Genomic DNA, 57,671 nt, shown 5'->3' on the forward strand with positions numbered 1-57,671 from the left:
CGAAATCCCCGCCAGCAAATTTGGCGTTGCATCATTCGACGCTGACCGACAAAAGAAAAGCCTCCCCCAAGCGATTCTCCACTAAAACTTCAAGCTGCTCTCACCGACTTGTGTGGTACAGTGAGCTGCGTAAGCGAGGGATGAGTCAGTATCAATGATCCCTCGCTCACCGGGCTGTTGATTTAGTCCTCATCGAAACCCGAAGCGTGAGCGAGGGATACATACACAAGCCTTAATGACGCTGGATCCCTCGCTCACGCAGCGGGTTACGAAAAACCAATGCCACAGGCAAAAACGCAATTTCAAAACTCGCGCATCGGGTTTCGATGAAGACTAAATCAACGACCCGCTAACAACGGCATTGGCGAGAATGACACCGGCAACGGCGAGATCATTCAACTTCGTCGATGACTCGCGGGTTCTCGGTAGAGTCTTCCTCGATAGAGTCTTCCTCGCTGGTCGAAGGAGCTTGCGTCGAGTCTTCCGCCGCGTTTGGTTCGGCAGCATCGGTTTCGATCGCCATGCCCGGCTCTGGATCGCTGCTGTCCGCAGGAGGATCCGCGAAAAGGTCTTCCGTATCACCGGTGACCTCCGCTGAAGGTCCGGTCGGCTCATCCATTGGTGGTTTGGCGACTTCGTATCGATCCTCGGTTGGATCTGTCATCGCGCCGTCGTAGTCGGGTGCTGGGTCATACTGGGTGCCATCGTCGAGCACCACGTCAGGCTGTTCATCGTAGAGGCTGTCTTCGTAAGCGTCATCGTTGCAGCCAACGAGAGCCAAGCCGAACGTCAATGCGATGGTCGTGAGCGTCATTTTCATCGGATACTTCTCCAAAGTGGTCTGTGTGAGAATCGCAGGGATTCAGGGAAATTCGAACGTTGCAAGAGGGAAGGTCCCGCGCGCCCTCGGCTTTGAGGGCATCTGTTTGTAGTGGTACCGGGGATGCAATCGGCGTACCGAGAAACGGAAGTTGTGTAGTTGCCAGACACTGCACCGGAGGAGTTCAGTGGTTGGTGTTTTGGCATGGTCATTGCGGCGCTGTTAGCGGCGGATGCGAACGGGTTGTTCGTTCGCCCTACCGATACTCCACCAAAGGAAAAGAAACATGCCCATTACTCTTCAACGCGCCGTGCAAGCATTTGCTTGTGCCGCGTTCCTGGCAACCGGACTCGTTCCGGCCACCGGCTCCGCTCAAGAATCCATGCAGACCGGTGACGGATTGCTGACGATCAAAGCATCGATGCCCGAAACCGCTCGCGTCGGCGAAACGTTCAGCTACGACGTCGAGGTGATGAACTCTTCAGACAACGTTGTGCTACACGACGTGCAGCTCAAACAAGCTAAAGCAAAAGGGTTCTCGATCGAGTCGGTCAGCGTGAAAGGCCAGTCGTCGAAAGGCCAGTCCGACGACTCCTCGCAAAACGATCAGGATTCACAGGCGAACCAAACGTCGAACGAACAGTCCTCGAGCGGCGGAAAGTCGATGACGATCAAACAGTTGATGCCCGGTGAAAGCAGGACGATCACCGTCAAGGCCACCGCCGATCAAGAGGGTGAGCTTCGCAGTTGTTTGGAGATCGCCAGCTACACGCCGGCGATGTGTTTGACGTCAAAGGTTGTCAAGCCTGAGCTCGAATTGACCAAGATGGCCCCCAAGGAGGCGAACCGGTGTAACATGATCGAGCTTCAGTACAGGCTCAAGAATGGCGGAAGCGGCGATATCGGCAAGTTGGTCGTTACCGACTCGCTCGGCGAAGGACTTTCGACCATCGAGGGTAGTAACGAGCTGAAGTTTGATCTCGATGGACTTGCTGCGGGAGAAACCCGCGAGTTCGTCGGTCGTGTTTATGCCAAAAAGACGGGAAGCTTCAGTAGCCGAGCAACTGCCAAGGCATCTAACAGCGAACTGCAAAGCCGTAGTCAGAAGACGACGACAAGAATCATCGCCGCTGATCTGGTCGCTAACGTCAATGGTCCGAAGCGAGTCTATGGTAATGATTTGGCGACTTTCACCGCGACGATTAAGAACGAAGGAAACGTCGGAGCCGATGGAGTCAACGTGACTGTTTCCTGGCCGGCCAACGCAAATTTGGCTGACATGAGTGAGTATTCGATTACGAAGAGTTCGTCAGACGATTCGCAATCTTCAGAACAATCGAACTCCGGCAAATCACAGAACGGTCAACCAACGATGGCAAAGAACTCAGGTTCAAGTCAGTCCAGTCGACAAGATCAAAACTCGGGTGACGAATCGATGTCTATGCAGAGTGAATCGTTCGTGATCGACCGCCTCGAAGTCGGTGACACGGCGGAATTCACTTACGCGATCCGCACCGACAACCTCGATAAGTTACCGACGAAGGTGAACGCTCGTCACGTGTGTACCGTGGATGCGGCCGAAGACGAGGCGAAATCGACTGCCAAGACGACCGCGATGGCGATGGCGACGGTAAAGGTCGTTCGATTGCCGGCGTTGCAACTAGCTGTGGTTGACGATGAAGATCCGGTCAAGAGCGATTCGAAGGTCCAGTACACGATTCAGGTTTGGAACGAAGGCGACGCGGTCGACGAGGATGTTCAACTCATTGCTAAGCTGCCCAACAACTTGAAGTTTGATTCGGCCGACGGCCCGACCGAGGTGAAGTCTGAAGGCAACACGATCGAATTTGCGAAGATCGACAAGATGCAACCTGGCGATCGTGCCGAATTCACCGTCACCGCCACACCGAGCGGAACCGGTAATGCGAGATTCGAAGCGGCGTTGACAAGTAAGATGTTGCAACAAGAAGTGATCGGCGAAGAGCCAACACGATTGTTCGATTCTTCTTCGAGTCAGTAAAAACTTCCTCGAGTCAATACAAACGACCAAAGATCGTTTAAGCAAACCTCGCCGGGATCACCGGCGAGGTTTTTTTATGACCCTTCAGAACTGAAGGCGACTTTCAGTCGCCAAGCCTGCTCGCGTTGAACTTCAGGCCAATTCAAAAACTCTTCGTCACACGGCGGTCGCATCTCGGATCGAGAAAACCGGGGCTAACGCCCATCGGCTAATGGGCGAAGCGACGATTCGGATTTTTTTCTAGGGTTCAGACCGCACCGGACGTCCTTATTTCACCGGTCGGACGCGAATGTTTTTCCAACGGACTTGGTAAGGACCTTGGTCTTTGGGAATACCGTGAACTTGCAATCCGATGAATCCCTCGCGAGCTGATTCAGGATCAACGATGTCAGCGACTTGGGTGTCGTTGATCCAGGTTTGAATGCGATCTCCGATTGCGCGGACACGAAACTGGTTAAACTTACCATTTTGGTAAGCATCCTTGATCGGCTGTTCCTTGGTGATCCAACCGCGTCCGGTTGCTTCGCCGTAGATGTAACCCGCTTCACCTGGAGTCGATTCGATCTCGACTTGTGGCCCGTAGACACGTCCGCCATCCTCGCGAGTTTTGGATCGGATCTGAACTCCGCTATTGAGGCCCTCATCGACATTGACTTCGAATGCCAACTCGAAATCGCCGTAGTCTTTGTCGCTGCAAAGAAACGAATTGGGGCTGCCCACGGCGGTCTTTCCGACGATCGCTCCCTCCTCGACTCGGTACGACGCCGTACCGTTTTTTTGCGTCCATCCCTGAAGTGATTCCCCATCGAACAAAGTGACCCATCCTGACGCATCTAGATTGGGTGGTTCGTTCATGGCGGCGGTAATTTCCGTCGCATTGCCCTCGGCTTCCGCTGCCGCCGTCGGTGCTCCTGACGCGGCTTCGTTGGATGTCAACACCTTGCCGTCGACGGGCGGCAAAGTCACACCGGTTGTGGCTGCCCATTGAGTCCCACGACGAAGAGACGTCTGAAAAGCAAGTCCGTTCATCGCGGTCGTATCATGTCCCAACGTCGTATGGAAAACGCGTCCGTTTCCGAAGTGAACGGTCATTAAGATGGGTTCGTGTTCCCCAGTGCCGCCGGTAGCCGGATCGCTGTACGCGGTAGCGAGGACATGCAAGTTTTCAGCCGGCCCCCGGAGTTCACCGTAAAGTTCGTCGGCGACTTGCATGAATGAAGGCGGCAGTCCTTCGGTGATCGGATGATTGCGTTCGCGGACGACGATTTGAAAAGGAACTCGCTTGCCGTGTTGACCACCGCGGCCGGGACTGTCGTCACGGGTGAAGCGTTTGAGATCTTCTTTCCAGCGAACATAAGGGCCGTTCTTTTCGTTTCGTCCGCCCCATCCTCCAAGACCGATCATGCGGTTGTAAGCATCCCAGTCCGAGAACGAATTGTCGGCCGCGTGAACAACGACAAGTCCTCCTCCACCGGCAATGTACTCGACGAATGTTTTCTCAGTCGTGTCACTCCAAGACTGGCCGTTGTAGTTCGAAACGACGACGTCGTAATCCTGAAAATTGGGACTGAAACTGGACTGGTCCTCGTCCTTGCCAGGCGCGGTCGCGATCGTGACCTCACACAATCCTCCCGATTCCAATGTTTCCTTGATCAAAGGCGAGGTTTGCTGCCAATTGTGATTGTTTTGTCCGTCAATCAGTAATGCTTTGATCGGTTTGGCCGTCTCGGCGAACGCGGGCGACACAAGGCCTGCGCCGATCAACAAGATGGCGAGCGAACTGGACCAATAACCGGGCACATGAAATCGGGAGCGATCGTTTCGTTGCATGGAAAAACCAGGGGTGTGGGGCGAATCTTGAGAGGTCTCGAAGACTCACCAGCTTAACAATCTGCAACTGCAAAGTGCACCTCTCCCAAAGAAAAACGCAAATTGCGGTCGAGGCCCACTAAACGAAAAAAGCGGCTTGCGACCTGAATCGGGGTTCCGATTGAGGCGCAAGCCGCTTTGGATTCTACGGGCTGCGGTGGCGGATCTACCGCAACGGCAGTGAGAATTCGTTTCCGCCGGGGCCGCTGCGACGAGTGATCCGCTCATTGCGGGGTTCGAGGTAGTGAGTCGCTTCTTCGGCGACCAACACGGTGTCTCCGCTGCGTACTTCCGTTCGGAATCGGTGGTGTCCGGACGTCTCGGCCTTAGCGACGATCTTCATCCGAACCTCTTCACCCGCTTCGATTCGGGGGATCGGTTCGATCAAGACTTGTCCGGTGATCACTTTTCCAGTATGTCCGGTGATTTGGCTGGGCTCGATCCCATGACTGAACTGAGCGACGGCGCGAACATCGGTGGCGGGTTTGCTACCACGGTTTCGGATCACGATCTGATAAACGACGTCTTGTCCGATCGGCGCGGGAGCTTGCGGGTCCTCAATGGTGAGTACCAAGTCGGCGATCGCTTCGACGTTCGTATCCAACGCCACCGTCGTTTGCCCCGCAGCGCTGCCCTTGCAATCAAACTTGAAGGATTGCGTTCCGGTCGCGTTCATCCGGCATTGGAATTGGTACTGCCGCACTGCACCGGGCGACAGCGAGGCGATCTTCCAACGCAACTGGTTGTCGGTCAGCGAAGCACCTTCCATGCCACCTTGATACGTCACTCCCATCGGCAATTGCAAGTTCGCGATCACGTTCTCGCTCGCCGTCGTGCCGTGGTTGGTCAATTGAAGTTGGTAAGTCGCCTCGGCATCTTGATACTTCAGTTCCGGTCCCGACAGCACCGCTTCCAAGTCGGCGGCGAGAACGCGTACCGTCTTGTTCGCTTCGGCTTTCAGTTCCAGATCGCCAACGGCCATGCCGTGGATCTTCAACTCGCCGAGGTCTTGAGCGGTCAGTTCGACCTCGAACTGGGCTTCTTTTCCGGCCGGAATGTCACCGATCCGTTGACTTTGTGGCGAGCTTGATTTGGGCGAAAGCGTGAACACGACATCTGGGGCGATACCGTCGCCGGGGTTGAGAACGCGAATTTGGTAGGTCTTTGATTGGCCATAGATGACTTCATCGGGGCCATCGATCGTCAATGCGAGCTCCGGTTGTTGAACGGTGACTTGCATCTTACGTGTTTGCGGTTGCATCGTCCAATCGACATCAAGGTCGTGGGTTCCCGGTCGCGATGCCTTCAAACGGACGAACATCTTCTCGGTCTGTCCGGGCTCCAAGCGATCGATCTTCCAGTGCAAATTGCGAATCGTCTCGTCGGTGTTGCCTTGAACTTCGCCGCGGGTGACTTGTTGCCCAACGACATCGGCCCAATCGGGAATGTGAGCACGAACGAGCAGCCCTTCGGCGGCGACCGAACCACGATTCTCCACGATGACTTCATAGGGATGGGTTTGACGGATCATGATGCTGCGAGGTCCCGCCGTCATCACTCGAATACCGGGCAACTCGGTCGCCGTTGCCGTCGTGTTCGGAGCGACCGAGGGATTTACCGCCGACGTCGCTGGGGCCGTCATGGATTCACGCATCGTGTTGGGATGGGTGGTCGAGGCAGCGTCTTCATAAGACGGCGAAGATTGATAGGTTGGCGGTGCTGGCAGCCCTTGCCCGCTTCCGAAGGCGGCAGCGGAATAGGTTGCCGTCGTGCGACGCGGTGCAGATTGCGATTGATCGTGGGTGCTGGTTTGCCCGGCGTCCGATCTTGCGGCGAAACCGTCGTGCGAGACATTCTGAGATTCATGCCATGCTTTCATGGCTTCAGCAGCCTCGTCGACCACTTCGGCTGGCAGACGGTCGCTGATCGGTTGCAACGCAACTTGGTCGGCGGGACTGAGTGATCCGCCCGAACGTGCTGATCCGCTTTCAGTTCCGAACGTCGTCATGTGGTTGGTCGCGGGAGTTGCCTTCGTCGCAACGGATTCCACGGGCGTCGTCGTTGGAGACGACGTCGGCAAACTCATCATCGGCTCGGGTTGTGCTTGAGGCGATGCAACGGCCGGAGCGGCAGCCATCGGCTGCGATGCGACTTCGGACTGACGAGCTTCACCAAGCGACATCGTCGACATCGCGGGCTGGTTCGATTCTTTAGCTTTTGGCTGAGGTTGGCTGGACGCTTGAAGCGATTGCGAAGGTGCGAGATTGTTTGGAGTGGCTAGAGTTTTCGCGACCGCGATCGGCTTCTTAACCACCGTGGGCGCTTCCGCAATGACTTCGATTTCTTCTGGCTCGGCAGTGGCCATTTCAGGCTTGACGGCTTCGGCTACGCGACGCGACGAAGGACTCGGGGTGGCCGCGATCGGCTCTTTCGCCGGAACCGACTTCTGAACGATTTCCTTTGAAGTGTCCTTGGTCGATTCGGCTTTCGTGTCTTTCGCCGACGACGGAGCCGGTTGGGCCTTGACGACCTTGCGGCTCACCTTAGGAACCAGTTCGATCGGACCGCTATCACGCGGAACAAGAACGGGCGTTTTCGACTCGAGTTTGGTCGGAGTGAACGAATCCGATGCCACGGTCGTAGAGCGGCGACTGCTGCGAGATAGCGACAGCGGTTCGGGGCGATCGCTACTGACATCGGCCAGCGATTCGACCGACGCGGGGGATTCCAACTTACGTGGAACCGAAGGGCTACTCGGTCGCGGTACCGATTTCACCACAGGGGGAGGCGTCGGCACGGCAGACGATCGGGATTGAGCGACGGGTGCCGGCTCAGTTCGTGAGGAAGGCGTTTGGCTTCGCGAAGACGGATCTTGGATCGGTGCCGGGTTGCGGCTGGCCGTGCGCGCCGGACTAGGGCCGTGCGTCGGGATGCCCTGCCAATTGACGTCGCGGTCGCTTGGAACCGGAGTGGCTTTCCGATAGGGTTCGTCGGCTTTTCCACTCGAGCTGCTACTGCTGCTGCTGGAAGATCCTCCGCCGAACAACCCACTCAATAAACCGCCACTGCGAACGTTCGAGCTGCGACGTCCGTTGAGCTCCTTGCCGGCAACCTGGCGGATCGCGGGCGACGACTCACCGGATTGCCCGAATGCTGTTGGAGCGACCGGGATTCCGATAGATTGGGTCGCCACAGCAGCAGCCACGAGGGTAGCCAGAACGCGTCGGCGTTGTCGAGGCGGACTCAAGAAACGAAAAATGCGATTGCGGGTCATTGGGTTCTCGCCTTCTGGGCACGAAAATGGTTGTTCGTTCGTAGTATCGGTCGCACTTGTCCTTTCGTTTGAATGAATTTTGACGGTTGCTCGGGTTTTGAGCGTTCGGCCACCAGCGGGCTGTTGATTCAATCGTAACCCGCTGCGTAAGCGAGGGATCATGGATACTGACTCATCCCTCGCTTACGCTTCGGGTTACTAAAAGCCAATGCCACCGGCGGGCTGTTGATTCAATCGTAACCCGCTGCGTCAGCGAGGGATTATTGATATTGACTCATCCCTCGCTCACGCTTCGGGTTACTAAAAGCCAATGCCACCTGCGGGCTGTTGATTCAATCGTAACCCGCTGCGTCAGCGAGGGATCATGGATACTGACTCATCCCTCGCTTACGCCTCGGGTTACGATTCAATCAACAGGCCGCTCGCGAAACCGCCACGCCTTGTGATGCGGCCTCAAAATGCGTAATGGTGAGTGTCGCTCACTCATTTTCGCTGAAGTCCATTCCCTCTTTTACTCGCTTGGATGAAACAACCATGTCACGACGCGAAAAAATTCAAGCCATGCTGGCCGATGATCCCCAAGACACGTTTTTGCGATATTCGCTCGCGATGGAATACCGCAGCGAAGGAAACCACGAAGAAAGTTTGCGGGGACTAGGCGAATTGACGCGGGATGAGACCCCCTATGTGCCCGCGTTTTTCATGGCGGCCCAACAGTTGGTCGACCTCAATCGCATCAACGAGGCCCGCTCGATGCTGCGCGAGGGGATCGATCAGGCCCGCGAACAAGGCAATTCGCATGCGGCAGCGGAAATGAGTGAGTTGCTCGCCTCGATCGGCAACCTTGGCGAAACCACCGAAGAAGACGACGACCTTTGAATTTCGCCAGTACCCACCCACCACGCTACAAGAGCGATGGCTCGCACACCCACTCGACCACCGCAGTCGTGCTGCGAACGGTCGAGTTTAGTGAAACGAGTTTGGTCGTGACGCTGCTGACCCGCGATCTGGGGCGGGTTTCGGCACTCGCCAAAGGAGCGCGTCGACTTAAGGGGCCATTTGAAGGGTCGCTGGACTTACTGAGCGTTTGTCAGATCGTCCTCATCGCTAAATCAGGCGATCGACTCGATCTGTTGACCGAATCGAAGCTGCGGCGACGGTTCCGGGGCGGTGATCGTTCGTTGGAACGCACTTACGCCGGCTATTACATCGCCGAGACCCTGAGATATTGGCTCGACGACGACGAACCTCATCAAGAATTGTTTGATTTGACGCTCGCGGCTCTGGGTTTGATCGACGGCGAAGGGCCGGTCGCGCAAACGTTGCTCGCCTACGACTGTCAGTGCCTGCGTTTACTCGGCCATGCGCCCTCGACTCGACGATGCACCGCTTGTGATCAGTTGATCCTTCCCGGACGTGCCAAGATTCCGTTTTCACTCGACGGCGGCGGGGTCGTTTGCAACCGATGCCGCTCGACCCAGTCCTATTTACGTTTGGTTCGTCCGGCGACGCTCGAAGCGTTGGAAACGCTCGTCCGCCCGCCCCAGCGTATCGACGAGAATAGCGTCACGTTTCCGTTGCGTTCGATGTTGCCACCGGTCGACCAAACTTCGTATTCCGAACTTCGTGGGTTAATCAGCCGATACATTCAACACCTGATCGGTCGCGAATTGCGGATGCAACCGTACCTTCCCACGAACATTGAGACCTTCGAGACCACCCCTTGATGCGATCGGGGGGACTTTATCAACCGGAAACAACGGATTGTTTCATGACTACCCAATCGCCATCTTTCGCGTTGCATCGATCGCATCGACGATGGATCTTTATCTTTGTAATGTCGGCCGGATTGACCGCAATTCACGGGGCCGAGCGAACGTATGCTCAAGACCCGATCGACAGCGCATGGGAATCGACCCAAAAAACGCTAGACCGAGTTTCACGGTTCGTCACCGGACGTGAGCAAGCCAACGCGAGCAAAGCGAAAGACCTCTATCAAGAAGGCGACCGGATCTTCCGAGCCGCATCGGCAAATTCAAGCCAGGTCGCCCGCGACGGCGATACCGAAGGCCGTGAAAAAGCCGAATTCGCCAAAGCTGCGAAACTTTTTCGAAGGGCGTCGGAGGCGGAACCAGGTTCGGCGCTGTCCCAAGATGCGTTGTTCATGCAAGCCGAAAGCTTGTTCTTCGCCGATCAATTGACCGAAGCCACCGACATCTACCAAAAATTGCAGAAAGACTATCCTCGCAATCGTCACAGCGACCGGGTTGCGTCGCGATTGTTTTCGATCACACAGTACTGGATCGACACCGAAAAGGCGGGTGGCGGTGGCATCATGCCGATCAACTTGTTTGATCCCACGCGTCCACGTTTGGATGTCGATGGCCACGCGATTCGCGTACTCGACTCGATTCGATACGACGACCCGACAGGGCGTCTCGCTGACGACGCGACCATGGCGGCGGCGGCCGAGTACATTCGTCAAGGGAAGTTCGAAATGGCGGATGAGTTTTTGACGGATCTTCGCGAGACGTTCCCCGATAGCGAGCATTTCTTCCTTGCTCACATGCTGGGGATTCGCTGCAAGCTCGAAGTTTATGCCGGTCCGCAGTACAGCGGATTGATGTTGGAAGAGGCGGAAAAGTTGGTTCAGCAAACTCGTGAACGATTTCCTAACAAGCTTCAAGATCAGCAAACCGCAGACATGCTCGCCCGCGCTTCCGCAGAAGTCGCCTTTCGACACGCCGAACACCTTTCCGTGCGGGCTCAGTACCGCGAAAAGAAACGCGAGTTTCGTGCCGCAACGGAATACTATCAGCGAATCTTGAACGAGTATCCCAACACGCCCCAAGCCGAGAAGGCTCGAGAGCGTTTGCAAGAAACCACTTCGCTGCCTGCCGTCCCCGAACGCCGTCTGACATGGCTGAAGGCCGTTTTCCCAGACAGCAAGAGTTCGTCGCCCCTGGAGTTCAGTTTCGAATCGCCGACCGGTGAAAAACGGGAGACGGTCCTGCGGTGAGAACAGCTTTGGCCATCGTGATGTTGTCACTCGCTATCACGCAGGTAGGTTGCGCGCCGTACCAGTTCGGCAACGCGGCTTTGTTTCCGCCCGGCGTGCAAACCGTTCACGTTCCGATCGTGCGTGACTCCACATTTCGACATGATTTGGGAGTTCGTTTGACGGAGGCGATCATTCGCGAGATCGAGCTGCGAACCCCATACAAGGTGACCGCCGACCCATCGGCCGATAGCACCTTGCGTTGCGAAATCATCGGCGAAACCAAACGAATGTTGACCGAAACCAACGCCGACTTCCCCCGGGCGCTCGACGCGGCCGTTCAAGTTCGCGCCGCGTGGACAGACCGCCAAGGAAGACTACTGCTCAGCAACGCGGTCGTGCCGACGGGCGATCTATCGATTCTATTTAGCCAAGACGAACGGTTTGTTCCGGAGGCGGGCCAGTCGGTCGATACCGCGATGCAAAAAGCGATCGAAGACCTCGCCGGCCGGATCGTCAGCCAAATGGAAGTCCGCTGGTAAAGCCATCTACGTGGCGTCAACTTGCAGTCGACGTCTCATGACGCCGTGACAGAATTCCCGCGACGATCAAACCGAGCAGCACGATCGTGAATCCGAAGGTGGATGCGGCGATCGGGATTCGTTCGAGCAGTAACAGTGGAAGCCCCACCGTCAACATGCCACCGCCGATGAACGGCGCGGAAAGCGGGGCCGCCAATGCATACTCTTCCGCCGCCCTTGTCTTTAACTCCGGATCAATCATTCGCAACAGAACAAATCCCGTCGCGGTCGTTCCGGTGGACATGCCAAAGTTGATCAGCCCCAGCTCGAACCAATGTGTGCACGGGAGAATCCGGCGTGACAACACGACCAAACAAAACGTCGACCAAACTATGCCGCCGATCAGTAACATTGAAAACGCCCACCATAACGACGCGACCGCTTGAAGGTTCAACGTCGCCACCGCAGCGACCACCAATAAATCCATGCTCGCTCCGCACAAGGATTCGATCGAACGCGAATCGATCCAATCTGCGGCTCCGATCCGCGTCAAACCGACACGCACAAGCCACCCACCAAATAGGGTGTAGATGAACAACGGGAATGATCCGACGACACTGACGAATCCGAGCTTTGATCGGAAGACATCGTCTCCGGCTGTTCCCGCCGAATCGTTGCGGACCCAGCCGTCGAGTTCCCCGGCGACGGAACCCACGATCGTTTGCAAGCCGACGCCGATTCCGAAAGCGAGTGCGAGCCAAACCGCCTGCAGCAATAGCGGCTCGATCGCTTCGGAGATCGTGCTGGATCGCGCGCCCTCTGGTTCGGCTTGGACCTCCTCCATGGCATCGCTGGACACATGCCGGAGTATTACCTTGTCCTGCACCGGAGTTGCCGTCCAACGTCGCAGTACGCCGATGTTGACGAGTACGACTCCGGCAAGCAGTCCGTAGACCAGACCTGAGGTGGCCATCAGGATTCCGAGGTCCAAGCCTTCGGCGAGACCGACTGCGGGGTTTTCAAATACGGTTCCCATCGCGGCGGCGGTTCCATGACCGCCGGCGAACCCGGTCTCGATCAACATCGCCGTCGAATTGGGCATGGGAACGTCCGACCTCGGCTGAATCAAACACCAAGTGATCCAAAGGCCGATCGTGGTTTGTCCGACGACGATGATCCAGACCATCAAACCTTGGCGAGCGACCGCCGTCCATCCTCCCCCTCGCTCACGTTTGTCGGATTTCACCAGCAACATGCCCGCGAACACGACCGCGATCAACCATCCCGGCCAAGACGATAAGATCGCCATCGGTCCTAATTCGAATTCGTTGACAACGGTCGGCAGAGATGATTTATCGAAACGAACGGCGGCCCACTGGGCGGCCTGCCACAAGATCAAGCCTACGATTCCGGCGATCAGCGATACCGGAATCCTCGCCAGGGCGAACCAACGCGTCGTCCCGCGAATCGCCAACCCGAGCATCAATAGAACCGCTGCAGTCAGGATGGCATTTATCATCAATCAAAACCAGCTCGTCAAAAGTGCGTTCGTTCGTCGTAAGAACGTGTTTTAAAAAGGGGTCTGACCCTCTCCGGCGAGGCCAAAAACCCAATGAAATCGACTCGCCTCCAAAGGGTCAGACCCCTTTTTAAAACACGTTCTAAGTCGGCGTGGTCGCAGCGATCGCGAAGACCCGGCACGCTGCGGGGTAGGAGGATCATGATCGATTAATGATTCCCTCGCCGGGTGTTCGTCGCAAAGCCTCCTCCACCCAGCCTACTTTTGCCTACTTTGGCGGCTGATGGTCACTCCGCTGCGGCTGCGGGTTGCGTTTCCGGTTCGCTTGATCCGCCGCCGACCATCGTGCCGATCACCACGGCAACTAGTATCAGGAATACGGTTGCGCCAAGAATCGCCGCCATGGCCTTGGGACTCAGTGTCCCCTTCGCCTTGGATTTTTTATTTCCGGTCGCGGCCGTCGATTCGGATTCCTCAGTTTGACTACCCAGTTCTCCGGCCAATGGGTCACCAGGGATCGGTCCTTGGTAAACGTTCAGTGATTGGTGAGCGGTGGGAAACGTGGTCACAGCGACCGGTCCGGCCGACGGGAATTGAATCTGCCCGAAATCAAAACCTTCGTCTTCGGGCGTCAACGGGGCTCGACGCCCCCCGGCCGATGACGCGGTCGCGGCGGCACTCCCGGCTGCGTTGATCGGAATCGCGTTGGAGCAGGCGGGACATTTGATTCTCGCCGCCGTCGGCATTTGTTTCAGATTCAGCGATTTTTGACAGCTTGGGCATTGAATGACGGGCATAAGCGGTTTTCTAACGCGACGACGAGAATTGAAACGGAAAAGAGGGGAAACCCGAACCGGGGGCGGACTCGCCCCATCATAACCGTTACACGCACCCTGAACAGAATTCTTTCTTGTTCAGGCGAACCGGTGCGGCTTGATGTGATTCGATAACCGGCTCGGCGATGGGTAAACTGATACGGATTGCTTGCTCCGTTTTTCTTGTCACCCCGGCTACGCCGATGAACATGTTCGCTCAATGTCGCTATCGGACGCAACCCTCGGGATATTTCACCGTCGACGGTTTCTCCCGCCGGACGCTCGCCCTGAGTTGCCTGTTGCTGAGTTGCCTCGTGCTGGCCGGAGCGATGTCACTGTGGGCCACGCCCGCCGCTGCGCAAGTGCCCGGTGGCGGTTTTGGTTTGCCGGAACCTGGCGGACAGTATCCGGCGCAAACCTATTACGATGCCTTGCGAGTATATCGGGACGGCGATCTGGAGAACGCTATCCGAGGATTTGAGATGGCGCTGCGTTCGACGCGAACGGACATCAATGGCAAATGGATCGACTCGATTCCCGCTCGCGTGATGTTGGCTGAATGTTACTGGCATCTCGGGCATCTGCCGGTTTGCCGCAGCCACCTGGACGAGGCTGCTCGCATTGCCGTTCGCAACCAAGGTTGGCTCGGACAGCTCGATTTCAATTCGCTCGCGCAGGGAGGCGTGGTTGCCGCATCACCGACGAACCTTTGGCCCGAAGTGGCTGCCGTCCGCCGGTTGCCCTTGCCGCGAAAGATGCCCTTCCAATCGGGTCGACAATTGACCGAACAAGGCCTCGCGGCGGGCGGCGTTATCGAAACGCCGACGATCAAGAACATTGACGCGATCGAAGTCATGCGGACCCTCGCCGTGATGTCTCACCGCCGCCGCGTGTTGATGGGGCCGTTGTCCGTCGACGACACACTTTCGCGCGAGGTTGCCGAATCGACCAAGTTGCCGACGGGATTGAGCATGGACTCCGCGAAGTCACTGATCTACGCGATGAGAGGTTGTCAATACTACGCGATCGGGGAAGACAAAACCGTCATCGATCGTGCGGGGAAATATGCGGTCGTGGGCGGTGCCGTGCATCCGATGACGCCGATGTTGTTGTTGTGCGGACTTAAAGCCGGTGCGGGTGGCGATGAACAAGGCAAGTTAACGCAAGACAATCGACAAACCCTTGTTTCGACCGCGCAGCAGATCACCAACGCCGCCGCCGCGTTGGATCAGTATGAATTCATCGGCGAAGCGTTGCAGGTCGCCGCCGGGGTCGCGCAAGGGGACCAGTTGTCGCGAGTGGAACAGACCGCGTTGCTTGCCGCTCGAACCTTGGTTCGCCAATCGCGACTCGCTTCGCTGCACTGTTACCTCGTCGCTGCGGATGCTGCGGTCTCGGCCGGACGGGTCGACGCGGCCAACGAACACTTGCAAGCGGCGATCACGATCGCATCGCGTCGTGACGTTCAGTTCGCTCGTTTGCAAGCTTACGGTGCCTACGTCGCAGCCCGCATCGCGGCGAAGAGTGGTCAACCGATCGGTATCGGCGGCACCGGAACCATGGCCGATGCGCTGCGATCGATGTCGGACTTTATATTGAATCAGCGCGATCGCAATCGACCGGTGAGCTCAATGCCGTTTTTTTATCAGGTCGACATAGTCATGGGCAGCCTCGGCGGTAACGTCGGCAACCAGTCCGTCAAACGATTGCTCGAAGGCTACTCGGGTGATGTGGCGATCTCGTTATGGCGGCAAGACCCGCTTAACGCGATGGCGGCGGTGTACTTTGACGATTCGGCCATGCATTCGGCGCTTTTGAATATCGCCGCCATGGAGAACAACGGAACCGAAGTATTGCAGCAAACCGATCGATTGCTCGCCAAACGATTCACTCGTCAACTGCCCTTGCAGGGACGATTGTTGCAGTATCGAACGCTGGTCAGTTCGCCCGTCGACGCGTTGTGGTCCGACGCGAGAGCGATGCTGGCCGAGCCTCCCGAGGTGTTGAAGCGTTTGAGAGACGAAACACAGCAATCGCTCGTCGCCGCCGCTGCTCCGGTTGCCGTCCCGGTCGACAAGGCGGACGGGAAATTCTCGGTTCGTTCCGAATCCCAAGCGATCGTGATGGAAGCCGCCGTCAGCGATTTGGCATTAAGCCGTTCGGTCGTCCCGGAGATCAATCCGCCACCGGTGGCGACCACGGACGTGGCTTTGGTTCCTGATGGCGTCGCGTTGGTCACTTTTGTGGTCGACAACGGCAAGCTGCACGCGACCGCGACACGCGACGGCGCGACTAGGACATGGGTCGTGCCTGGAATATCTCGATTGCCAGCGATGATCAACCGTGTGCTGCAAGATATCGGTGCAAACAAAGGCCGCGGCAAGCGAGTTCCCGACAGCGACGAAGCGTGGCGTGCCGACATGGAATCCATTCGTTCTTTCTTATTTCCGGAAAGCTCCGGATGGACCGAGGATAACTTAACAAGCATCATCGTTGTTCCCGACGGCCCGTTGTGGTATTTGCCGTTCGAATTGCTTCCGGCGGTCGGTACGAAAACCGTCAAGCCGATCGCAGCCGATGCCGAACCGGCACGCCTTTGGGCCGATGCGGTGGAACTGACCTACGCACCGACCCCCGGGATGGCGTTGCGGAATGTCGCCGCCGCGACGACAGCGAATCGGATTGCGATGGTCGCCGGCAATTTTTTCGCTATTCGTGATCAGACGCTCAACGAGTCGATGATCAATGAAGTGATGTTGCCGGCCCAAGACGCGGTGCGATTGTCGACAACCGATTCGCCGCCGACAAGTTTGATGGGGCTGGAGATCGGCCATTTGATCGTCGCCGCCGCAGTGACTCCCAATGTCGCCGAACCGCTGTCGACGCAGATCGTTCCGATCGAAAGTGGAACGGGTAATCCGACCGGCACATCGTCGGCAAACCGCTTGCGAGATTGGATACGATTCCCCGCCGGTGGACCACAGTCCGTGGTCTTGGCAGGATTTCGATCGACGGCAGCGAGCAACAAGCTCGGCGACGGATCGGAGCTGTTCTTTCCGCTGGTGTCATTGCGTGCATCGGGAGTCCGCGAAGTCATGCTCAGCCGATGGGCGACGGGCGGGCAATCCGCCGCGACGGCCTTGGCCGAAGTCGTCAACGAAGTTCCTCATACCCGGTTGGTGGAGGCGCTCCGCCGAGGAACAATGATGCTGCGATCGAGCGATCTGGCGGTTTCGCGGGAACCGTTGCTCGGCAAGCCCGACGAAGAGGTGGCCGACCTGACCGGGGAACAACCGCTGTTTTGGGCGAACTACTTCGCCAGCGGCAGTCTCAATCTGCCGGTTCCGCAACCGAAGAAATAGGAATCACCGCCGTTTAGATTCTTGTGTCTTCTTGTTGGTAGAGGATCGCGTTGCAGTTGGGGCAGTAGGTTAACTTGGACAACATCACTTGGCTGACGACTTGCGTGGTCAGGGTTTGCGAACATCCGCCGCATGAATCGTTCTCGATCGGTGCCAAGGCTTCTTCGCCTCTTGCGTCGACGAGCCTCCGGTAATCTGCTTTGACGACGGCTGGGATTTCCGCCTCGGCTTCTTCGAGTTGAATCTCGACGCGTTCCAAGTCGAACGCGACTTGCTGTTGTCGTTTGCGGATTTCGGCTTCACGTTGAACCTTGTCGGCTTCCACGTCGGCGAGTTGAGCTTTGGTCTTGTCCAGTTCATCGTTGAGCGCGTCGAGTCGTTCGAGGATCTCGAAGATCTCATCGCTTTGAACACTATTGGCCTGTTCATCGGCGGCGATCTGTTCTTTGAGCAGCGTGAACTCGCGGTTACTGGCGGCGGCATTGAGTTTGCGATTGAGATCGCGGAGATGGGCCTCGCGAGATTGCAGTTGCAATTGTTTCTCATCGGCGATCATCTTGGTTTTCTTCAAGACCGCGGCGGCTCGTTCCACTTCCGTTTGGGCGTTCGTCACAGTGGCTTCGACGGCTTTGAGCTGCAGCGGCCCCCGGCGAGCTTGGCTTTGGAGATCGGCTCGCTGTTGGTGAATTCGGTGGAGTCGGCGGAGAAGACGGCTGTCGAAATCGACGGGAACGCTGGCGGCCATGGACGGTCAATCGGGAAATAGATGATCAGGTAGGAAAATGGTCTCGTTCGTAAATTCGAACTAGTGCTTTGTCTAGATTCAACTTTAGGGTTCGCAACATTAGCCGTTTGAGCGCTAGCCCCGGTTTTTGCGACGGAACCGTGGCTAGCGGCGTGTTGATTTAATCGTAACCCGAAGCGTCAGCGAGGGATTGAACGCCATTAAAACTTTTGTATATATCCCTCGCTCACGCTTCGGGTTACGATGCAAACTAAACCAACAGACCGCTAGCGCCAAAACGGCTAAACCTAAAATTAAAGTTGGACAAAGCACTAGTCGGCCTTCTCGGGCACTTTTTCAAGGATATCGAGCAAGACTTGATCGGTGTCGATGCCTTCCGCTTGGGCTTCGAAGTTGAGTAGGACGCGGTGCCGCATCGCGGGCAAGAAGACTCGGCGAAGATCTTCGAAAGAAACATTAAATCGACCGTCGAGCAACGCCCGAACTTTCGAGGTCAACGCCAACGTTTGAGCGCCCCGAGGGCTACTGCCCCAGCGGACGTATTGGTTGGTGATCGGAACGCTGTGTTGGCCGTCGGGGTGTGTCGCCATGGTCAGTCGGACAAGGTAGTCTTGAACATGTGGAGCCAAGATGACGTCTCGAACGAGCCGTTGCCATCGCATGATTTCATCGCCGTCCATGACTTTGTCGACGGCGATCGTTTCACCGCGAGTGGTCCGGTCGACGATCGTGCCGAGTTCCTCGCGCGACGAATATCCGACGACGAGTTTGAACAAGAATCGGTCCATTTGAGCCTCGGGCAGAGGATACGTGCCTTCCTGTTCGATCGGGTTTTGCGTCGCGAGAACAAAGAAAGGCTTGGACAATTCAAACCGCTGTCCGCCGGCGGTGACGGTGCCTTCCTGCATCGTTTCGAGCATCGCGGACTGCGTCTTGGGGGTCGCCCGGTTGATTTCGTCGGCTAGAAGGATTTGCGTAAAGACGGGACCGCGTTGGAACTCGAACTTCCGCCGACCACTTTCCTCTTCAACGATCATGTTCGTGCCCAAGATGTCCGCCGGCATCAAATCCGGAGTGAACTGGATTCGATTGAACTGCAGATCGAGGACCTCCGAGAGCGTGCGGACCAACATCGTCTTACCCAAACCCGGCACGCCTTCGAGCAAACAGTGGCCGCGGCACAGCATCGCGGTCAACACGCCGTCAACGATTTCGGAATGACCCACGATCACGCGTCCGATCATTTCCTTGACGTTGCCGTAACGGGTGCGAAACGCCTCGGCGTCGGCTTGCATGGTTTCGACGGTGGACATCAATGGCGGCCAATCGAGAATAGGAGAAAAGATTCAGTTTCAGCCGACGCATCGTAGCATGCCGAACCGTCGCTGTGCAGAACAGGCCCCGGCGGCCTTCCTAGCTTCGACAGCCCGGCGATTGTCGGTTAGACTGGGATCTCGCTTGACCCGGCCGTTTTTCTCGTTTGTCGCACCATCATGTCCATTCAATGGTTTCCCGGCCACATGCACAAAGCGCGGCTGGAGATCGAGGCAACCTTGCCGCGGGTCGACATCGTGATCGAGGTGCTCGACGCGAGAATCCCGTATTCCAGCGAAAACCCGATGTTGGCGGAACTCCGCGGCGAGAAGCTGTGCTTGAAAGTGCTCGCCAAGTCCGATATGGCCGACGAAACGATGACTCAGCGCTGGATCGAACATTTCGAGTCCAAACAAGCCGTCCGCGCCTGTGCCGTCACGACGGAGGACGTGCCGACGATTCGCCGGATCAAGTTGTTAATCGAACGAATGGTGGGGCGTCGCGACGGCAAAATGATCAACGCGATGATCGTCGGCATCCCAAACGTCGGCAAATCGACACTGATCAATCATTTAGCCAATCGCAAGATCGCCAAAACGGGCAACACGCCTGCGGTCACCCAACAACAACAACGCGTTAACATTTCCGACACGGTTACCCTGTTGGATACGCCCGGCGTGTTGTGGCCGAACGTTCACAACCCCAACAGTGGTTATCGACTCGCCTTGCTCGGTTCGATCAAAGACACCGCGATGGATTACGCCGACGTGGGTTTCTTCGCTGCCAAGTTCTTGATCGCCAATCACGCCGAACGACTGGCCGACCGCTTTGGTTTGGACGAGGTGCCTCCGACCGAGTTGGAGCTGATCGAAGCGATCGGCCGCAAGCGAGGATGTCTCGGTAAGAACAATCACGTCGACTTGGACCGGGCGTCGAGAATCTTGGTCAATGAGGTCCGCACCGGTGGATTGGGGCCGTTGACGATCGAAAGTCCTAGCACGATGGCTTGGGAGTCGGCGCAAACGGCAGCGGCGGTTGCCGAAGCGGAAGAAAAGGCCCGCGAGAAAGATGCCAAACGCAAGCGAAGATTCAAGGCCAAGCAAAAAGCCCAACGCAAGTCACGAGAGATGGGGTAAACCACGTTGATGATGATGAAACGATCTGCATGGTTATGGTTAGTGTTGATTGCGTGGTTGGCTGGGGTTTGCGAATCTGCCGAGCCGACGTCACCGATTCGCCCGAATGTCGTTTGGATCATCGCCGATGATCTGGGACCGGAACTCGGTTGTTACGGCTACCCCGACGTGGCAACGCCGAATCTCGATCGCCTGTCTGCGGGCGGCAGACGATTCACGCATGCCTTCGCGACCGCACCGGTTTGTTCGCCGTCTCGAACCGCTTTCATCACCGGGCATTATCAAACCACCGTCGGAGGGCATCATCACGACACACGTGACAAACGCGAGCTGCCCGACTCGATTAAAACAATCACGCATTTGATGCGGCAGGCTGGTTACTTCGTGACCAACGGCAAAGGCTCGCCCGTCGCGGAGAAACGACTGACAAAATCGCATTTCAATTTTGTCTACGACCCGAGTACCTTTTTCGATGGCTCGGATTGGTCGCAACGTTCCGACCCGACACAACCCTTTTTCGCCACGGTTCAGATCAAAGAGCCACATCGCGGTTTTGTTCGCAATGAACGACCACGTTTAAAAGCCCCTATTCCTCCGTACTATCCTGAACATCCCGTCACGCGGGCCGATTGGGGGAACTACTTGGCAAGCATCGAGGTGCTCGATACGAAAGTCGGCGAAGTGCTCGATCGGCTCGACGCGGAAGGTGTCGCCCACAACACGATCGTCTTTTTCTTTGGCGATCACGGTCGACCGCACGTTCGGGGCAAACAGTGGCTTTACGACGGGGGTTTGCATGTGCCTTTACTGGTTCGTTGGCCCGGCCACGTTACCGCCGGCGCGGTGGACGATCGCTTGGTCTCACTGCTTGATTTGATGCCCACGACACTCGCGGCGGTCGGATCGGAAATTCCGCAATCGCCGGGGCAGGATTTGTTAAACCTTCAATGGCCTGGACACGACCATTTGTTCGCCGCGCGTGACCGTTGTGGGGATGCGATCGATCGCATCCGCAGCGTACGAACTCGGGACTTTAAGTACATCCGCAACTTCCGTCCGGACCTGCCGTATCTTCAACACAGCGGCTACAAGAAATTGGGGTACCCGGTCGAAACGCTCATGAAGGTCATGCACCAACAAGGTCGTTGGGACACGCTGTTGATGTCATCGACTCGACCGGAGGAGGAACTGTATGACCTCCGCACGGACCCGAACGAGATGGTAAATCTCGCCACCGAACCATCGTATCATGCAACGCTGATCGCGCTACGAGCACAGCTCGACGATTGGATTAAGCGAACCGGCGACAAGGGTGAGTTCGATGAGAGCGAGACCGTAGACCTTGCCGCCGTGAAGGCCGAAAAATGGGCGGCCTATGAAAACGCGATGCGTCGGCGCGGCTTAGACCCTGGGCTCAGCGACCGAGAGTACTTGCAGTGGTGGAAGCGGGAACTCGGCGTTGAAAACGCGTCGTCCCGATGACTTCGGTTTGGAACATGCCTTCGCTGTCGCGAAGCATCTCGCTGGCGCCGAGCAACAACAACCCGCCCGGCCGGATGACGGAGGCGAGTGCACGCATCACACGTTGACAAGTTTCGGTGTCGAAATAAATCAATACGTTTCGGCATAACAGAATATCGACTTGTCCCGCGACGGTCGCGACGCTGTTCGGCGAAGTCAAATTCATCACATCGAATCGCACCATGCTACGGATCGAATTGATGAGCCGCGAATCGTTCGATCCGGCGGTGCCGTTGATCGGTTCAAAGAATCGCTCACGTTGGGCGGTCGTCAGGCCCCGGCGCAGTTCATGGTCCATGAACTCGCCTTTGCGAGCTTGAGCGATCGTGCCGGTCGAAATATCCGTCGCGGCAATCCGGATACGGGAGTACGACGACGCTGATAGTCGTTCCTGCAACATCATCGCGATGCTGTAAGGCTCTTGGCCACTGCTGCACGCGGCGCAGTGGATCTGAATCGGAGCGGTGCGAGTTGGATCGGCCAACATCGGTGGTAGGATCTTTGTGATCATCACTTCGAACGGATGAGTGTCGCGAAAGAACAATGTCTCGTGCGTCGTCATCATGTCAACGATCTGGTCACGCAAACGAGTCCCGCCGGGACGTTCGGCTCGATCCAAAAGCGCGGTCAAGTCGGCAATCCCTTCGGTTGTCATCAGTGCTCGCAATCGTCCTTGAATCAAATAACTCTTGGACGATTCGATCTTGACGCCGCACCAATCTTTCAGCAAACGACACAATCGCTCGCAGGCCTCCGGTTGGAACACAAGTCCAGCAGGTGCCGCTGGCGCTGCGGTCTGGGTCGGGATCGCGAAGGTAGGAGTCGAAAGGGTAGTGGCGGTAGTCATGAATGCGGCCTGGTAGGGCTCGATTGAAACAAATTGAAAGGACTTGAATCTTGTCGGTTAGCTTTCTTCGCTCACCGACTCGTTAACTTAATTAGCCGTACCGCGTTAGCGGCGGTTAACGGCACGCCAACCGGGGCTAACGCCCGTCGGCTCACTGAATGAACAGCCCGCTAATTGGTTGCCATCATTGGTGCCGTCGTACTCGGGATTGGTGGTACCGGACAGTATCCGCCGGCGCGGTATGCAAGTTGACTGAGCAGGTTGGGTAGATCGTCGAGATCGAAAGCAAAATCAGCGAGGCCGTTCTCAATGATTTGGCGAGGCATCCCGTAAACGGTGCAGCTCTCGGCCGACTGAGCCCAGACGGTGCATCCGTTCTGGCGTAGATAGCTCACGCCATCACGTCCATCGTCTCCCATCCCCGTCATGATGACCGCCAAGCTGTTCCTGGCGATACTCGAGGGAACGGAGGACATCATGTAGTCGACGCTAGGTTTACAACTTTTGATCGGCGGGTCGTCGGTGACCACGGCAATCACATTGCCTCGCGCATCGGCTTTGACACCCAGTTGTTTTCCACCGGGTGCAATGTAAACGCCACCCCCGGCCAAGGGCATTCCATGGGTTGCCTCCACTACATTGAGGGCGCTGGTATTGTCAAGGCTCTTGGCCATCGTCGCGGTAAACAATGGCGGCATGTGCTGGACGATCACGATCGGAATCGTGAAAGTTGCCGGCAGTTTTGGAATCACCGATGCGAGTGCCTTAGGCCCTCCGGTAGAAATTCCGATGAAGATCGCGTGGCAGAGGTGAGGGAATTTCGGCGTCTTCAGGTTCTCAAGATTGCATTCAACAGGGCGCGGCACTGAAGTCGTCTTGGTAGTTCTTACTGGGGCGCGTGCGACTATTGGCGCAGAGAGGGTTTCACTCTTCGCTGGGCTTGAACTTACCATCGATAACTGCGGCTGTGCCTTGACCATCTTCAGTAGCCGGGCCAGTTCCGACTTCAATTGGGCAAGGTTGGCGCCGGCGTTGTCGTTATCTGGCTTGAGGATAAAATCCAACGCACCCATTGATAGGGCTTGCGTTGTGACTTCCGCCCCACGGCTTGTGTGGGCACTGACCACGATCACGTTGGTTTGGATGCCCCGAAGATCAAGTTCTTCAAGAACTTCCAAGCCGTTGAGGCCCGGCATCTCGATGTCAAGAGTGACGAGATCCGGTTTCGCGGCCACGATCTTGTCGACCGCCGAACTGCCGTCTCGTGCGATGTCGACGACCTCGACGCCTGGTATAGCGCTCAGTGCGTCTCGCATGACTTTGCGAAAGATGATGGAATCGTCGACGACGATGGTTCGGAGCGTCATTGCCTTGTGCCCTGTGCAATTGTAAGAGTGGTGATCAAGAATCGGTCGGTTGGCAACGGAGTGTTGCCCTGGTTCGGCAAGCCGTAGGCGTCAGTGAATCCGGGAGAATGACCGGCCGCCTACGGCTTGACGTGAAACGAACTAAATCAAATGCTTTTCTCTATTCAGGTCGATCAAAAAGTGACCATTTTAGATTTTGCTGATTCGTCGGTGCGGAACTGTGCCACCAAGGCGGACATTTCCATCGCCAAACGATGCAGTTCCTCGCCGCTGTCGCGACTTTGATCGATTCCGCAAGCGGTTTCTTGAAGCACCGAATCGACCATCGAAATGTTTTCCGTGATTTCTCGACTTGCGGTTGCCGATTCACTGACGCTCATCGCAACGTTTTTGGCCAAGCTGGACGTTTCGTTGACGTGCTCAGAGATTTGGCCGGTCGTGATCGATTGTTCTTCCACGGCGGTGGCGATCATGCGACTGAGTTCGTTCACACGAGCGATCACTTGGCTGATCTCGCCGATCGACGCGACCGCTTCGTTGGTGCTCTCTTGCATCGCTTGGATCCGGGTTCGAATGTCGTCGGTCGCTCCGGCGGTTTGCTTGGCCAGTTGCTTCACCTCGGTCGCGACGACGGCGAATCCCTTTCCGGCTTCACCGGCACGTGCGGCTTCGATCGTCGCGTTCAAGGCGAGCAGATTCGTCTGTTCGGCGATATCTTGGATCACCTCGATCACACGACCGATCTCATTGGCGGCCGTGCCCATGTTGCTGATCTTCGTGTTGCTGATTTCAGCCGAAATCGACGCATCGGCGGCAACCTGAGCGGACTGCTCGGCGTTCTTGGCGATCTCGGCGATCGTCTGTTTCATTTCTTCCACGGCCTGGGAAACACTCGACATGCTCGAAGTCATGTTCGCCGTGTTGCGAGACATGTTTTCCATGTTGATGCTCAGTTCCTCGGCGGCGCTGCTCACTGTCGAGGACTGGTTCTTGGTTTGCTCGGTGCCGTTGGCGAGATTATTGGCCGTCGTGGACAACTGGTTGCTGGCCGATGACAACGTCGTAACATTGCCGGTGATCGACTTAACGATATCGTGAATCCGACCCGCAAATCGGTTGAAGTAGACCGAAAGTTCACCGAGTTCCCCGGCTTGTTGTTCGTCCAGGCGGCGGGTTAAATCCCCTTCGCCTTCGGAGATGTCTCGTAGCATGTCGACGGTGGCTGTGATGGGTCTGACGATCGTGCCGGCGATCCAATAGGACACCGCGCCGATGGCGATCGATGCCAGGACGAACAGTCCAAGTCCGGTCCAGAAAATCGACGACTGTACCGAGTTACCCAAGGCAACCAGGTCGGCGACTCCCGCGAAAGCTTCGTCACGCGAAACCTCGGTCACGATGGCCCAGTTCAATCCCAGAAGATTGATCGGAGAGTATGCGGAGACCACTTCGATGCCCGCGTAGTTGGTCCCTTCGATCACGCCGTTTTGACCGGCGTGGGCTTTCTTGGCGGCCTCGGTATTGGCGTCAAACTTGCCTTGCTCTTTGGCGGCCTGATGCGCCTCTTGGTTTCCCGTGTTGCACAACACCTGTCCCTCAGCGGAGACGAGCAAGGTTTCGCATGTTTTTCCGATGCCGATATCGCGAGCCACCAAGTCAGCGATGCGATCGATCGGCATTTGAAAGACCAACACGCCGACACGCTCGGTTCCTTTGTAGATCGGCGATGCGATGAATGACGCGGGCGCTTCATACGAGGGGTAGTACGGTTCGAAATCGACCAGCACGGCTTCCGAGGGTGACGCGACCGAAGCCGCTTTGACGAACGCCTTGGCAAAGTTCGATTTCGAATAGGGTCCGGTTCGAAGGTCGGTTGCGTAGTCAAGCTCCTTGAAGACGCTATAAACGACGTCGCCGGTTTTGTCATCGATTAGGAAGATGTCGTAATAGCCGAACTCCTCCAGAAAGCTCCGCAGGAATGGATGGTATTTTTGGTGGGTCCGATCGTAGGTGGTTTGATGATCGGCGAAATCAAGTTGATGCTTGTTGCCCAGCTCATTTTGATTTTCAAAAATGTAGGCGTGCTGGAGCGCGACGGCCGCGTCGTCAATGGCTGCCAAGCGGCTAGCCGCCGCCGATGCTTTGCCGTTATTGTCGTTCTCATACTTGCTACCAAATTGATTGACGTAGTAATCATTCAGCTCGCGACGCATGTTCGCAATCATTTCTGCGTCGAGGGAACGCTCTGCGACGATACTGCTAGCGCCCTCTTTGAAGCATTGCACGGCATCGATGATCGCCGGTGATGCGCTTAATGTGGTAACTTGGCTTTCGATTTGCTTGAAGAAATCACCGACCTCGGCGGACTTCAAGTCCCTCGCCGCGACGAGTTGGTGCTTCGTCGATTCACTAAGATCGTCGGAGGCTTGGTCACTAATTCGGTTGCTACCGTTACTACCGTTGTATAGGTTCACCAACGAACTCAAGAACATCGGAATTAAACCGCATGCCAAGAACGCGGCAACGAGTCGGGTGCGGATACGCATGTTAAGATGCCTAAAGGCAATAGGAATGGTGGGGCAGATTGGGAGTTGGATTCATTCAGGCAAATGGGCGAGCATTGACGCTCAATCAAAGACTGAATTCGTCGATTGCGGCGAGGAAGCCTTGTGGATCAACCACGACGACGACGTCATTTTCACGCAGGAAAACCGATTCGATGAAGCGCCGGTCGACTTCACGTACGTTGGAAGGACGTGTCGCGAGTTCGTCGCGCCGGATCGTCAGGATGTCGGAAACCTCATCGACCAAAACGCCGAGGCGTTCACCGTCGATTTTCAGGATCAGGTTCCGGCCCGTGGTCATGGTTTCGGGTTTGGGCAGATCAAAAATTCGGTGCGCGTCCAAGACCGTAACCACTTCACCACGTAGGTTGACCACTCCGTGGATATGCGGTGATGCTTCGGGCACCGGCGTGTATTCCATCAATCGATTGATTTCTTGGACATAGTCGATGTTGATTCCCAACTGCACCTTGCCGACTCGGAAGGTGACTAGCTGGATTTGGTCAACACTGATATGCACATTGGTATCGCCGATCGAGTTGAATTGTCCGGTTTGTGGTTCGTTCGATTTGGTTGGTGCTGCAGTGCTCATGCGTGGGCCTCCAGTGCGAGTTTTTCAGATGATGATGGGGATTTTTTCTGGCAGCGAGCGTGGCCGACCAACTGATGAATGCTTGCCAACAGGTCGGGCTTGTTCATCTTGACCTGGTAGTCGGAAACCCCGGCTGCCCGGCCAATTCGGTTCGATTCATCGTCGGCCAAGCTGGTCAAGGCAATGATGGGCAACCGTTTGAAACGGCTGTCCGCTCGGACGCGGCGGGTCAGTTCGAATCCGTCCAGATTGGGCATCTCGACATCGGTCAACAACAAGTCGTAGTCGTGGGGATGCTGATCCAGTTCGGTCCAACCGAGTTCGCCGTCGATACAGGCGGTAACTTGGTGACCGACCTCTTTAAGCGTTTTGATCAAGAAGGTTCGAAAGAATGCGCTGTCTTCACACACCAGTAACCGTGCCGGACCAGAGGAAGGAACCTCTTCGGGGCGTTCGAACCAGTCCGGTCGGACGATCTCGGTCATGCCATAGAGGTCCAACAATCGCGTCGACAAGTTGTCAATGACGGCGATGCCGGCCACGCCTCGTTCGGTACTATTTTGAACGCCCGCGGAAAGGTCGCAGTCGCGGATATCATGCAGATGGGGAGCGATCAAGCCGACCTCGTGCCCGTAAACACGGAACACAACGACATAGACGTGATCGGTCGTCTCCATTTCCGTGACGGTGGCGACATCGTCGATCGACAGCAGCGGTAACGTGGTTCCGCGATACTGCAGAAGTTTTTCGTTGCCAATTTTCTCGATCTTGTTGACGTCGACGCGTTCGATGCGGCTGACGATATCCATCGAAACGGCGAATCGATCGTGAGCGGACGTCGACAACAGGACCAAGCGTTGACGGTCCACCGAGACGGCTTGAGTTTCGAGTTCGTCCGGTGCATCCGGTTCGCTGTCTTTTCTCAAGGAGATGCGAGCGGCGATACCGGCGGCATCAAGGATCAACGCAACGCGACCATCACCCAGGATCGTCGAACCGGCCATCAAAGGAAGGTTCGAAAGATGACGTCCGAGCGGCTTGACAACGATCTCTTCACTATCGAGAACACGATCGACGGCCAAAGCAAATCGATGGCGTCCACTTTCGAATACAACAAGTTGACAATCATTCGGGTCGGGCCGGTCCGCCGAAACAACCGAATCGCTGCAAGACAAAATGTCGTTCATTCGGATCAATGGCAATAGTTGACCACGCAGACGCAACACTTCCGCGCTGCTAGCGGTTTGAATGCATTTTTCTTTGCCGTCGGTTTGAACGAGTTCCACAATACCACTCTGGGGCAGTGCGTAAGGTCGACCGCCGACCGAGACGATCATCGAGGGCACGATCGCAAGCGTCAGTGGCAACGTGATGTGAACCGTCGATCCTTTTCCGAGCGTCGAGTGAACCTCCACGCTACCGCCGATCTTTTCGATGTTCGTACGAACAACGTCCATGCCGACACCACGGCCCGAAACGGCCGTGATCGCTGCGGCGGTTGAGAAGCCCGGGGCGAAGATCAAGTTGACCGCTTCCCGGTCGCTCATCTTTGCCGCCGTTTGAGCATCAATGATGCCCTTCTCGAGCGCCTTGGCTTTTAGTTTTTCAGGATTGATGCCCGCGCCGTCGTCGACGATTTCGATCATCACCTTGCCGGCTTGATGGTAGGCCTTCAACACCACCGTACCATTGGCCGGTTTGCCAGCGGCAACACGAACATCTGGCGTTTCAACACCGTGATCGCAAGAGTTGCGAACCAAGTGCGTCAACGGATCGGCGATCGCTTCGATGATCGTTTTGTCGGTTTCGACTTCGTTGCCTTCGGTGCGAAGCGTGATCTGTTTTCCAAGCGAAGCCGACAGGTCGCGGATAACTCGCGGGAACTTGTTGAACACGTTGCCGATCGGTTGCATGCGAGTCTGCATGATCGCTTCTTGCAACTCGGTCGTGACCTGATCCAAGTTCGCCGCAATCGAGTCGAGTTTGCTGCTCACGTCCATCGAATTGCGTGCGACTTTCGAGTCGTTGCGTCGTTGGTCGGCATTGCGAGAAGACGACTGAGCGTTGACGGCCTGAACCAACTGGTTTCGGCCCAATACCAATTCGCCGGCCAGATTCATCAAGCGATCGAGCACGCGAACACCGACGCGAATCGTCGGGTCGGAGGCCATCTTGTCGGCCGGTTTGGAATCAGCAGCAGCGGATTCCGCGACGGCCGGGGGTTTGGTCGCTAATGGCGCGACCGGTGCGGGGGCCGGCTTCTCGACATCGGCCATGTTGTCGGTGATCACATCGAGCGTCTCGCTGGCACGAGCGGCGACGGAGACATCCGAGGTGGCTGCCCGCTTGCGACTTCGGCTCTTGGGCGATGGAGTGTTCGGTTGGGCGGCCGAGCCAGACCGGCGGGTCGGTTTGTTCTTCGTTGACGACTCGGAATCCACTTCAGCGGCAGCCTTGGCGGCGACGTCGGCCCGCTTGGTCTTGCGTCGACGTGGTTTCGATTCGGCTTCAGCCGCAGGTTCAGTTTCCGCCTCCGCTTCGCCAGCGTGCGAGACGCCCCCAATCTGCCCGGTGAGAATTTCGTCGAGTTTCTGGCAGATCGCGGAGTTGTCGGTCTCGTTGCTCGTTTCGATCGACTCGATCATTGTCTTGAGTCGGTCGGCGGCTTTGAGCATCACGTCGACATTGAACGGATCCGGAATCAGCACGCGATCTCGAATTCGGTTCAAGACATCTTCGAGTCGGTGTGAGACCGCGTTGATTTGGCTCAGTCCAAGAAACCCAGCGGCCCCTTTGACCGAGTGGATCGCTCGAAAAACCGTATTAACCAGGTTCGCGTCGATGTCCGCGCCCATGGCCTCGATCTGAAGCAATTGAATTTCGATGTCGCCGAGATGTTCGCGTGCTTCTTCCACGAATTCGACTAGCAGTTCTGAATCGTCCATTGTGATGGCCCCGATATTTCTTATTTCGTGCGAAGGTTGGTCGTGCGAAGTGCGGTTGTGGAAAGCAATCGGCGCAGTGGCTCCCGTTGAAAGCCGCAGCCGATGGCGTGCTGAATTTATTTACACCGCAAAAACAACCCATTGAGAAAACTCAAGCGAAAACCGACGAATTACCGAGGGGTTCGATTCACCCTTGCCGACAAAAGCCGCACGAACCGAAAAGACGCTCCATTCGATGCGTCTTTCAGTCACAGGTGTTTGTGTTCCAAGTCCGTCGAATGCAAGATTCTTCCAGCCCCCTTCCACTGAGACGTTGTGGCGAGATAATCCTGGGTTCCCAGACAATTTTTCCACTCACTTTTGCCCCCACGAAAGGCCCATCCAACATGGCCGGAACCGAACGACAGCGAGAAATTCGCCGCCTGCGAGCACGCCGTAAGAAAACCGCTCAACTTGTCAAGCGAGCCCACGCCGGAACGATCGAGAAAGCCGAAGCGGCACGCAAACTCCGCCGAATGACCCCCGGTGCGGAAGTCGTCATCGCTCGCGAAGGGCTCAAGTAGTCGGCCGAGCTGAATGCGTGCCGTGCCACGGCCGGTCGCAGGTTGGCCGGTTCCGGGTTGGCCGGTCCTGGGCCGATCGTGCGTCTGTCCGAAAACGTGTCGGCGGTCTAGCGGGCTGTTCATTACATCGTAACCCGAAGCGTAAGCGAGGGATTATCGAGTAAGCGAGGGATCATCGATATCGACTCATCCCTCCCTTAGCGGCGTGTTGATTGAATCGTAACCCGAAGCGTCAGCGAGGGATTGATCGCCATTAATTCCTTTGTAGGTATCCCTCGCTCAGGCTTCGGGTTTCGATTCGGATTAGATCAACAGCCCGGTAAGCGAGGGATAATTGATATTGACTCATCCCTCGCTGACGCGTCGGGTTACGATTCAATCAACAGACCACTCGCTGCAGTTCCCATCACAAGTTTTTTCGAACCATCTCGGTTCGTCACCCGTAGGCGTTTCCAAAATCCTTCTTCCTCACTCTTCGGATAACGACTAGATGACCTCAACCTCTGGCGATCATGCTACAGGCCCATCCGATCCGGTCGCGAATTCCACCTCCGCTGCACCCCCTAAACCTTCACGAGACCTCGCCGACACGATGATCGAAGCGGTCGGGTTGAGTAAGTTCTACGGTCCGTTCGCCGCCGCCCGAGATGTTTCGTTCACCGTCAAGAAAGGTGAATTGGTCGCTTTCCTGGGTCCCAACGGAGCGGGCAAGAGCACCACGATGAAGATGCTCACCGGCTACATCGCCCCGAGCGAAGGACATGCGCGGATCGCTGGGCACAACATGATGGATGACCGGATCGCGGGCAGTCGTCGATTGGGCTACCTGCCCGAAAACGGCCCGCTGTATCCCGAGATGACACCGCTGGGAATGCTCGAATTCTTCGCCGATGCCCGCGGGCTGTCGACCAAAAACAAAAAGAACCAAATCGAAAAGGTCATCGACATTTGTGACCTGTCCAGCGTCGTCTATAAACCGATCAGCAAACTGTCCAAGGGTTTCAAGCAACGTGTCGGCATGAGCCAAGCGTTGTTGCACGAACCGGATGTCTTGATCCTCGACGAGCCCACCGCCGGTTTGGACCCGAACCAGATCCGCGGCGTGCGTAAAACCATGCGAAAGCTCAGCGAGACGAAAACGATCTTGCTGTCGACGCACATCCTTCAAGAGGTCGAAGCGATGGCCGATCGCGTGATCTTGATCAACGAAGGCCGCAAGGTCTACGACGGTGACGTCGAAGGTCTTCGCACGACCGGCCAAGGTGATCTCGACGAAGCCTTCCATCAATTGACCGGCCACAAGTTCGACTAGGTCGTTTTCTTTCCGTCCGTCCACCATCTTGGCGATGGTGCTCCTTTCCGAATTTGTCACACAAACATGGCGCTCAATAACGTCTCGATGGCCCTCCTCACGGTCCTCGCTTACGACGCAGTCTTCCTGCTGATTTTACTCGCGGTCGTTTCGCTGCTCGCCGGTACGAAACGCGCCGCCTTTGCGGTGATGAAGCGAAACTTCGTCGGCTATTTCAGCAATCCGACCGGTTACGTCTTCCTGTGTATCTTCGTGTTCTTGACCTCGGTGGCGGCGTTTTGGCCGTACGAGTTCTTCAATTCGAATCTGGCGACGCTCGACCAGCTCAATTACTGGTTCCCGCTGATCATGCTGGTGTTCATCCCCGCGATCACGATGAGTATCTGGGCCGAGGAAAAGCGACAAGGCACCGACGAACTGCTGCTGACGCTGCCTGCGGATGACTTCGACATCGTGATCGGCAAGTACATGTCCGCCGCAGCGATTTTCACCGCGTCATTGCTGTTCAGCCAAATCAGCACGTTCACGACGCTGGCGATCCTCACCGAAGGCGCACTTGACGTCGGTCTGATCTTCACGACTTACTTGGGCTATTGGTTCGTCGGTCTGACGATGATCGCGATCGGCATGATCGCTTCGTTCTTGACCGGAAACCTGACCGTCGGTTTCATCCTCGGTGCGTTGTTCAACGCACCGCTCGCTTTCGCTTCGCTAGCCGATGCGGTTAGCCCCTCCAAACGCTTCGCCGAATGGGTTCAAGGTAGCGGCATCGCTCGTCCCTTCGATGACTTCGGTCGCGGGGTCATCAGCAGTTCGTCAGTGATCTATTTTATTCTCGTCGCCGCTGTCGCTCTTTACGCTTGCATGGTCTTGATCGGACGTCGCCACTGGACCGGCGGCAAAGACGGAAACCAGATGGCTTGGCACTATGTTGCCCGTGTCGTCGCGTTGGTCGTCTTTACCATCGGTGCGGTCATGATGTTCCGCAGCCGCGATGTGTTGCGAACCGATATGACCGAAGGCCAGGTCAGCTCGCTCGCGGACGCGACCAAGCAATTGATCCGCAACCTCGATGACGATCGTCCGATCGTGATCGACGCGTTCATCAGCAACGAGGTTCCCGAGCTGTACGCCAAGACTCGTTACGAACTGGTCAACTTGCTCAAAGAGTTCCGCGCCGAAGCGGCCAAGCGGAATCGCACGATCGAAGTCAACTTATATGACGGCATCGAATTGTTCAGCGAAGATGCGGCACTTGCCGCCGAGCGATTCGGCATCGAACCGGTCACGCGTATGTTCCGCGAAAAAGGTGCCTACACGCAAAAGCAGTTGATTCTCGGTGCCGCGTTCCGCTCTGGACTCGAGAAAGTCACCGTGCCGATCTTCGAATACGGAATTCCAGTCGAGTACGAATTGGTCCGTTCGATCAACACCGTCGCCAGCGGCAACCGCAAGCGATTGGGCATCGTTGCGACCGACGCTCGCTTGATGGGCGGCATGGTCATGAACGGGATGCAAATGCAACGTGTCGAGAAGCACCCGTTGATCGATGAGCTTTCCAAGCAATACGAAGTCGAGGAAGTCGATTTGACCGCTCCGGTTTCACCAGACATGTACGACGCCTTGATCGCCGTGCAACCCTCTTCGCTCGATCCGCAAGCATTCGACCGCTTGGTTTCGGCAATCCAGGCCGGCATCCCGACGGCGATTTTCGAAGACCCGCAACCGGTCGGCGCCTCCTACATCACCGCGACCGGAGCTCCCAAGCAAGCCCCCGGTGGGTTCATGGGCATGGGCGGCGGCGGTCCTCAACCCAAAGGTGATATTCGCCGTCTGTGGAACGAGTTGGAGTTGAACGTTCCAGGATCGGCAGCCATGCAAGGCATGTTCAATCCCGAACTCGTCTGGCAACAACACAACCCGTATCCGAATCTCGAAGCCGCCAACGAGTTGTGGCTGTTCATCGACGAAGCGGCCGGTGGCGTTCAAGAAGGCGAAGCCCTGAGCGACGAAAACGAAATCACCTCCGGTCTACGCCAAGTCCTGGCCATCCTCGCCGGAGGTGTCTACGCCAAGAAAGACGGCAAACTCACCCACACACCGCTACTTCAAACCGGCCCCAAATCTGGTTTGATCGATGCGCAAACCGTTCAACAAATCCTCAGCGGCGGAACGTCACTGGCCCGCGAAATCCAAGGCGTGAACCCTCGCGTTCCAGTCGCGATGGCAATCGAAGGTCCCGGCGCGCAATCGGCAGGCGACTCGCCCGAAAGTAAAGATTCGGAAGAACCATCCGGTACTTCAGGCGGTATCAAAGTCGTCTATGTTGCCGACACGGACATCATCTTGCCTGAGTTTTTGTTAATCCGGGCCGATCCTGATCAGATTTCGGACATGCGATTCCAGTTCCAAAACGTCACCTTCGCATTGAACACGATCGATTGGTTGACCGGTGACACAAGCTTCATCAATGTTCGTAACCATGAGCCGATCTTCGCCAGTTTGAAGCTGATCGATTCGACCAAGGAAGTAGCAACGAGCGAAGTTCGTTTCCGAAGTCGTGAATTCCAAACTCAATTCGACGAAGCGATCCGGGAAGCCCAGGAAAAGATCGACACGGAACTTCAATCGCTCCGCGAAGAAGTCGAACAATTGCGGGAAGATCAAGCCGACGGCGAAGTCCCGCAAAGCGTTTTGCAAGAGAAACTAACCGCGTTTCAAATCAAGCAAGAAAACCAACAGCGTACCCTTGCGGTTCGTCGTGAAAGAATGGAACGCGAACGGGATCAAAAGATCCGGGATGTCCGACGCAAAGCCGACCAAGACGTCACCGCGATCCAAAACCAAGTCAAGACGCTCGCCGTTGCCTTGCCCTGCATCCCACCGCTACTGGTAGGTGTCGCCGTTTTCGCGCTGCGTCGATTGCGTGAACGCGAAAACATCAGCAAAGCTCGCTTGAAATAATTCCAACCTGTCAGCCGTAATCGGCTGATACGATTCGGCCCATGCCGCTGACCAACATCCAACACTACTAGAACCGAGACGAACGTGAACGAAGGACAAAAAACTGGACTGTTTTGCATCGTGGGCCTGCTCACGCTGGCGGTCGGATTGTTTTTATCTTGGCCCAACGCAGAGCGACTCGAAACGTCAGTCACGCCCGGCAAACCGTTGTTTGAAAACTTCAAGGACCCGCTCGCGGCCGCGAGTTTGAAGATGGTGACGTTCGACGAAGAACAGGGGCAAGTCGATACGTTCGAAGTCCGACGCGACCGGGACACCGGCGTTTGGACCATTCCGTCTCGCAAAGGCTATCCCGCCGACGCGGTCGAGCAGATGAAGGATGCCGCCAACGCATTGGTCGGTTTACAAATCCTTGACGTTCAAACCCGCAACGCGGAAGACCACGAGGCGCTCGGCGTCGTCGAGCCCAAACTCGAAGCCTTGGAAGTCGGCGATGTCGGCGTGGGGCGTTTGGTGACGTTCCGTGACGAAGCCCAAAAGGATTTGGCTTCGTTGATCATCGGAAACCCTGTCAAAGACGAGGAAGGCAAGATCTATGTTCGCAAACCGGGCCAAGACCCGGTCTATGTCGTGAAGCTCGAAGAGGCGGCACTTTCGACGCGATTCCAGGATTGGATCGAAGAAGACCTGTTGCAACTCAGCAGTATTGACATCAGCAAAATGACGATCAAGGATTATGCCGCATCGATGACCCAGCGTGGGATCGCGTTGACACGGAATTACACCGCCGAGATCAAAGCAGATGGATCGAACTGGAGTCTCGGGAAACTGCTCGAGTATCCCGCCGACAATCCCTTGGCCGATCCCAAGGTCGTGGACGTCGAACCGACCCAAACTCTCAACACCGAAAAACTCAACGACATCAAGAATGCCTTGGACGATTTAAAAATCGTCGATGTTGTCCGCAAACCCGAAGGCATGAGCGACAACCTGCGCGCCGACAAGGATCTGATCTCTGACAACGAAGCCGTCAGCTCGCTCGCTTCTCGTGGATTCTTTCCCGTATCCACCGGGGACGGCGGCGAGTTTGAAGTTCTTTCCGCCAATGGTGAACTGAACGTCTCGGTCAACGACGGAGTGCAGTATGTGCTGCGATTCGGAAACGTGTCCGGTCTTACCGAGGACGACGATAAGAGCGCCGACGAAGCGGAAGGTGAAAGCGAGTCCGGAACCGGAGTGAACCGATACCTTCTCGTCACCACGCGGGTCGACGAAGAACAGTTCCCTGCACCGGAGCTGGCTCCCGTTCCGCAAACGATCGAGGAACTCGCCGCGATGTTAGGAGTCGAGGCAAAACCTCAACCCAAAGACGAACCCGCCAAGGAAAGCCCCGAGTCACAACCTGAGATGAAGGAGGCCGAAAAACCGGCCGACTCCACCGATGCCAATCAAGACAAGAAGTCCGAAACTGCTGCCGAAGAAATGAAAACAGAATCGGACGCGAAGACGGACGAGCCCAAAACGGATGAAAGTGCCAAAGCGGATACTGACAAGCCTGCCGAAGTAAAAGAACCTGCCGATAAGAAATCGGATTCTGCTAAAGAGCAGGACACCAAACCTGAAACGAAAGAGAAACCGGCCGCCGTCGAAGAAGTCGAAGTCAGCGGCAGCGGCGAAGCAACCGGCGAAGGCCAGGGCGCCGACGACGGAGACGCCGGCGATGACAAGCCGGCGGATGAAACGCCGGCTGAAAACGACGCAGCCGAAGTTAAATCAGATACCGAATCCGGCGAGCCCGCTGCGATGGAAAATGCGGCGAAGAAGAAGGATGGGGCTGAAGAGGAACTATCGTTCGCCGAATTGAGCGATGATGAAAAGCAGGAGCGTCTCGAAGCCGAGCAAGAGAAAATCCTGAAGGAAAACACCCGCAAGTTGGACGAGCGTAAAGATCGTCTCAATGCGGCGCAGCGACGTGTTCGCGACCTCAACGCTCGATTCGCCGATTGGTACTACGTGATTCCCGAAAACACCTACCGTGAACTTCGAATCCAGCGTGATGAATTGCTGACCGCTGCCGAACCGATCAAGCTGGATGGGTCGAATCCGGGCACTGCCAATCCAGATGGCTTGAACGGTCCCGAATAAGGGCGTTCTCCTTCGCCGTTTACTCCAACAAAGCGACCAGCCGAGGGCTGTCCGTTGCCGCCTTGACCGTGTTGATCGTCGCCAGCAAGCGACGCATCGCTTGGCGAACCGCGAACAAATTCAGACCTGCTTTCTTCGCTTCGTACCAGCGATTTTGATTGAGGTCTAGGTGGAACTGAACCCAGTTGGCGTCGGCGGCCAGTTTGGGCGATTCGGGGTTGTAACGCGTCAGCGGAACCGGGTCCGGTACGACGGGTGATGGCACAGCGGTTGAAGGCACGGCGGGTGATGCCGCATCATCGCCGACCGAAAGTGTTGCACCGATTCGACGGCGTTCCATTTCTGCGGTGCCGCCACGTTTCATCGCGGCGAGTAGTTCGTCTTCGCCCGTTGCGACCACCGCCGGATCGAGCGGCGAGACGTCATCTTCACGATTCGGAATTTCAGCCGCTTCGTTCTCGAGATTCCTAGCTGTCAAAGGTTGCTCGACGTCGTAATCGGCATCGGGATCGTAATCATCGGCGTCATAGATCGAGTCTTTCGAGTAGGGAAGCGTGGCCGACCGGGTTTGGGATTCGCGATAGCTGATGTGACCGCCGACCGGACCGGCAATGCCGCGATCACTCGCTGCCGCGATCGCTCGTTCCACACCGTCCTCGCGAGCGTCAGCGATGTTGCGACGTTCCATCGGCGTTTCGTCGATGTGATCGTCGACGCGGTATTGGTCAATCTCGATCTTCAACCGATTTTCGGTTCGCTCGTCATCCAGCCCCGGATCGTCGGATCCGACGGGCGTTTCCGTATCGAGTCGACTCATCACCGGATCGGCTTCGGCAAGTTCTCCCGGACGCGCCGGCGGCGGAATTGCGGGCGGTTCGGGCTGGGCCCCGAGAGATTCAGCCAACTCGGCTCCGACCGCGACCGGGTCGGGAACATCGGTCTGCGACAGTGGCGTTTCGCCCCCCATTTCGGCCTTTTGTCGAATCCGTCGCCATCCAAATTCCTCCATCGACTCGATCAAATCGCCTGAGGTTTCAGCGATCAGCCGAAGTTGTTCCAGATGTTCGGGCGGCAGACCAGGATTCGTGCGTACCGTCTCGACGGCAAGTTTCCTCACCAGGCTCGCTTCGCTCCAAACCGCTCCCGATAACCCCCAGTCACTAATCGCCGATGCCTTCCCCGAAGGTGCCTCAGAAGAACCTGCCCGGTTTGAAGTCTCCAGAGTTGAAGCCCTCCGGGGATTCGCATCGAGGTCCTGTGCGGATGCCTTCCACGCTGGCCACGAAAGAAGGCCGAGACTCAAGAGGATCAACAATCCGTGAGTGAAACGACCCATCAGCGGCGGCTTCGAACGTTCGGGTCGGAAATGAAATGGCATGATTCATCCTAGGAAGTGAGAGTGAGCGGGAGCATAAGCTTCAAGAGACGCAACGTTTGACTTTCGAAGGTTGCAAATCGAATACCGCTCGCGCGAGATACCACCCAACAAGCCCATCAGATGAACCTGAACAGATCGAGTGAGCCGACGGCGTTAGCAACGTGTTGATTGAATGGCAACCCGCAGCGTAAGCGAGGGATCATCGACATTGACTCATCCCTCGCTCACCGGCGTGTTGATTGAATCGTAACCCGAAGCGTAAGCGAGGGATTCATCGCCATTAAGTCCTTTGTATTTATCCCTCGCTCACGCTTCGGGTTTCGATGAGGACTAAATCAACAGCCCGGTAAGCGAGGGATCATTGATATTGACTCATCCCTCGCTTAACGGCGTGCTGATTGAATCGTAACCCGCAGCGTAAGCGAGGGATTCATCGCCATTAAGTCCTTTGTATTTATCCCTCGCTCACGCTTCGGGTTTCGATGAGGACTAAATCAACAGCCCTGTAAGCGAGGGATCATTGATATTGACTCATCCCTCGCTTAACGGCGTGTTGATTGAATCGTAACCCGCAGCGTAAGCGAGGGATTCATCGCCATTAAGTCGTTTGTATTTATCCCTCGCTCACGCTTCGGGTTTCGATGAGGACTAAATCAACAGCCCGGTAAGCGAGGGATCATTGATGTTGACTCATCCCTCGCTCACCGGCGTGCTGATTGAATCGTAACCCGCTGCGTAAGCGAGGGATTCATCGCCATTAAGTCCTTTGTATTTATCCCTCGCTCACGCTTCGGGTTTCGATGAGGACTAAATCAACAGCCCGGTAAGCGAGGGATCATTGATGTTGACTCATCCCTCGCTTACGCAGCGAGTTACGAAAAACCAATGCCACAGGCAAAATCGCAACTTCAAAACTCACGCTTCGAGTTACCAAAACAACGAAACCAACCCGCCGCAAATGTTGGTCCACAATAATTTGGCGTTACAGCCATTTCGGTTTGCTCAAGTTGCCATCCCGAACCGATTCAAGCCATTAGCCGGTGGTTTGAGCGCAGCGAATACCCCCGGCCAATCGCTGTCATCCCTCACGGGATGTCATCAATCTGTAACGGAACAAATTCGATACGGCATTGCATTTGCGGCTTTGGAACGCACATCCATCATTCGTTACCAATGAAGTGATCATGTCATTCCCCCAAAAAGGAGCCGTTGATGTCTTCGACCGCCAATGAAACCGACTTTCAAACCCTTCACCAAGACGATCTCGCCAAACTGGTGCAAGTCGAGGGACAGCCTTGCGTTTCGATCCTCATGCCGACGCACATCAAAGGCTCCGAAACCAAACAAGATCCCATTCGACTCAAGAACCTAGTCAAGAAGGCTGCTTCATTACTCAACGAGAAAGGCCATGACGCATCGGTGCTCGACTCGCTTCAGAGGTTTATTCGCGACGAAGCGTTCTGGCAGCATCAAGGACACGGGTTAGCGATTTATCTCGCCAACGACGATGTCCGTTGTCTTCGACTCAATCGCAATATCGACGAGATGGTCCATGTCGGCGATCACTTCCTCGTCTCGCCGCTGATTCAAGAGACGAATTCACAAGGACGATACTTCACGCTTGCCTTGTCTTGGGATCGCGCGACTCTCTATCGATGCGAGGGTGACTCGATGACGATAGTGGAAACGCAGCGACTTCCGGCGGGATTTGACGACCTCGTACTACCGCGCGATCCTGAGGAATCTTTACAAAACACGAGCCATCGAACGCTGGGCAATACCGGCGGAGCCTCGATCGGCATGTTCCACGGCCAAGGCGAGGGCGAAGACAAAATCGAAGCAGATCGGGATCAGTACCTCAGCATCGTCGGCGATCAAGTGAGCGGCGCGATCTACAATACCGGTATGCCATTGGTCATTGTCGCAACCCAGGAGGTCACCGGCCATTTCAACGCGACCACTCAAACGAACGTCGATGCCCACGTCGACGGTAGTCCTTCGAGCATGAGTGAAACCGAGTTGCATCAGGCCGCACACAAAGCCATCGCATCCCAACTTCAAACCGACCACAATTCGTTGAATGAGCGTTTGGGAACCGCAATGGCCGGTAGCCAAGCATCCCAAAGAATCGAAGATATCGTCGCTGCGGCTCAAACCGGTAAAGTCGATACCTTGTTGATCTGCGATATCGCGTGTGAGCAAACCAATACGGCGGTCGTGGCAACGATTGCACAAGGCGGCAAGGTCTATCGTTGCGAGAGCGAACGTGTTCCCGGAACCAAGTCCAAGATAGCAGCCATCTATCGATACTAAAAAACTGTTCGGAAATAACTTCCTGATTTCGTAACCCGACGCGTAAGCTCTTTATACCCCACAAGTCCGCATGGATTGCTCCCCTGCCAGCTCGTCTGGCAGGAAGCCGAGGTTGGCAAGCTAGACACAATCCGCAATTTGCCCAGTCCACCGAGTTTCACTTGTGCTCGCCGCTTCAAGCGGCGAGCACAAGTGAAACTCGGTGGACTGGGAGGGCGTCGGTGTCTAGCTTGCAAACCTTATTCACCCACGAGACGAGCTCGTGGGGGTCGAAAAAGATGTGGGGTATAAAGAGCTGAGTTAGTGAGGAATCGTTGATATTGACTCATCCCTCGCTTACGCATCGGGTTACGAAAAACCAATGCCACGGGCAAAATCGCAACTTCAAAATTCGTGAGCGAGGGATACTTAAAAGAGAATGAGTAGTGTTCAATCCCTCGCTGACGCATCGGGTTACGATTGAATCAATACGCCGTCGCGCGTCGGGCATTTATGAATTGCCTTAAAATAACGAATGCGGCGATAACTCACGCAGGCGAGTCTCTTCGAGACTTGCAACACTCAACGTCTCGAAGAGATGCTGCTACGTGCGTTGATCGCAGTAGAAACTTGGGCCAAACATCCTCAGCGGCGAACTCATTTGCCGCTCACATTGAATTGACGGAACCAACCTAGTAGTGCCATGTGGAGGGCGTAGCACATCAATCCGAAACCCACGATGCCGATCATGACTTTTCCATAACTTTGGGCCGCGATGGCGGCCAAGGCGTCACTCATGCCTGCGATCTCGCCATCGGCCGTTCCTTGATAAGCCGAAGTTCCAATGAACCCGCCGATGATGGCGAACGCAATCGCGCGTGTGCTTAATCCGATCCTGCCGACACGCAGCGCTAACTTTCGAGTCGTTTCGCTCATCTCGGCGAGGTTGTAATTCGACATGAACTTCGCACGGTATGCTTTGTAAACAAAGTACACGGCGACGGCGACGGTGATCAGTCCGGCGACACCGAGCAACACTCGGCCCCATGTCGATTCCAGTAAAACGCGATTGAGACCGTTGCCCGAACCTCCTTCGCCGGAGGTGCCTAAACCTAACGCCAACGAACCTGCGAACACTCCGAGCGCGAGATAAGCGGCACCACTGACGAAGTAGCCCGTTCGCTTGACCATTCCCTTGATGTCGTGGCCAGCCCCTTCGGTGTCTTTGACTGCCTGAACCCATCGCCAAACGGTGTAGCCGAACAGACCGATCGTGGTCAAACCTAAAAGAATGCGTCCGTAGGACTGTTGCCCGATCTCTCGAATCGCATCTCGCGAACCAGAAATCTCCCCGCCCGCCCCGATCGCCAATTTGAACGCCAAAACCCCGATGATGAAGTACACCAAACCTTTGGCGAAATGACCCAAACGTCCCAGCGTTTCGATCCACGGATCGACCTCGGGCATGGAGCGGGTTTGAAACCCCTTCCACGCTTGGCTATTCGGATCGTGGCGGGTGCTCGGTTGAGAAATCGACATCAGAAGGCTCCAAAACGTAGGGCGGATAGTTGTCTGCGAAATCATGAGACAGTGATTCGTCGAGACAACGAGTCGTCGAGACAAACGCAAACGACATACCGGCCGCCGTCACGCCCGCAAATCCTCCTGAAACCGCAAATCGCGAGGCCAAAGCTTCGCATTTCACGCCACGCCAAACGAAAACGACAAATTGGTCGACAATCCTTTTTGGTCGTGGTTATACTCGTGCCGAACGCCCAACATCGACCACGTTTTTCGACCAGTTCTCATCCTCGACGAGCTCAGGAAGTTTTCAATATGTCCCTGGAAGACAACCCAGTTTCGCCCATGTTTCGGATCGACGTGTCCGCCAAGAACGACCCCACTCCGGTGGCTTCCTTGGAAGAAATGACCGTGACTCTGTTACGACAATTGGTCGTCACCCAGCAGAAACAAACCAAACTGCTGGGCGAACTCGTGCAGCAAAACGCGGCCATTCACAAACAGCGGGCGGGGGAACTGCAGCAGTGGAAAGACGCCAATCCCGCCTTATCGCGAGCATGTCGCCGGGCGGCTGAAAAGCTCAGCGAAGTTCAAACGGAGTTTCTTCAATCGATCACCGACGAGATCGACGATTCCGCCGAACATCTCGTCGAAGGCGAATACATGCTCAACGAGTTCATCGACCGCTTCGGCCCACGAATGGCCCACCTCAACGGCATCCTACAAGTGCTCGCTCAACTGGGCACCGGTGAGCCGGTCGCCGAACAGCAAGAGCAATGAATCCATCCCTTGCGGGTTGTTGATTGAACTAGCCGTACCGAGTTAGCGGGATTGATTTAGTCGTATACCGAATGACAACCATTGGCCGATGGGCGTTAGCCTGGCCTGCTAAAAAGTTGGAGTTGCGGCGACTTCGGGTTGCGCAAGTTTGGTACCACGCCGTTCGGCGAATCGAGCGGAAGTCATTGCGGTTTTCGGGCCAACGGCCCATCCGTTTGCCTAGCCCAGTCCGAAGGGCTGGGTGATCGATGGCACGTTACTGGGTAGGACCAACGGTCCGGCCGTTTGTTCACGTCACTAGCAAACGACCGGACCTTCGGCCCTACATGGATCGCTCGCACATTCAACCCAGCCCTGCGGGCTGGGCTAGGTAAACTGCCGGGCCTTTGGCCGTGAAAGACTGCCCCGACATTCGTTTGAGGTCGGAGCCAAGCTGGCATGCGGAACAAAAACAAATCTTGGAAAGTTCGTGTCAATACCAACCTTTTAGCGGCCCAGCGTTAGCCCCGGTTGGCGTCCGGTTAACCGCCGCGCGAGTTTTTAAGTTGCACTTTTGCCTGTGGCATTGGGTCTTAGTAACCCGCTGCGTCAGCGAGGGATGAGTCAATACCAATTATCCCTCGCTCACGCATCGGGTTTCGATCAGGACTAAACCAACAACCCCCTCGGGCCGGTCGCTACGACCGTCCGACGACGCAAGTTTCCAATCCGTAGAATTGTAAACGGTCTCATTAGAAATTTTTCACAAGTGAACCTTTCGCTCTGAGCGAGCGTCAGCTAAGCTCTCGCTGCAAAGAAAAATCGGGGCGTAGCTCAGCCTGGCAGAGCGTCTGGTTTGGGACCAGAAGGTCGCATGTTCGAATCATGTCGCCCCGACTTCTTTGATTTCTCTGGACGTGTGCCAAATGCGGCGTCCACTGCTTGGATCGGGCCGCTAACCGGTCGTCGGCACCTAGCCATTCGTCGGGCCATGAACATTCGTCTGTGCCGAATCCAGGTCGGGAATCACCCGCAGTTCCAAGCCCTCGTGCGGTTGATCGCGGAATTGTTTCAGCGTCCGCGCCAATTCGATGCGGTCGCGACGGGTCGGCTCGAACGCTCGTGAGATAATCTTTGTCGGTTTCTCCGCCCCCGGTCGGTACAAGGCAATTCGCAAACGTCCGCTCGTGGCGTGCTCCTTGCTGCTACCTAGATAGAACTGACGCCACTGGGCCGAATCCAGGTCGTAGGCGGTCAACAGATACCGCGAACGATGGGTCAGCGGGCGACGCAAAAATTCTTCGGGCGTCAGGGGCTGGGAAATCAAATCGCGGACTTCGCGGATTTGCACGCGTCGCTTGCGAAACGTCGTTTGGCTTTCGACTTGAGTCGATTCGGGATAGGTGAATTCGATTTGGGTGTCCGGTGCGTACATGAGATGGCTCCAATCGGGGTGCCGGAAAATCGCCGCAGCGGTTCCGCCGCAGCTTACGTTATTACCCCATTATCGCTGACCACGTGGACACGTTTGGTCCACGCGCTGTCAATTCGCACGATCTATGATCCTTGACGGCTTGCGGCCTGTTGGTTTAATCGTAACCCGAAGCGTCAGCGAGGGATTCAACGCCATTCATTCTCTTTTGAGTATCCCTCGCTCACCGGCGTGTTGATTGAATCGTAACCCGAAGCATCAGCGAGGGATCCAACGCCATTAAATCGTCTGTATGTATCCCTCGCTCACCGGCGTGTTGATTGAATCGTAACCCGAAGCGTCAGCGAGGGATCCAACGCCATTGAATCGTCTGTATGTATCCCTCGCTCACGCTTCGGGTTTCGATGAGGACTATATCAACAGCCCGGTAAGCGAGGGATGAGTCGATATCTATGATCCCTCGCTCACGCTTCGGGTTTCGATTCGGACTAAATCAACTGCCCGCTTGCCTCGCGTTTCAGCCTCGCTGACACACCGAGCGATGAGCTTGTGGTAGCTTTGAAGGCCGTGGACGAGGCGACTCCTCGTTCTCTTTTGAAACAACGCTCCTGTTTTCCCCACTTTCCGAATCAGAATCGATGAACTCAACTTTCGCACGTTTGGCACCCTGGATTTTTCTTGTTCCGGCGTGGATTTTCACCGTGACCGTCTCATCGGCGACGCAGGCGGCCGAACCCGATGTCTTGGCCCTTTGGTCCGATGCCGATCTGGGAATCTCGGCGGAAACTCCGTCGGCGACCGAACACGATCGCGGGCCTAATAACCGCTCTTTGTCCAACATCCAGCGACCGACGTTGACGGTCTACCATCCCGATCCGCAATCCAACCACGGCGCCGCTCTCGTCGTTTGTCCGGGCGGTGGATACGGCGGTTTGGCGGTCGACAAGGAAGGTCACGACGTCGCCAAGTGGTTCGCCAAATTGGGCGGGACGGCCGGCGTGCTCAGCTATCGCGTCGGTGGTGGCCCTCACCAACATCCGGTTCCCATGAACGACGCACGCCAGGCGGTCGCATTAATGCGCCAAAACGCGGACCAATGGAGCGTCTCGCCGGATCGCGTCGGCATCATCGGCTTTTCCGCTGGTGGACATTTGGCCTCGACCATCGCGACGGATCCCGCAACCGGCGTGAACTTCGCCGCGTTGATCTATCCGGTGATCTCGATGCGTGACGGCGTCACGCACGGCGGATCCAAGAAAAACCTGCTCGGAGCCGAGCCCGATACGAATCTCGTCGCCGAGATGTCACGCGACGAACAGGTCTCGCCCGAAACCTGTCCGACCTTTCTCGTTCATGCGGGCGATGACCGAGCCGTGCTTGTCGAAAACAGCCTGCGTTTTTATCGAGCGTGCATCGACCACAATGTCCCCGTCGAGATGCACTTGTTTCCTAGCGGTGGGCACGGTTTCGGCATGTATCGCGGCGAACGTCCGGTCGACCAATGGCCTGACCTGATGCACGCCTGGATGGGCGAGCAAGGCTTACTCAAACGCCAATGAACGGCAGCGGCACCAACAAGGCGTGCTGCCGAACCCACGTGTCGACGCCGTCCCAACTGGTGAATTGACTGCCGAAAAGTACGAACAGGTAAAAGGCGACGATCGTCGGTGCCATGGCGAATCGCACAAACCAACGTGATACTTTCGGAAAGAACCGCTTGGGAAGGCTGCCGTCGCCCTCCGTTTCGGACAATCGCCTCAATCGCCGGCCACGTCGCAGCGCCAGCCCGGTGGCGATCCGCGCCGGCAACATGAACGCGACGAACACGAGACAAGGCAACCACACGATTTCTTCCGGGGTCGCTTCGATCTTGAGCAGATACAACGGAATCGGCATCAACACGAGCGCCACCAACATCGCGGCGGCATAACTCCAAGGCGCGAAGTGAACGTCTCGCCGAACACGACGCCAGTCAAAGATCGCGCGAAACCGGTTCTCGGCCGCATAATGAGCCTGCAACATCGGCAGCGTCATCAAGATGTATCCGAGCACCAAGAAACAAATGCCGCCGAGCAAACCGGCGGCCGCTTGTTTGCCATCCCGGGTCACCGCCATGATGATCATCGCCGGGATCAACCACACCAACGTCCCGATCGCGCCGCGAACGCCCATCCAAAACAGCATCGGCAATCGCAAGGACGCAATGAATCGCCAAATCCGATCGGAAAGTTCGGCCCATAACGCCGGACGCCAAGCCTCACGCATGAATCGCTTCGGCTGAGGCCAAAGGAAATGCCGCAGCGAACCGCCCCGCGCCCAAGCCCACCACAAATGAACCGTCGCCAGCAACGAAAATGTGATCGCGAGCACTCGCATCCGCGACGCAAGCGATGAATCGGGCTGAATGATCGTCGCGACGGACTCCCAATGGGCCAGCATCTGTGTCGGCAACGAGGCGATCCCGATCGCCGTCAATACCAAACCCATCTGTCCCGCCGCATGCACACCGGGGACGCTTTGCCGCACCGTCGCGCCCGCCGCGATCCGACCGGCGACCAACAGCAAATATCCCAAAACCATCAACTGCAGCACGGGAATCGCCGTGACCACCGCCAACAAAACGATCAACCACCCGATCGACCAACTGTTCCACACGCCGCGACCGCACGCCCCGAGCGAACGTTTCCACCAAGACATCGGCCGCTGTTCGTCCGAGGTATTTGGCGGACCTGTCGCGTGCCCTTGAGATCCCGATCGGTCATCAATCGCTTCAGCGTGCGACGAGCCCGGATCGTCGTATGGGTGGTTCGATAGAGAGTCGAGGGTCACGTTCATGAATGATGGATTCGCGGTTCGTTGCGTTTTCTTGGCAGCCCACTTTGCCAAAAACTCAACTTTGTCGGTTAGATCGACGATAACCCCAAGGTTGGTCGAAAAATTGGAAACTTCATTTCGATCCGATCGTTAGCGCTATTCGGATCAGTTCGGATCAGCCTTACAATCCATTCGATAATTCCTCCAACCAACTTCCTCCGCATTGCCGATCGCCATGACTCCGAATGTTCATCTTTGCCTGGTCCTGCACAATCACCAACCGATCGGCAATTTCGAAAACGTTTTCGAGCAATCGTATCAAGATAGCTATTTGCCGTTCCTCGATGTGTTCGAACCCTACGACGCGTTGCAGATTTCGCTGCACACTTCCGGCCCGCTAATGATGTGGCTGGCCGAACGACATCCTGAATACCTCGATCGCGTGCGTTTGCTCGTCGAAGCGGGAAGGATCGAGATCGTCGGTGGACCGCAATACGAACCCATCTTAACTATGTTACCGGGGCGTGACCGGATCGGCCAAATTCGATCCTACAGTCAGTGGCTCAAACGCACCTTGGGCGTCACCCCGGCGGGCATGTGGACTCCCGAACGAGTTTGGGAATCGAATCTGACCAGCGACGTGGTCGACGCGGGAATCCGCTACACGGTCCTGGATGATTATCATTTCCAGGCCGCCGGGATGAAGGCCGACGACCTGACGAGCTACTACCTCGTCGAAGACCAAGGCCGCTTGCTGCGGATTTTCCCCGGCAGCGAACGACTGCGATACACGATCCCGTTTTGCCCCGTCGATGAAACGATCGGCTACCTTCGTGAGATCGCCGAACGAACGCCCGGTGCGGTGATGACCTTTGGTGACGACGGTGAAAAGTTCGGAACTTGGCCGGATACCAAACAACACGTCTACGATGACGGTTGGTTGCATTCGTTCTTTGGCGCGTTGACGCACAACCAAGATTGGCTGCACACGGTCTCGATGGCCGAAGCGATCCGCCGCGTCCCCGCCGCCGGCAAGGCTTACTTGCCCGATTGCAGTTACCGTGAAATGACGCAGTGGGCATTGCCGGTCGAGGCTCAAGAAACGCTCGAAGACATGACCCACGCACTCGAACACAGTTCCGAGTGGCCGCGACTCAAAGAATTCATTCGCGGTGGTTTTTGGCGAAACTTCAAGACGAAGTACGACGAAACGAACGAGATGTACGCCCGGATGATGCACGTCAGTGTCCGCTTGGCGGCGGCCGAAGTCGCCGGATCGGATGCCGGATCACTGGCCGAGATTCGCGATCATCTGTATCGCGGACAGTGCAACTGCCCGTACTGGCACGGCGCGTTCGGTGGCATCTACTTGCCCCACCTCCGTAACGCGATTTTCGAACATTTGATCCAAGCCGACACGCTGCTGCAAAAACTCGAGGGGACGTTGGAGACCGTGACGGCATCCGCCGAAGATTTTGACTTCGACGGCCAACAAGAAATCAAGATGTCCAACGAGCACATGATCGCTTGGTTGGACCCGGCCCGCGGCGGTCGGCTTTATGAATGGGACCTTCGCGCGATCAATCACAACTTGCTCGCAACGTTGCAACGTCGCCCCGAAGCCTATCACCGTAAGGTCCTTGCCGGACCCGGCATGGGCGATGGCGACGTCGCCAGCATCCACGACCGCATCGTCTTCAAACAAGAAGGCTTGGACCAGCGGATCCAGTACGATCGCTTCCCACGCAAAAGTCTCGTCGATCATTTCTTTGACAACGAAGCGACCCTCGCATCGGTGATGTCGGGGGAATCGACCGAGCGTGGTGACTTCGTCGATCTGCCCTTTGAAGCAAAGCTGCGTCGCGGTGGCGAACGCGTGCAAACTCAAATGCGTCGTGATGGCAACGCATGGGGCATTCCGATCACGATCACCAAAGCGGTCACGATCAATGCGGCAAGCGACCAGTTGGCCGTCACGTACCTGCTCGAAAACCTTCCGCCAGGACGTCCGCTGCATTTTGCCATCGAATGGAACTTTGCGGGCTTGCCCTCGGGTGCCGACGATCGCTATTTCAGTGACGTCGACGGAAACCGGTTGGGTCAACTCGGCGAGTCATTGGATCTACAAGAAGTGCGTGGTTTGTCGTTGTCGGATCGCTGGCTGAAGCTCGACCTCGACTTGCGATGCAACCGCGAGAGCGGAATCTGGGCGTTCCCGATCGAAACGGTCAGCCAAAGTGAAGCCGGTTTTGAATTAGTTCATCAAAGCGTTTGTGTGATGCCGCACTGGATCATCACCGCCGGTGCCGATGGCAAATGGTCCGTTCAAATCGACGTCACCACCCGCGTCGAATCCACACCGTCGGCCGTCACACATCCCGAAATCGCAGGCGTCATTTCGGGTTAACGAACTATTAGAAAAGAACTTCGGCATTTTCATCGAGCAAGACAATCGTAACCCGCAGCGTAAGCAAGGGATATCATCGTAACCCGCAGCGCAAGCGAGGGATCCACCATCGTAACCCGCAGCGCAAGCGAGGGATCCTCCATCGTAACCCGCAGCGTAAGCGAGGGATCCTCCATCGTAACCCGCAGCGTAAGCGAGGGATCCTCCATCGTAACCCGCAGCGTAAGCAAGGGATACTTCACCTTGATACGACTACTAGTATTCCAGCTCACCTTGTTTTTCGGGTAGACCGTAGTGGATCTTGTTAAAGATCCCATGCTGAAAGGATCTTTAACAAGATCCACTACCCGAAAATTGAACTGCAGAGGACTACTAGGAATCCCTCACTGACGCGTCGGGTTACGATGCAAACTAAGAGCCTATCCGAAAAGGGGTCTGACCCTCTCCGGCGAAACCAGAAAAGCAACGAAAATTGACTCGCCTCCAAAGGGTCAGACCCCTTTTCGGATAGGCTCTCAATCAACAAGCCGTGACGCGTCGGGTTAAGAAATCAGGAATTCATTTCCGAACAGTTCCGAAGTCGGACAAGGGTCCGTCCGGCCGTCGCATCGTACTCCATCTCAATAGCTGTTAATGACAACACCCTTTCACACTGTCCTCTTCGATTTAGGAAACTGAGCGTGACCGCAAAATTGCGATTAGTGATGGCGGACTCCGAACCCGCGCGACGTTTGCGAGCCGGATCTCGATTGGACAAATACCGCATCGTCCGACGACTCGGCGAAGGCGGTTTTGCTGTCGTTTACCAAGCCCAAGACACGATCGAGGATCGCGTCGTGGCGCTCAAGATTCCCGATCTGAGCAATGGGCAACAGACGCAATCTTTCGAAGACGTCCAGCGCGAAGTGCGGATCATGGCGGCGCTCTCGCATCCCAACGTGCTGCCGCTCAAAGACGCACGCTACATCGACGACCAGTTCGTCATGGCGTTCCCATTAGGTGTGGAAAGTTTGCACGACCGGATCAGTCGCCGGATGGCACGGTCGACGGCCGTCGATTTCATCCGCCAAATGACCGCCGCCGTGGCTCACGCGCACGAGAACCGCATCTTGCACCGCGATCTCAAGCCCGAGAACTTCATTTTGTTCCCCGGCAATCGCGTTTGCTTGACGGACTTCGGATTGGCCCGCAACCAACGACGTGGCCAACTCGCCTCGGCATCGGGAACGGTCGGTTACATCGCCCCCGAGCAAGCGATGGGAAAGCCGACCTATCGCAGTGATGTGTTTTCACTTGGTTTGATCGTCTATCGAATGCTGTCGGGTGTATTGCCCGAGTATCCGTTCGAAACTCCCCTGCCCGCCTACGCGAAACTTCGCAAAGGCTTGCACCCGGATTTCGTCCAGTGGATATGCAAGTCGATCGACCCCAAACCACAACGGCGGTTCCGCGACGGCATCGCCATGCACAACGCGCTACAACGCATCCGAGTCACCATCACCGACAAAACGCTCAGCGGCCGGGCAACCCATTCGACCCAACGCCACGCCGCCTGATCCGACCCATCCCCGCCAAGCCGCCTGTCGATGAATCGAAACCCGCCGCGTAAACAAGGGATCCCCATCGTAACCCGAAGCGTGAGCGAGGGATTCCACCATCGTAACCCGCAGCGTGAGCGAGGGATCCACCCTCACACTCCGCCGCGTAAGCAAGCGATCCCCATCGTAACCCGCCGCGTAAGCGAGGGATTCACCATCACGCTCCGCCGCGTAAACAAGGGATCCCCATCGTGACCCGCAGCGTAAGCGAGGGATCCACCCTCACACTCCGCCGCGTAAGCAAGGGATCCCCATCGTAACCCGCAGCGTGAGCGAGGGATTCACCATCACACTCCGCCGCGTAAACAAGCGATCCCCATCGTAACCCGCAGCGTAAGCGAGGGATCCACCCTCACACTCCGCCGCGTAAGCAAGGGATCCCCATCGTAACCCGCAGCGTGAGCGAGGGATTCACCATCACACTCCGCCGCGTAAACAAGCGATCCCCATCGTAACCCGCAGCGTAAGCGAGGGATCCACCCTCACAACCCGCCGCGTAAACAAGGGATCCCCATCGTAACCCGCAGCGTAAGCGAGGGATCCACCCTCACAACCCGCCGCGTAAGCAAGCGATCCCCATCGTAACCCGCAGCGTAAGCGAGGGATTCAGCGCCATTACGTCCTCTGTATGTATCCCTCGCTCACGCTTCGGGTTTCGATGAGGACTAAATCAACAGCCCGGTAAGCAAGGGATCCACGCCCACGGCACATCCACCACCCAATCCCCAGTCACCAATCCCTCGCTGACGCGTCGGGTTACGATTTGTCTTGGGCGTCTTTGGTATAGTAAATCACTTGTGTCAGTGAATCCTGATCCCAGACCCACCGAATACTTCCTCTTTCGGCCCACCAGTTTTCTCGCTTCGGTTGTTTCGATGCTTGCTTGAGCTTGCGAGTCGCATACGCTTTCAAGTCGACACGCACCTTCTTTGCTTTGGTTGCCGGTGCACTTACCACAACATGAACATGATTTGTACGGCAATTCGCAGCGTGTAATGTCCAATTTCTGTATCGACACGTTTCGGCAAGCTGCGCTTCGACGAGTTTTCGCTCCACCGGTAACAGAAGGCAAGATTCCTCTTCTTGTCGAGCCTTGCATTCAAGCTCCAACGGAGGCTGTGGGATTTTCCATCCATGTTCGTATTGGATCCAGCCACGCCCGTCTCCTGGCAACCAAGTTCCATACGTCGCCCACGTCAGGAAAAACGCTATTGGATCACGCAACGGGACATCGCCAATCGCGGACTTTATCGAAAAATCATCCATAACCATCACCCGCGTCTACCACAACCCGCCGCGTAAGCAAAGTATCCCCATCGTAACCCGCCGCGTAAGCAAGGGATCCCCATCGTAACCCGAAGCGTAAGCGAGGGATCTCCATAGCAACCCGCCGCGTAAGCAATGCATCACCATCACACTCCGCCACATAAGCAAAGGATCCCCATCACAACCCGCTACGTAAGCAAAGTATCCCCATCGTAACCCGCCGCACAAGCAAGGGTTCCCCATCGTAACCCGAAGCGTGAGCGAGGGATCCACCCTCACAACCCGCTGCGTCAGCGAGGGATCCCCATCACAACCCGCCGCGTAAGAAAGGGATCCCCCTCACAACCCGCCGCGTAAGCGAGCGATTCCCATCGTAACCCGCTGCGTAAGCAAGGGATCACCATCGTAACCCGCAGCGTGAGCGAGGGATCTCCATAGCAACCCGCCGCGTAAGCGAGGGATCCACACCCACGGCACATCCACGGCCCAATCCCTAGTCGCCGATCCCTCGCTGACGCTTCGGGTTACGATTAAATCGCATACTCAGAACTCACGCGTCGGGTTAAGATCTGACTAATTCAACACGCCGCAAGGTTCCGTGGTGACAGAATCGCCGCGAACGGGATATGATTCGAACATTGGCAGTGTTCCAATCAACTCTCATTTCAACCCCGTTTGCGTTCCTTGATTTTACTACTCGGCCACACCGGATACATCGGTGGCGAATTCAAGCGTCAGCTCGAATCATCCGGTATCGAGCACCGCAGTATTTCGCGATCCGAGCTGGACTACACCCGGCGGGATGTTCTGATCTCGCTGATACGCGAGTCCCATGCCACGTTCCTAATCAACGCCGCCGGCTACACCGGCAAACCCAACGTCGACGCGTGTGAGCAGCACAAGTCCGAATGCTTGGACGGCAACGCCGTGCTTCCGGGAACGATCCGCGAAGCCTGTGAGATGGCCGGCGGCATCCCTTGGGGACATGTCTCCTCCGGATGCATCTACACCGGTCGACGCCACGACGGCCAAGGCTTCACGGAAACGGACGAACCGAACTTCTGTTTTCGAACCAACAACTGCAGTTGGTATTCCGGCTGCAAAGCGCTCGGCGAAGAAGTTCTCGCGGATGCGGACGATGTCTTCATCTGGCGACTTCGGATCCCGTTCAACGAACAAGCTTCATCACGCAATTACCTGTCCAAACTCATCCGCTACGAGAGGCTTCTGCAAGCAGAAAACTCGATCTCTCACCTTGCCGAATTCGTCTCCGCCTGTTTGGAATGCTGGCATCGCCGAGTCCCCTTCGGCATCTACAACGTGACCAACACCGGCAGCGTCACGACCCGGCAGGTTACCGAGATGATCCAGCGTCACCTCCTACCGGATAAGACTTACGACTTCTTCGAATCCGAAGCCGAATTCATGCAACTCGCCGCCAAGACCCCAAGATCCAACTGCGTGATGGACAACACCAAACTACTCTCAACCGGCATCAAAATATCCAACATCCAAGAAGCCCTCAGCCAATCGCTTCGCGATTGGAGCGACGAGTAGCTTTTTTAAGTGGCGAGTAGCGAGCGACGAGATGCGAGAATAAAATCAGTCTCGCTTCTCGCCTCTCGCTACTCGCAACTTTAAAAAAAAATGTCTTATGAAGATCTGGACGTTTGGAAGCGGTCGGTGCGGTTGTCGGTGACGCTGTACCAGGAGACCGGCCAACTGAAGGACTTCGGTTTCCGAGACCAGCTCACTCGGAGCGGGTTGTCAGTTCCGTCGAACATCGCCGAAGGCTACGAGCGAGGCAGTGACGCCGAAATCGCCAGGTTCTTAACCATCGCCAAAGGCTCCGCCGGCGAACTCCGAACCCAGCTCCTGATCGGAATCCAAGCAGGTTTCTTGGCCCCAGAAAAAGCAACCCAGTGGGCCGACGAAACCAACCAACTAGGCCGAATGCTAGGCGCCCTCATCCAAAGGCACAAGAAAAAGTAGCGAGCGACGAGTCGCGAGAAGCGAGAAAAACCTCAGCCCCAACAATCGCTTCGCGATTGGAGCAACGAGAAGCGAGCAACGAGAAGCGAGTCCGGTTTAAGTTTTCTATCTCGCCACTCGCCACTCGCCTCTCGCAACTCAAAAAAGCCTCTCGCCACTCGCTACTCTAAAAACACTCGCATCTCGCCTCTCGCAACTCGCCACTCAAAAAAACATGCCCCTCGCCACTAGCCCCTCGCCGCTCGCCACTCCTTCGGCTCCGCCGAAGGGCATCATCCTTGCCGGAGGGTCCGGGACGCGTTTGCATCCGATCACTCGGGCGATCAGCAAGCAGTTGTTGCCGATTTACGACAAGCCGATGGTGTACTATCCGCTGAGCACGTTGATGCTCGCCGGGATCCGAGACATCCTGTTGATATCGACGCCTCACGACCTGCCGCACTTCGAGCGGCTGCTCGGCGACGGCCGACATTGGGGGATCGAGATCTCTTACGCCGAACAGCCCAAACCCGAAGGGCTCGCCCAAGCGTTCGTGATCGGTGCCGATTTTGTCGGGAGCAGTCCGGTGGCTCTCGTTCTCGGTGACAACATCTTTTACGGGCAAGGTTTTCGAAAAACCCTTCAAAACGCGGCGGCCAAGACCTCCGGAGCAACCGTCTTTGGATACCGAGTCAACGACCCGCAGGCCTACGGCGTGGTCGAATTCGACGCGGACGGCCGAGCGATCAGCATCGAAGAAAAGCCGCTCAAGCCCAAATCCAACTTCGCCGTCCCCGGACTGTATTTCTACGACAACGACGTCCTGGACATCGCCGCGAATTTGAAGCCTTCGGCGCGAGGGGAACTGGAGATCACCGCCGTCAACGAGCACTATCTCCGCCGCGGCGACCTCCACGTCGAACTGTTCTCGCGAGGTTTTGCCTGGCTCGACACCGGCACCAAAGACAGCCTCCTGGATGCGTGCAACTTCGTCGCCGCCGTCGAAAAACGCCAAGGCCTCAAGATCGCCTGCCTCGAAGAAATCGCCTACCTCCAAGGCTTCATCACCCAACCCCAACTCCAATCCCTAGCCGAATCCTACAACAACGACTACGGAGATTACCTCCGCCGCCTAGGTGAGGAAGCAGCGAGAAGCGAGCGTTTTTAAGTAGCGAGTAGCGAGCGGCGAGAAGCGAGAAAAACCCAACAATCGCTTTGCGATTGGAGCGACGAGTACCGAGCGTCGAGACGCGAGTGTTTTTAAGCAGCGAGAAGCGAGCGGCGAGAAACGCGTTGAAAACCATTCGCAGGACTCGCTACTCGTCGCTCGCTACTCGCCACTCCGATCGCGAAGCGATCGGTCGATCTTTCTCGCCGCTCGCTTCTCGCCTCTCGCTACTCGCTACTCGCTACTCGTTTCTCGCCTTTCGCCAAATTCTTGGGGGGCCTGGGTCGACAAATGAACCGCATCAATCAAAATATTTGGTCGGCCCCACTCCAAGTTCGGAAAGGGCCCCAAGCGTGGGGTGTCCCAGCGGCGAAACCAAAAAACGCCTGTCACCCAAGCAGACGAAGTCTGCGCGGAGCGAGATAAAAGCAGCGAGCGACGAGAAGCGAGTAGCGAGAAAGATCGACCAATCGCTTCGCGATCGGAGCGACGAGAGGCGAGCGGCCCGTTGTTTTAGTCCTCATCGAAACCCGAAGCGTGAGCGAGGGATACATACAAAGGATTTATGGCATTCGATCCCTCGCTCACCGGTCTGTTGATTGAATCGTTTAACGGCAATACCGTTCAATGAAGGTAGTGGAAGTTGTTTAACTTCCCCTTGCGCTGGGATCTTTTACAAGATCCACTACATTAAATCGGTTCATCGAACGGCTTGCCGTTAAACGAAAACGCCTAAACGTGCACTCAATCAACACGCCGTCACGCGTCGGATTACGATTCAATCAACAGCCCACTCACCACTCACCACTCGCCACTCGCCACTCGCCACTCGCCTCTCGCCTCTCGCCTCTCGCCTCTCGCTACTAAAAAAAAGTCAGCCGCCTTTTCAGATAGGCTCTTCGAAAAAGTTCAACTCAATGTCCAACGAGCAACTTCCCAGTTTTGCCTCCCAGTGGGTCCAGCAATGGAAACAAGCGGCACCCCGATTGCAAGCCATTCGTGACGAGGAACTTCGTCGGCTCGACGGCAAACGAGCCGCAAGGAGCCAAGTCAGCCGAGCCGAGTCCATCATTTTCGAACGCTATCCCGAGAGAAACGGGATGGTGATCATGCAGCGTTGGTTCATGCGTCGACAGCTTCTAAGTCGAACGAAGCCTCAGCAATCCCCGCACTGAAACATGGACCTGGATTTATCTGACCTGATCGACGCAGCGTCGCGACTCCAGCACGAGTGGACTCAACTCGGACTTCAGTTTTGTTTCATCGGCGGATTGGCCGTGCACCGCTGGGGCCAACCACGCCAAACCGACGATGTTCACGCCACCGTCTGGACCGAGTTCGGAAACGAGCGGCCAGTAATTGATACCCTGATGCGGCATCTAACGGGCCGAATCGCCGAAGTCGAACAGTTTGCGATTCAGAACCGTGTACTGTTATGTCAGGAGTCCAGGGGTGTCGATGTCGACGTCTCGCTAGCCGCATTTCCATTCGAGTTGGATCTGATCCAGAGATCGACGCTCGAGAATTTCCGCGAAATCGGCCTTCAGGTTTGTGGACCAAGTGACCTCATTATCTTAAAAGCCTTTGCAAACCGACCACACGACTGGACGGACATACGCGGCGTAATCGTAAGAAGCGGCCCGCAACTCGATTGGACCTTAATTGATCAGGAACTCCGAGTCCTGGCCGAACTGAAAGAAGAGCCAGAAATTTTAAGCAAGCTACAAGAACTCCGAGACTCGCCGATCGCTACGCGATCGGAGCGGTGAGTTGCGAGCGGCGAGAAGCGAGAGCCAATCGTGTTGCGATTGGAGCGACGAGTAGCGAGCGGCGAGTCGCGAGTCCGGTTCAA

General features: G+C 56.3%; 39 protein-coding genes and 1 tRNA gene. 23 read left to right on the top strand and 17 right to left on the bottom strand.

Annotated elements, in window-relative coordinates; translation table 11 throughout:
- Positions 1-391: 391 nt before the first annotated feature.
- Entirely contained in the window at positions 392-820 is a 429-nt protein-coding gene (locus Pla100_RS13125) for a hypothetical protein (RefSeq protein WP_146578174.1), read from the bottom strand.
- 286 nt (positions 821-1,106) lie between these two features.
- Here Pla100_RS13125 and Pla100_RS13130 point away from each other — a divergent pair, with 286 nt between their 5' ends.
- The gene (locus Pla100_RS13130; protein WP_146578175.1) at positions 1,107-2,840 is read left to right on the top strand and encodes a COG1361 family protein; all 1,734 of its coding nucleotides are present in this window, start codon (positions 1,107-1,109) and stop codon (positions 2,838-2,840) included.
- Positions 2,841-3,107: 267 nt separating this feature from the next.
- On the opposite strand, the gene Pla100_RS13135 is transcribed toward Pla100_RS13130, so the two are convergent.
- Together Pla100_RS13135 and Pla100_RS13140 are read right to left on the bottom strand one after the other, a co-directional pair.
- Positions 3,108-4,670 carry a family 16 glycoside hydrolase gene (locus tag Pla100_RS13135; protein WP_146578176.1) on the bottom strand — a complete coding sequence of 521 codons (1,563 nt, stop codon included), beginning with the start codon at positions 4,668-4,670 and terminating at the stop codon, positions 3,108-3,110.
- Between the two features lie 205 nt (positions 4,671-4,875).
- Positions 4,876-7,983 (bottom strand): COG1361 family protein, encoded by a 3,108-nt coding sequence (locus tag Pla100_RS13140; protein ID WP_146578177.1) that lies wholly within the window; start codon positions 7,981-7,983, stop codon positions 4,876-4,878.
- 534 nt (positions 7,984-8,517) lie between these two features.
- Here Pla100_RS13140 and Pla100_RS13145 point away from each other — a divergent pair.
- Genes Pla100_RS13145 through lptE form a run of 4 tightly spaced genes read left to right on the top strand, consistent with a single transcriptional unit; the run spans position 8,518 to position 11,523 of the window.
- Positions 8,518-8,862 carry a hypothetical protein gene (locus Pla100_RS13145; RefSeq protein ID WP_146578178.1) on the top strand — a complete coding sequence of 115 codons (345 nt, stop codon included), beginning with the start codon at positions 8,518-8,520 and terminating at the stop codon, positions 8,860-8,862.
- Positions 8,859-9,710: a DNA repair protein RecO gene (gene recO / locus Pla100_RS13150; RefSeq protein ID WP_146578179.1), complete on the top strand. Its 852-nt coding sequence runs from the start codon at positions 8,859-8,861 to the stop codon at positions 9,708-9,710. The genes Pla100_RS13145 and recO overlap by 4 nt, the downstream gene beginning before the upstream one ends.
- A gap of 44 nt (positions 9,711-9,754) precedes the next feature.
- Entirely contained in the window at positions 9,755-11,002 is a 1,248-nt protein-coding gene (locus tag Pla100_RS13155) for a tetratricopeptide repeat protein (protein WP_231603021.1), read from the top strand.
- A gap of 20 nt (positions 11,003-11,022) precedes the next feature.
- Entirely contained in the window at positions 11,023-11,523 is a 501-nt protein-coding gene (gene lptE, locus Pla100_RS13160) for an LPS assembly lipoprotein LptE (protein WP_146578180.1), read from the top strand.
- Between the two features lie 16 nt (positions 11,524-11,539).
- On the opposite strand, the gene Pla100_RS13165 is transcribed toward lptE, so the two are convergent.
- Complete coding sequence (locus Pla100_RS13165; protein ID WP_146578181.1) at positions 11,540-13,021, bottom strand: sodium/glutamate symporter; 1,482 nt, start codon at positions 13,019-13,021, stop codon at positions 11,540-11,542.
- A 287-nt stretch (positions 13,022-13,308) separates the two neighbouring features.
- On the bottom strand, positions 13,309-13,818 hold the full coding sequence (locus tag Pla100_RS13170; protein WP_146578182.1) for a flagellar basal body-associated FliL family protein: 510 nt from the start codon (positions 13,816-13,818) through the stop codon (positions 13,309-13,311).
- Positions 13,819-14,045: 227 nt separating this feature from the next.
- Here Pla100_RS13170 and Pla100_RS13175 point away from each other — a divergent pair, with 227 nt between their 5' ends.
- Positions 14,046-17,198: a CHAT domain-containing protein gene (locus Pla100_RS13175; RefSeq protein ID WP_231603023.1), complete on the top strand. Its 3,153-nt coding sequence runs from the start codon at positions 14,046-14,048 to the stop codon at positions 17,196-17,198.
- A gap of 13 nt (positions 17,199-17,211) precedes the next feature.
- On the opposite strand, the gene Pla100_RS13180 is transcribed toward Pla100_RS13175, so the two are convergent.
- A complete protein-coding gene (locus Pla100_RS13180; RefSeq protein ID WP_146578183.1) occupies positions 17,212-17,943 on the bottom strand; it encodes a zinc ribbon domain-containing protein in 732 nt (243 codons plus the stop codon).
- Between the two features lie 311 nt (positions 17,944-18,254).
- Complete coding sequence (locus Pla100_RS13185; protein WP_146578184.1) at positions 18,255-19,256, bottom strand: AAA family ATPase; 1,002 nt, start codon at positions 19,254-19,256, stop codon at positions 18,255-18,257.
- Between the two features lie 180 nt (positions 19,257-19,436).
- Here Pla100_RS13185 and ylqF point away from each other — a divergent pair, with 180 nt between their 5' ends.
- Positions 19,437-20,393, top strand: a complete 957-nt coding sequence (gene ylqF, locus Pla100_RS13190) for a ribosome biogenesis GTPase YlqF (RefSeq protein WP_146578185.1) — start codon at positions 19,437-19,439, stop codon at positions 20,391-20,393.
- 9 nt (positions 20,394-20,402) lie between these two features.
- Positions 20,403-21,875, top strand: coding sequence for a sulfatase family protein (locus Pla100_RS13195; protein ID WP_146578186.1), 1,473 nt, complete (start codon positions 20,403-20,405; stop codon positions 21,873-21,875).
- Here Pla100_RS13195 and Pla100_RS13200 read toward each other — a convergent pair.
- The 5 genes from Pla100_RS13200 to Pla100_RS13225 all read right to left on the bottom strand — a co-directional run bounded on the left by Pla100_RS13200 (position 21,808) and on the right by Pla100_RS13225 (position 30,229).
- Positions 21,808-22,761: a CheR family methyltransferase gene (locus tag Pla100_RS13200; protein ID WP_146578187.1), complete on the bottom strand. Its 954-nt coding sequence runs from the start codon at positions 22,759-22,761 to the stop codon at positions 21,808-21,810. The two genes, Pla100_RS13195 and Pla100_RS13200, sit on opposite strands and share 68 nt — an antisense overlap.
- Before the next feature lie 170 nt (positions 22,762-22,931).
- On the bottom strand, positions 22,932-24,128 hold the full coding sequence (gene cheB / locus Pla100_RS13210; protein WP_146578189.1) for a chemotaxis-specific protein-glutamate methyltransferase CheB: 1,197 nt from the start codon (positions 24,126-24,128) through the stop codon (positions 22,932-22,934).
- 173 nt (positions 24,129-24,301) lie between these two features.
- Positions 24,302-26,674 carry a methyl-accepting chemotaxis protein gene (locus tag Pla100_RS13215; protein ID WP_146578190.1) on the bottom strand — a complete coding sequence of 791 codons (2,373 nt, stop codon included), beginning with the start codon at positions 26,672-26,674 and terminating at the stop codon, positions 24,302-24,304.
- A gap of 85 nt (positions 26,675-26,759) precedes the next feature.
- Entirely contained in the window at positions 26,760-27,284 is a 525-nt protein-coding gene (locus Pla100_RS13220; protein ID WP_146578191.1) for a chemotaxis protein CheW, read from the bottom strand.
- Entirely contained in the window at positions 27,281-30,229 is a 2,949-nt protein-coding gene (locus tag Pla100_RS13225; protein ID WP_146578192.1) for a hybrid sensor histidine kinase/response regulator, read from the bottom strand. Before Pla100_RS13225 ends, Pla100_RS13220 begins: the two co-directional genes overlap by 4 nt.
- 386 nt (positions 30,230-30,615) lie before the next feature.
- On the opposite strand from Pla100_RS13225, the gene Pla100_RS30750 reads away from it, so the two are divergent.
- From Pla100_RS30750 to Pla100_RS13240, 4 genes are all read left to right on the top strand, one after another.
- Entirely contained in the window at positions 30,616-30,792 is a 177-nt protein-coding gene (locus Pla100_RS30750) for a DUF6800 family protein (protein ID WP_197167906.1), read from the top strand.
- Positions 30,793-31,282: 490 nt separating this feature from the next.
- Complete coding sequence (locus tag Pla100_RS13230; RefSeq protein WP_390620603.1) at positions 31,283-32,104, top strand: ABC transporter ATP-binding protein; 822 nt, start codon at positions 31,283-31,285, stop codon at positions 32,102-32,104.
- A gap of 66 nt (positions 32,105-32,170) precedes the next feature.
- Positions 32,171-35,068, top strand: coding sequence for a Gldg family protein (locus Pla100_RS13235; protein ID WP_146578193.1), 2,898 nt, complete (start codon positions 32,171-32,173; stop codon positions 35,066-35,068).
- 84 nt (positions 35,069-35,152) lie between these two features.
- Complete coding sequence (locus tag Pla100_RS13240; RefSeq protein ID WP_146578194.1) at positions 35,153-37,213, top strand: DUF4340 domain-containing protein; 2,061 nt, start codon at positions 35,153-35,155, stop codon at positions 37,211-37,213.
- A 19-nt stretch (positions 37,214-37,232) separates the two neighbouring features.
- Here the strand turns inward: Pla100_RS13240 and Pla100_RS13245 are convergent, their stop codons facing one another.
- Entirely contained in the window at positions 37,233-38,330 is a 1,098-nt protein-coding gene (locus tag Pla100_RS13245; RefSeq protein ID WP_146578195.1) for a hypothetical protein, read from the bottom strand.
- Positions 38,331-39,803: 1,473 nt separating this feature from the next.
- Between Pla100_RS13245 and Pla100_RS13250 the strand changes: the two genes are divergently transcribed.
- Positions 39,804-40,904 carry a baeRF3 domain-containing protein gene (locus tag Pla100_RS13250; protein ID WP_146578196.1) on the top strand — a complete coding sequence of 367 codons (1,101 nt, stop codon included), beginning with the start codon at positions 39,804-39,806 and terminating at the stop codon, positions 40,902-40,904.
- A gap of 636 nt (positions 40,905-41,540) precedes the next feature.
- Here the strand turns inward: Pla100_RS13250 and Pla100_RS13255 are convergent.
- Entirely contained in the window at positions 41,541-42,422 is an 882-nt protein-coding gene (locus Pla100_RS13255; protein WP_231603025.1) for a DUF1206 domain-containing protein, read from the bottom strand.
- A 297-nt stretch (positions 42,423-42,719) separates the two neighbouring features.
- Here Pla100_RS13255 and Pla100_RS13260 point away from each other — a divergent pair, with 297 nt between their 5' ends.
- A complete protein-coding gene (locus tag Pla100_RS13260) occupies positions 42,720-43,184 on the top strand; it encodes a hypothetical protein (protein WP_146578197.1) in 465 nt (154 codons plus the stop codon).
- Positions 43,185-43,986: 802 nt separating this feature from the next.
- Positions 43,987-44,060 (top strand) — tRNA-Pro (locus tag Pla100_RS13270).
- Between the two features lie 76 nt (positions 44,061-44,136).
- Here Pla100_RS13270 and Pla100_RS13275 read toward each other — a convergent pair.
- The gene (locus tag Pla100_RS13275; RefSeq protein ID WP_146578199.1) at positions 44,137-44,598 is read right to left on the bottom strand and encodes a hypothetical protein; all 462 of its coding nucleotides are present in this window, start codon (positions 44,596-44,598) and stop codon (positions 44,137-44,139) included.
- Between the two features lie 635 nt (positions 44,599-45,233).
- Between Pla100_RS13275 and Pla100_RS13280 the strand changes: the two genes are divergently transcribed.
- On the top strand, positions 45,234-46,154 hold the full coding sequence (locus tag Pla100_RS13280) for an alpha/beta hydrolase (RefSeq protein WP_146578200.1): 921 nt from the start codon (positions 45,234-45,236) through the stop codon (positions 46,152-46,154).
- Here the strand turns inward: Pla100_RS13280 and Pla100_RS13285 are convergent.
- Complete coding sequence (locus tag Pla100_RS13285; protein WP_146578484.1) at positions 46,141-47,292, bottom strand: DUF4013 domain-containing protein; 1,152 nt, start codon at positions 47,290-47,292, stop codon at positions 46,141-46,143. The two genes, Pla100_RS13280 and Pla100_RS13285, sit on opposite strands and share 14 nt — an antisense overlap.
- Positions 47,293-47,644: 352 nt before the next feature.
- On the opposite strand from Pla100_RS13285, the gene Pla100_RS13290 reads away from it, so the two are divergent.
- Together Pla100_RS13290 and Pla100_RS13295 are read left to right on the top strand one after the other, a co-directional pair.
- Positions 47,645-49,816, top strand: coding sequence for an alpha-amylase/4-alpha-glucanotransferase domain-containing protein (locus Pla100_RS13290; RefSeq protein ID WP_146578201.1), 2,172 nt, complete (start codon positions 47,645-47,647; stop codon positions 49,814-49,816).
- A 680-nt stretch (positions 49,817-50,496) separates the two neighbouring features.
- Complete coding sequence (locus Pla100_RS13295) at positions 50,497-51,372, top strand: serine/threonine-protein kinase (RefSeq protein WP_146578202.1); 876 nt, start codon at positions 50,497-50,499, stop codon at positions 51,370-51,372.
- Positions 51,373-52,170: 798 nt separating this feature from the next.
- Here the strand turns inward: Pla100_RS13295 and Pla100_RS13300 are convergent.
- Positions 52,171-52,638 carry a transposase gene (locus Pla100_RS13300; RefSeq protein ID WP_231603026.1) on the bottom strand — a complete coding sequence of 156 codons (468 nt, stop codon included), beginning with the start codon at positions 52,636-52,638 and terminating at the stop codon, positions 52,171-52,173.
- 726 nt (positions 52,639-53,364) lie between these two features.
- On the opposite strand from Pla100_RS13300, the gene Pla100_RS13305 reads away from it, so the two are divergent.
- The 5 genes from Pla100_RS13305 (at position 53,365) to Pla100_RS13325 (ending at position 57,588) form a co-directional block, all read left to right on the top strand.
- Positions 53,365-54,237: a sugar nucleotide-binding protein gene (locus tag Pla100_RS13305; protein WP_146578204.1), complete on the top strand. Its 873-nt coding sequence runs from the start codon at positions 53,365-53,367 to the stop codon at positions 54,235-54,237.
- A 90-nt stretch (positions 54,238-54,327) separates the two neighbouring features.
- Positions 54,328-54,672 carry a four helix bundle protein gene (locus Pla100_RS13310; RefSeq protein WP_146578205.1) on the top strand — a complete coding sequence of 115 codons (345 nt, stop codon included), beginning with the start codon at positions 54,328-54,330 and terminating at the stop codon, positions 54,670-54,672.
- A 214-nt stretch (positions 54,673-54,886) separates the two neighbouring features.
- On the top strand, positions 54,887-55,819 hold the full coding sequence (rfbA, locus tag Pla100_RS13315) for a glucose-1-phosphate thymidylyltransferase RfbA (protein ID WP_146578206.1): 933 nt from the start codon (positions 54,887-54,889) through the stop codon (positions 55,817-55,819).
- Positions 55,820-56,736: 917 nt separating this feature from the next.
- Positions 56,737-56,994 carry a hypothetical protein gene (locus Pla100_RS13320; protein WP_146578207.1) on the top strand — a complete coding sequence of 86 codons (258 nt, stop codon included), beginning with the start codon at positions 56,737-56,739 and terminating at the stop codon, positions 56,992-56,994.
- A gap of 3 nt (positions 56,995-56,997) precedes the next feature.
- Positions 56,998-57,588 (top strand): hypothetical protein, encoded by a 591-nt coding sequence (locus Pla100_RS13325; RefSeq protein WP_146578208.1) that lies wholly within the window; start codon positions 56,998-57,000, stop codon positions 57,586-57,588.
- The last annotated feature ends 83 nt before the right edge of the window (positions 57,589-57,671 follow it).

Origin of the sequence: Neorhodopirellula pilleata (genome assembly GCF_007859915.1) — a bacterium.
Classification (GTDB): Bacteria; Planctomycetota; Planctomycetia; order Pirellulales; family Pirellulaceae; genus Rhodopirellula; species Rhodopirellula pilleata.

Excerpts from the sequence above, each read along its gene's own strand:
- Pla100_RS13225 (WP_146578192.1), bottom strand. The coding sequence starts at position 30,229 with ATGGACGATTCAGAACTGCTAGTCGAATTCGTGGAAGAAGCACGCGAA.
- Pla100_RS13170 (WP_146578182.1), bottom strand. The coding sequence starts at position 13,818 with ATGCCCGTCATTCAATGCCCAAGCTGTCAAAAATCGCTGAATCTGAAA.
- Pla100_RS13145 (WP_146578178.1), top strand. The coding sequence starts at position 8,518 with ATGTCACGACGCGAAAAAATTCAAGCCATGCTGGCCGATGATCCCCAA.
- Pla100_RS13325 (WP_146578208.1), top strand. The coding sequence starts at position 56,998 with ATGGACCTGGATTTATCTGACCTGATCGACGCAGCGTCGCGACTCCAG.
- Pla100_RS13200 (WP_146578187.1), bottom strand. The coding sequence starts at position 22,761 with ATGACTACCGCCACTACCCTTTCGACTCCTACCTTCGCGATCCCGACC.
- ylqF (WP_146578185.1), top strand. The coding sequence starts at position 19,437 with ATGTCCATTCAATGGTTTCCCGGCCACATGCACAAAGCGCGGCTGGAG.
- Pla100_RS13250 (WP_146578196.1), top strand. The coding sequence starts at position 39,804 with ATGTCTTCGACCGCCAATGAAACCGACTTTCAAACCCTTCACCAAGAC.
- rfbA (WP_146578206.1), top strand. The coding sequence starts at position 54,887 with ATGCCCCTCGCCACTAGCCCCTCGCCGCTCGCCACTCCTTCGGCTCCG.
- Pla100_RS13255 (WP_231603025.1), bottom strand. The coding sequence starts at position 42,422 with ATGTCGATTTCTCAACCGAGCACCCGCCACGATCCGAATAGCCAAGCG.
- Pla100_RS13130 (WP_146578175.1), top strand. The coding sequence starts at position 1,107 with ATGCCCATTACTCTTCAACGCGCCGTGCAAGCATTTGCTTGTGCCGCG.
- lptE (WP_146578180.1), top strand. The coding sequence starts at position 11,023 with ATGTTGTCACTCGCTATCACGCAGGTAGGTTGCGCGCCGTACCAGTTC.
- Pla100_RS13235 (WP_146578193.1), top strand. The coding sequence starts at position 32,171 with ATGGCGCTCAATAACGTCTCGATGGCCCTCCTCACGGTCCTCGCTTAC.
- cheB (WP_146578189.1), bottom strand. The coding sequence starts at position 24,128 with ATGACGCTCCGAACCATCGTCGTCGACGATTCCATCATCTTTCGCAAA.
- Pla100_RS13155 (WP_231603021.1), top strand. The coding sequence starts at position 9,755 with ATGACTACCCAATCGCCATCTTTCGCGTTGCATCGATCGCATCGACGA.
- Pla100_RS13230 (WP_390620603.1), top strand. The coding sequence starts at position 31,283 with ATGACCTCAACCTCTGGCGATCATGCTACAGGCCCATCCGATCCGGTC.
- Pla100_RS30750 (WP_197167906.1), top strand. The coding sequence starts at position 30,616 with ATGGCCGGAACCGAACGACAGCGAGAAATTCGCCGCCTGCGAGCACGC.
- Pla100_RS13165 (WP_146578181.1), bottom strand. The coding sequence starts at position 13,021 with ATGATAAATGCCATCCTGACTGCAGCGGTTCTATTGATGCTCGGGTTG.
- Pla100_RS13215 (WP_146578190.1), bottom strand. The coding sequence starts at position 26,674 with ATGCGTATCCGCACCCGACTCGTTGCCGCGTTCTTGGCATGCGGTTTA.
- Pla100_RS13125 (WP_146578174.1), bottom strand. The coding sequence starts at position 820 with ATGAAAATGACGCTCACGACCATCGCATTGACGTTCGGCTTGGCTCTC.
- Pla100_RS13180 (WP_146578183.1), bottom strand. The coding sequence starts at position 17,943 with ATGGCCGCCAGCGTTCCCGTCGATTTCGACAGCCGTCTTCTCCGCCGA.
- Pla100_RS13195 (WP_146578186.1), top strand. The coding sequence starts at position 20,403 with ATGATGATGAAACGATCTGCATGGTTATGGTTAGTGTTGATTGCGTGG.
- Pla100_RS13310 (WP_146578205.1), top strand. The coding sequence starts at position 54,328 with ATGTCTTATGAAGATCTGGACGTTTGGAAGCGGTCGGTGCGGTTGTCG.
- Pla100_RS13185 (WP_146578184.1), bottom strand. The coding sequence starts at position 19,256 with ATGTCCACCGTCGAAACCATGCAAGCCGACGCCGAGGCGTTTCGCACC.
- Pla100_RS13260 (WP_146578197.1), top strand. The coding sequence starts at position 42,720 with ATGTCCCTGGAAGACAACCCAGTTTCGCCCATGTTTCGGATCGACGTG.
- Pla100_RS13175 (WP_231603023.1), top strand. The coding sequence starts at position 14,046 with ATGTTCGCTCAATGTCGCTATCGGACGCAACCCTCGGGATATTTCACC.
- Pla100_RS13285 (WP_146578484.1), bottom strand. The coding sequence starts at position 47,292 with ATGTCTTGGTGGAAACGTTCGCTCGGGGCGTGCGGTCGCGGCGTGTGG.
- Pla100_RS13275 (WP_146578199.1), bottom strand. The coding sequence starts at position 44,598 with ATGTACGCACCGGACACCCAAATCGAATTCACCTATCCCGAATCGACT.
- Pla100_RS13290 (WP_146578201.1), top strand. The coding sequence starts at position 47,645 with ATGACTCCGAATGTTCATCTTTGCCTGGTCCTGCACAATCACCAACCG.
- Pla100_RS13320 (WP_146578207.1), top strand. The coding sequence starts at position 56,737 with ATGTCCAACGAGCAACTTCCCAGTTTTGCCTCCCAGTGGGTCCAGCAA.
- Pla100_RS13140 (WP_146578177.1), bottom strand. The coding sequence starts at position 7,983 with ATGACCCGCAATCGCATTTTTCGTTTCTTGAGTCCGCCTCGACAACGC.
- Pla100_RS13220 (WP_146578191.1), bottom strand. The coding sequence starts at position 27,284 with ATGAGCACTGCAGCACCAACCAAATCGAACGAACCACAAACCGGACAA.
- Pla100_RS13135 (WP_146578176.1), bottom strand. The coding sequence starts at position 4,670 with ATGCAACGAAACGATCGCTCCCGATTTCATGTGCCCGGTTATTGGTCC.
- Pla100_RS13280 (WP_146578200.1), top strand. The coding sequence starts at position 45,234 with ATGAACTCAACTTTCGCACGTTTGGCACCCTGGATTTTTCTTGTTCCG.